The organism is Geobacillus sp. FJAT-46040 (assembly GCF_002335725.1).
Classification (GTDB): domain Bacteria; phylum Bacillota; class Bacilli; order Bacillales; family Anoxybacillaceae; genus Geobacillus; species Geobacillus thermoleovorans.
In genome coordinates, this window is the sequence record NZ_NISS01000001.1 from 2,692,541 (window position 1) to 2,750,211 (window position 57,671).

Sequence of the window (57,671 nt, forward strand, 5' to 3'; positions counted from 1 at the left end):
GTGAATCAAGCAAGTGCTGATCACCTTGTGAATGTCGGCCTCATACAAGCGGTCGAGATGACGAGCCAAGGCATCGTCGTTCAACCAGGAAGGATGGAGACCGGGACGGATGAGTTTCTCTAGATCGATCTCCTGAGCCCATCGTTCCACGTGAACGAGGGCTTGCCGGCCGTCAAACATATTGTAGATGATGGCCTGAACGGCATCGCTGACTCGAGTCTGGCACTGTGGATCAACGGGAACGAGATGGTCAATCAATTGGGGCAGGCCCAGTTTCTTGAATAGGGCACTTATTATATTCAAATAATGATTGCGATAGACCTTTTTGACTTGAACGTTCATAAGAGAAAAACTCCTTTACGTTCCTTGTGTGTCAAGGATTCATTCGACATCGGAACGAAAAAATCCTCCCGATTTTCGTCGAGAGGGTGCGAAATGTGAGTTACATCGACTGCTTTCCCAATATTTTTTAAGTCTTTTAAGTCTCCAATAACAGGTATGAATGCAAATAATGCTAATCCAACTTCTTTAGCAGTAGCATTAGGATTAAATAAAGTATTGACAAGATTATATGCGTCTTTAAATTGACCAACAACAGGAACAAAATCGGTGACCACATCCATTAGTGACTTAGCTAATTCCTGTTTCTTCTTTTCCTCTGCCTCTTTTTGAAGTCTTTGTGCTTCTTTAGATATATCAACTGTTACGCCCTTATTAGCTTTTGATGAGATATAAGACTTTAGACTTCTATAAGTTTGCGCCCCAGCTATACCATCAACAGATATACCAACTAATTTTTGAAAACTTCTTACAGCTCCCTCTGTCTCGGAACCATATACACCATCTACTTTAACATTATATCCTGCCGAATTTAACATTCTTTGTAATTCCTTTACATCTTCTCCTTTGCTTCCTTCTCTAAGCGTCTGACCTGTCCAATGATCATTGCTGCTTGATGAGTTTGATCGGGACAATGTCGTTTGTGTTCTGACATACTTTTGCAGAGCTTGGTACGTTTGTTTCCCCGCAATTCCATCGGCCGTGATTCCAACCTTCTTCTGAAATTCCTTCACAGCCTTCTCTGTATTTGCTCCGTAAACTCCATCAATTCCCCCGGGATTAAATCCGGCTTTATAAAGCCAAGATTGCAATGTCTTCACATAATCATTTCGATCACCTCTTTTCAGCGTTTGCCCACTCCATAGATAATTTGTATAATTTGATGGATAATAGATGATTCTGCTAGCCCCATCTACAACGTACATCATTAGCCCCCCATTTCAAAGCTTTATCCATTCATTCCGATATTAACTGTTTTTGATCGAAAATATTGTCGAAATTTTGTATTAAAACAAAAAAATATTCGCAGTACTATATACATGCTCATTGAAAAGTTAACCTTCGCATAAGCGGTGCCCACTCTGGTTATACTGCTCCTAATGAAAAACATGGAAAAGGAGCGGAATTCTGCATGAAACGCCTCAAAATCACCGACAACCATGGATGGACGCCCCGGAAACTCCGCAAGCAGGAACGGAAGATCAAAAACGCTCATCTCCGCCAACGTGTGATGGCCGTCCGCCTGGTCATGGAAGGCTATTTGGGCAAAGAGGCGGCTTCCATGGTCAACGTGTGCCGACAAACCGTTTCCCATTATGTGTCGCTGTTCAACGAAGGCGGCCTTGAACTCCTGCTTCATCGGGATTTCGCCCCCGGGCGGGAGCCGTTTCTCACCGAAGAACAGCAGGAAAAGATCAAACAGCTTGTGTTGACCACTACTCCCGCGGAACTGGGCTGGGACGTCGCTTCGGCGTGGAACACCAAACTCCTGCAATCCTATGTCGCAAAGCAATTCGGTGTTTCCATTTCCCGCGAAGCGCTGCGAAAACTCCTGCACCGCAAAGGGCTGTCGTGGACACGACCGACGTACACACTGGCGAAAGGAAATCTGGATGAGCAAAAACAATTTGAAAAACAAATGGATCTGATAAAAAAAAACTTGATCACCAAGGAGACAGAAGATGCTGTTCTTCTGTACATCGATGAAACCCATATCCGCTCTTACCATGTCTTGCGGTCCACATGGTCGGAAGTCGGCCGCCAAAAACAAGTGCCGACGTTTGGCCATCATGCCCACGTATCGCTGTTTGGCGCGGTCAACGTCCATGATGGTGAAACGGTGCTTCATCAAACGACCGCTGCCAATGCCGCGACGTTCTTGGATTTCTTGAGAATGCTCAAAGAGCGCTATTTAGACCGTCTCATGGTTTTGGTGTTGGATAACGCCCGCATTCACCATGCCAAAATGGTCAAGGAGTTTTTGCGGGAAGAAGGACAGTGTTTTCACTTTATTTACCTTCCTCCGTATTCTCCGCAACTGAACCCGATCGAACGCTTGTGGAAATGGCTGAAAGACACCGTGATCGCCAATGTGTTTCACAAAAATCGAAACGATATCGTCCAGGCCATTGCTCGGTTTGTCCACTACATCCACGAACGTCCGGAGGAAGTGCTGCAACGCTTAGGGTGTGCAGGATGAGAAGTTAACTCTTTATGTTGCATGGTATATAGTTTACTTATTGAAGCAGGAGTGGGAATCAAAGAAATCCAGCAGCGCCTCGGCCATGCAGATATCGAAACAACCATGAACATTTATGCGCATCTAACAAAAGATTTGGAAGAAAGAGCTTCGCAGAAATTTAGCGAGCTTATGAGCAACTTCATCAAAAATTTGTGATTTTCGTGGTCAAAATGTGGTCAAAACAAAAAGAACACCGGGGAGAACCCCAGTGTTCCAAAGGATTGGAGGCGATGATTACATCATGCCGCCCATATCCGGCATGTTGTTGTTGCCTTTGTTTTCTTCCGGTTTGTCGGCAACGACCGCTTCTGTCGTCAAGACCATTGCGGCGACAGATGCAGCGTTTTGCAGCGCCGAACGAGTGACTTTCGTCGGGTCAACGATACCAGCTTCGATCATGTCGACCCATTCACCTGTTGCCGCATTGAAGCCGATGCCCGGTTTTTCGTTTTTCAGGCGCTCAACGATGATCGAGCCTTCCAGACCAGCGTTTTGCGCGATTTGACGAACCGGTTCTTCGATCGCGCGCAATACGATTTTCACACCGGTTGCTTCATCGCCTTCCGCTTCGATGGCAGCGACTTTGTTGTAGATGTTCATGAGAGCCGTGCCACCGCCGGCGACAATGCCTTCTTCAACAGCCGCACGAGTCGAGTTGAGCGCGTCTTCGATGCGCAGTTTGCGTTCTTTCAATTCTGTTTCTGTTGCCGCACCGACTTTGATGACCGCTACGCCGCCAGCCAATTTCGCCAAGCGTTCTTGCAGTTTTTCGCGATCGAATTCGGACGTCGTTTCTTCAAGCTGCGCACGGATTTGGTTGATGCGCGCTTTGATGCGCTCCGAATCGCCAGCGCCTTCGACGATCGTCGTCGTTTCTTTCGTGACAACAACTTTCGCCGCACGACCAAGCGACGCGATCGTCGTCGATTTTAATTCACGGCCAAGCTCTTCCGAGATCACTTCGCCGCCTGTCAAAATCGCAATGTCTTCGAGCATCGCTTTGCGGCGATCGCCGAAGCCAGGCGCTTTGACAGCAACCGCATTGAACGTGCCGCGCAGTTTGTTGACAACAAGCGTCGCCAATGCTTCGCCTTCAACATCTTCCGCAATGATCAGGAGCGGACGACCTTGTTGGACGACTTGTTCTAAGACCGGCAACAGTTCTTGAATGCTCGATACTTTTTTGTCCGTGATGAGGATGTACGGATTTTCAAGGACAGCTTCCATTTTTTCCGTATCCGTAATCATGTACGGTGAAACGTAACCGCGGTCGAATTGCATCCCTTCGACAACGTCGAGTTCCGTCGTGAAGCCTTTCGACTCTTCAAGCGTGATAACGCCATCATTGCCAACGCGTTCCATCGCTTCAGCGATCAATTGGCCGACTTCTTCGTCAGCAGCCGAGATCGCAGCAACTTGGGCGATCGACTCTTTTCCTTTAATCGGTTTGGAGATGGCTTTCAATTCTTCAACCGCAACAGCAACCGCTTTTTCGATACCGCGACGGATGCCCATCGGGTTGGCACCAGCTGCTACGTTTTTCAAGCCTTCGCGGATCATCGCTTGAGCCAATACCGTAGCGGTTGTTGTACCGTCCCCAGCGATGTCGTTCGTTTTGCTGGCGACTTCAGCGACCAATTTCGCGCCCATGTTTTCAAACGGATCTTCGAGCTCGATTTCTTTCGCGATCGTTACCCCGTCATTCGTGATGAGCGGCGAACCGAATTTTTTCTCCAATACGACGTTGCGGCCTTTCGGACCTAATGTGACTTTCACTGCGTCTGCAAGTTTGTCCACCCCGCGCAACATCGCACGGCGCGCTTCTTCACTGAACTTGATTTGTTTTGCCATACCCCGTTACCTCCTTATGAAATTGTTGGACTGCGTGCCACAAGTTAAGTATCCGATTAAGTACCCAGTATGTTTTCGGAATGTTTATGTGATGAACGCATATATTAGCGGATGACAGCCAAAATATCGCTTTCGCGCAAAATTAAGTATTCTTTGCCGTCGTATTTCACTTCTGTGCCCGCATATTTCGAGAAGATAATGCGGTCGCCAACTTCGACTTCCGGCGCGATGCGTTGGCCGTTATCGAGCACGCGGCCTGCACCGACAGCAACAACGCGGCCCTCTTGTGGTTTTTCTTTCGCCGTATCCGGCAGAACGATACCGCTAGCCGTTTTTTCTTCTGTTTCCACGACTTCAATGACAATACGATCGCCTAATGGCTTCAACACGGGGAACAACCTCCTTAACGATAGTTTTTACCGTTCTTATTAGCACTCATCACTATTGAGTGCTAACACACTTATAATATTAATGAACTTCTTTCCGTTTTGCAAGTAGGAAATGCAAAAAAATAACTGTTTTTCTCTCCTAAAGAAGAAAGAGCAAAAGGAGCCGGTTGTTTTGCCTCTACTCCCCATCCGCGCGGAGCCCATTTTCATTATTTCACATTCCTCGGACTGATAAACGGCTCCGGTTAATTTTTTTTACGGCGGTCAGGTGGGATGCGAGGATGCAGTTTTCTTACTATTTTCGCCATACATGTGCTACAATACGGATATAATTTGAAATAAAAGGGGTAGAGGGTTTGAAACGCAACCACTGGTACGTCATCATCACGTATATCGTCATGCAGCTGTCCGCCTTTGTCGGCGTGCCGCTTCTTCGCGCCCTCGGCGTCGGCCAAGGAACGGAAAGCCGCCTCGAAGCCGCCAAACTGGCTTCCGGGTATTGGGCGGTCATCAGCTTTCTGCTTGCGTTCGTCGTGATTTTATGGCTGCTCCGCGGTGACCGCAACGAACGAATGATGCGGCGGCTGCCGCTTGCTTCCTCGTGGATGTGGGCGGTCTTGGGCGTCTTTTTGGCGCTCGCGGCCCAAAGCATCGCCGCCAACATCGAATGGCGGCTGCTCGGCATCAAACCAGGGTCGGAAAATACAAGGCAAATCATCGATATCATCCGCCTGACGCCGCTGTTGGTCGTCGTCACCTCCGTCATCGGCCCGATTTTGGAAGAGCTCATCTTCCGCAAAATCATTTTCGGCTCGCTTTATGAAAAATACAACTTTTGGCTTGCTGCGCTTGTCAGTTCGCTTTTGTTTGCCATTGTCCATATGGAGCCGGAACATTTGCTTCTGTACACATCCATGGGGATGGTATTCGCGTTTTTATACGCAAAAACCGGCCGCATTTTCGTACCGATTTTCGCCCATGTCGCCATGAATACGTTCGTCGTCGTCATGCAGACGCTATTGGCCGACGAGATTGAGAAAATGATGCGCCAGTCCGAGCTGCCGCTCGCCGTTTGGAGGGTTTGGCTATGATGCGAAACCCTCGGCTGTTTTCGCTTCTGTATTTCGTCTTAGGCTCAATGTTTACGTATTTGGCCATCGAAAGTGCTCATGAAACGGTTTGGAACGTCTCCACCATCGCTTTAGCGGCGCTCGCTGCCTTTGATTTCGGCACCGCCCTTCGCCTTCTTTTCGCCTCAAAACGCTGACCCCCTTCCCGTGATTCGCGCGGGAAGGGACCAGAACATCAATCCCATGACGGCGATCATATCGTGAAAATGGAAACAAAAAAACAAGAGGCCGGCCTCAAAACCCTGTTTTGCGGCTTTTGAGACAGCCCCTTCGTTTGGCCCGGCCTTGCTCGCTTTCCTCTCAATGTTTTTCGTCCCGCCTCACTCATTGCCTTCCTGCTCGACTGCTCGCTGCGCTTTCCGATAGCCGATGCGCGCCACCCAAATGCTTCCTTCATACAAAATGGTGAGCGGAATCATGACGATCACTTGCGACAACACATCCGGCGGCGTAATGACCGCCGCTAAAATAAGCAGCGCTAAATACGCATACTTGCGGATGCGAACAAGAAGCTGCGGCGTAATAAGCCCTAAGCGGGTAAAAAACAGCACAACAATCGGAAGCTGAAATACGATGCCAAACGGCAGCACGAGCTGAAGCAAAAACTGAAAATATTCATTAATGCCGATCATTTGTTGAACCCCTAGTTGGTCAGCCAGCTGGCTCATAAATCGAACGACAAACGGAAACAAGACGAAATAAGCGAAGCTGACGCCTGCTAAAAAAAGAACGATCGACGCCGGGATATAGCTTAACGTCACTTTCCGCTCTTTTTCATACAGACCGGGGCTTACAAACGCCCAAATTTGATACAACAGCACCGGAGCCGACAGCACAGCTGCGATGACAAAGGCAAACTGAAAATACACTTTAATCGGATCGGTGAGGCGGAAGGCGTTCATGGTCAAATGCTTCGCCTCGGCCGTTCGCTGCAAATACAAAATGACATCATCGACAAAAAAGAAACTAACGACAAGCGCCGCAGCAAAAAAGATGAGCACGATGATGAGCCGTTTTCGCAGTTCACCCAGATGCTCATACACCGACATTTCTTTGTCATTCATTGTTTCTCCATCCTGCCTTGTCATCGGTCGGTTTTCGTTTCTTCGTCATCAGCGAGCCCTTTTGTGGCGTCTTTAAACTCGCGAAGCGACTGGCCGAACGACCGCCCTAATTCCGGCAGCTTTTTCGCGCCAAACAGCAACAAAATTGCAGCAACGAGCAACAAATATTTCATGTGTTGTTCTCTCCTTTTACGATGGCGATGGATAGTTTTTCAAAAAATAGACGAGCGACTGCAGCTCAATGGCTAAATCGATATGATGGACGCGAATATGGTTCGGCACGTTCAACCGCGCCGGAGTAAAGTTTAAAATGCCTTTAATTCCTTGGGCGACAAGGCGGTCGGTCAGCGCTTGAGCCGCGGCGGCCGGCACGGTTAAAATGGCGACCGGAATGTCGCCGCGAAGCCGCTCCTCCAACTCATCGAGATGATAGACCGGCACCCCGCCGACTGTCGTTCCTACTTTCCGCTCATCGACATCAAACGCCATCACGATTTTCGTATTGTTGTTTTTCGAAAAATTATAGTTTAAAAAGGCGGTGCCTAAATTGCCGACGCCAAACAAGGCGACTTCGGTCACCTCATCCTCTTCAAGCGTCCGGCGGAAAAACGACAACAAATAATTGACATTATACCCGTATCCCTTTTTACCAAGCGCACCAAAATAGGAGAAATCGCGGCGGATCGTCGCCGGATCGACTTTCACCGCCTCGCTCAACTCGGCAGAGGAGACGCGTTGCTTGCCGGAAGCGTGCAAGTTTTTCAAAAACCGATAGTAAAGCGGCAGCCGTTTGGCGGTTGCCTGCGGAATTTTCGGTTGTTCGTTGCTCATGATCTCATCCCCCAGCTAATCGGTTTTCCGTCGGTAATGGCCAGACTTCCCGCCCGTTTTTTCGACCAAATACGTCGGACCGATGACCATTCCTTTATCAAGCGCCTTGCACATATCGTACACCGTCAACGCACAGACCGAAGCGGCCGTCAGCGCTTCCATTTCCACTCCTGTGCTCCCTTTCGTTTTCACCGTTGCCGTGATGACGAGCTTATGCGCTTCTCCATCGTTTTCCCAAGCAAAAGCAATGTCCACACCCTTTAACATAAGCGGGTGACACATTGGAATAAGGTCAGCTGTCTTCTTCGCCGCCATCACCCCCGCCACTTGAGCGACGGCGAGCACATCCCCTTTCTCGATCGCATTGCTCGTCATTTTTTCGTAAATTTCCCGGCTGACAGTCACGCTCGTTTGCGCCACAGCCACTCGCACAGTATCTTCTTTGTGCGTAATATCAACCATTTTCGCGCGCCCTTGTTCATTGAAATGAGTGAACGATGACAATACAATCTCCTCCATTTATACACTATACACGATTTTTCATCATTCGTCTTTGACCGTTTTCGCGACTTACGTTAAACTATTCGCGAGGTGACGGACATGATCATTTTGCAAGTGCACGGGCTCACGAAATATTTCGGCGCTGACCTTATTTTATCGAATATAAAACTAGAAATACAGTCCCACGACCGAATTGCCCTTGTCGGCCGCAACGGAGCAGGAAAATCGACATTGTTGAAAATCATCGCCGGTGAACTCTCTTTCGACAGCGGCAAAGTCATCAAACCAAACCATATCAAAATCGGCTATTTGGCGCAAAACAGCGGGCTCGACTCGCCGCGTTCCATTTGGGACGAAATGCTTGAGGTATTCACCCCGCTTCTAGGACTCGAAAAACAGCTTGCCGAACTCAGCATGCAACTCGGCGACCCAGACGTACTCGCCGATCCAGCTCGCTATGAAAAAACGCTGAAAACGTATGACGAGCTGCAAGAACAATACAAAGAACAAGGCGGCTACCAATACGAAGCCGATATCCGCTCCGTTTTGCACGGGCTGCAGTTTTCCTCATATGATTATAAAACAACGCCGATCTCGTCGTTAAGCGGCGGACAGCGGACGCGTCTTGCCCTTGGGAAATTGCTGTTGTCCAAGCCGGATTTATTGATTTTGGACGAGCCGACGAACCATTTGGATCTTGAGACGCTCGCTTGGCTGGAGCAGTACTTGCAAGCCTATCCCGGTGCCGTCCTGGTTGTTTCCCACGACCGCTACTTTTTAGACAAAATCGTCACTGACGTATACGAACTGTCGAATGCCACGCTCAAACACTATGCCGGCAACTACAGCCGCTATTTGGAGTTGCGGGCCGAGCAATACGAACAAGAGTTAAGACGGTACGAGAAACAGCAAGAAGAAATCGCCCGACTCCAAGACTTCATCCAGCGCAACATCGCCCGTGCCTCGACGGCCAAACGGGCGCAAAGCCGGCGAAAGCAACTGGAAAAAATAGAACGGCTCGAACGGCCTGTCGGCGATGAAAAATCAGCCTCCTTTTCGTTCTCGATCGATCGACCGAGCGGCTATGAAGTGCTCACCGCTGAAGACATAGCCGTTGGCTATGGCGACGGTGCACCCATCATCCGCCAAATCAGCTTCCGCATCACGCGCGGCGAAAGCGTCGCCCTAGTCGGGCCGAACGGCATCGGCAAGTCGACATTGCTGAAGGCGATCGCCCGAAAACTCCCTATCCAAACAGGAGAGCTCCGCTACGGCGCAAACGTCCAAATCGGCTATTACGATCAAGACCAAGCTGATTTGTCATCGAACAAACGGGTGCTTGACGAGCTGTGGGACGCCTACCCCGAAAAGACAGAAAAAGAAATTCGCACCGTGCTCGGCAACTTCCTGTTTTCCGGCGATGACGTTTTAAAACCGGTCTCCGCTTTAAGCGGCGGGGAGAAAGCACGCCTTTCGCTCGCCAAGCTGATGTTGCAAAAAGCAAATGTCCTTCTTTTGGACGAACCGACAAACCATCTAGACCTCGACAGCAAAGAAGTGCTCGAGCAAGCGCTCATCGACTACCCGGGAACGATTTTGTTCGTTTCCCACGACCGCTATTTCATCAACCGAATCGCAACAAAGGTGTTTGAACTTTCCAGCGGAGGCCTAACGGAATACTTAGGCGACTATGATTACTACATCGCCAAAAAAGAAGAAATGCGCGAACTGGCACTCCTGAACGTCCGCCCGACAGAAACGGCAAGTGATTCTGCCAAAACGACATACGAGCAAGAAAAAGAGGAAAAAAAACGACGGCGCCAGCGCCAACGCCGCTTGGATGAAATCGAAGCCGAGATTGCAACGCTTGAAGCACAAATCGCTGAGATCGAGCAGCAACTTTGTGATCCATCCGTTTACGGCGACTATGAGACGATGCAACGATTGACGCAAGAAAACGACGAGCGGAAGCAGCGAGTCGAAATGTTATTGGCCGAATGGGAACAGCTTTATACTTCACTATAACCGACAACCCGCCTCTAGTTTCGGCGGGTTGTTCTTTAGTTAGTCACATTATCCACAAAAGAATCCACAATTTCCACCATGGAATATAAGTTATTCACCAACTTTTCCACATTATCCACAAAAAACATCTTCCTTGTTACACAAAAATCGCTGTGTATTGTCTTTCTTATGTTGATAGTGTTTTACCGCTTTTTCCACATTGTCCACAGATTTGTGGATAAAAATATACACAAACTTTTTTCACATGAAAATAAAAAGGACGATCCGTTTGCCTGCCGCAAACGGATCGCCCTTCGGTGTCTTTCGCGTTTCAGCCAACTGCCTAGACAAGCGGCAAGCTTGGATTGGCGTTGAGCGCCAAATCAGCCCGCTTTCCTTGTTGATATAACACTGTTCCCGCAACGGCAATCATCGCAGCATTATCGGTGCATAGCGATAACGGCGGGATGACAAGCTCCACATCGGGGAGCTCTTTCATTTTATCCTGCAGTGCAGCCCGCAGCCCGCGGTTGGCCGCCACCCCCCCGGCGAGCAGCACTTGCCGTACGCGGTATTCTTTGGCGGCCTGCACCGTTTTCGTCACCAGCACATCGACGACGCTGGCCTGAAAGCTCGCGGCCATCTGTCTCGGATCGATCTCCTCGCCGCGCTGCTTCGCGTTGTGGAGCGCATTGAGAACCGCCGATTTTAAGCCGCTGAAGCTGAAATCATACGAACCTTCCTCAAGCCACGCTCGCGGCAAATCAATCACTGGCTCTCCCTCATGAGCCAGCCGGTCGATGTGCGGTCCTCCTGGGTACGGAAGGCCTAAAGCCCGCGCCACCTTGTCATACGCCTCACCGGCAGCGTCATCGCGCGTTTCACCGATCACCGCAAAATTCCCATGCTCCTTCATGAACACTAGTTCCGTATGACCACCGGAAACGACGAGCGCCAACAGCGGGAACTTCATTTCGGCCACTAATTGATTGGCGTAAATATGACCGGCGATATGATGCACTCCAATAAGCGGCAATCCATGGGCGAACGCTAACGCTTTCGCCGCGTTGACCCCGACAAGAAGCGCTCCGACAAGCCCCGGTCCGGCCGTCACCGCCACCGCATCAAGGCCCGCAAACGATACGCCGGCCTGCTGCATCGCTTCCTCAATAACGAGCGTAATTTGCTCCACATGATGGCGGGAAGCAATTTCCGGCACGACGCCGCCAAACCGCCGATGGCTTTCCATTTGCGACGCCACTACATTCGATAAAACCTCTCTTCCGTTTTTCACGACTGCTGCCGCCGTTTCATCGCAGCTCGTTTCAATGCCTAATACATACACGTCCTCATTCATCTCAGCTTCACCCACATGACTAACGCGTCTTCAAAGTTATCCGGATAATACCGTTTGCGAATGCCTCCGTTGCGAAACCCAAGCTTTCGGTACAGCGACTGGGCAACATGATTGGACACGCGCACCTCAAGCGTCATCGTCGCCGCCCCGTGCTGCCTGGCCATGTCCATCAAGCGTCGCATGAGCGCTTCACCAAGCTTTTGCCCACGAAACTGCGGCAACACGGCTACATTCGTCACATGCGCCTCATCGATGACAAGCCACATCCCACCATACCCGATGATCCGCCCGTTGTACACCATGACGATATATTTGGCGTAGCGGTTGTACATGAGCTCGTTGTAAAACGATTCACGGCTCCAAGGCGAAGTAAACGATGCCCGCTCGACTTGCACGACTTCATCAATGTCATGAATGGTCATTGGCCGAAATTGAACATTGATCCCCATCGTTCTGTTCCCCTTTTTGTTTCGCGAGCCATTTCGCCTCCGCCTCGGCAAGGCGGAGGTAGTTCGGCACAAACACATGGGCGTTCTCGCGCTCTTTTTGTTTGCCGAGCATCACCAACTCGCTCGGACGCGGCAACGCCAAAGACGGCGGGGCCACGTGAACCCGTTCGCCTAAATGACTTCGAAACAAATCACGATATAGCAGTGCATCCGCACCAATGAACAATACATCCTCTTCCCGCTCGCTCAACCGACGCGCCCACTCATCCGCCGCCACAATCCGGTCCTCCTCAAGACAGCGGAGCGCACCGCCTTCGTAGCGATAAAGCCCGGTGTAAATTTGTCCGCGCCGTGCGTCAAACAGCGGAACGATCACCCCAGGAAAATAACGGCCATTGGCGGCGAGCACTTCAAGGCTCGACACTCCGGCGATCGGAATACCGAGCGACCAGGCAAGCGTTTTCGCAATCGTCACGCCGATCCGCACCCCGGTATACGACCCCGGCCCTTTCGCTACAACGATTAAATCGAGATCTTTTGGAGCAACGTCACATCGTCGAAGCAACAACTCAATGGCTGGTATCGCCCGGGATGAATGGTCTTTTTTCACATTAGTGATGAATTCCCCTTTCACGACATCACCATCTACCAACGCAATGCCAAGCGGCATATTCGATGTATCAATTCCCAATACTTTCATGACGGAAAAATCTCCTTGCACAACTGTTCATAACGCTCCCCCGACGGCTCAAAGCGAAGCAACCGCTCATCGCCGCCACGATGAAACAAGAAAACGGTCAGCCGTTCCTCAGGCAACTGGCCGGCGATCAAATGCGCCCATTCAACAACCGTAACACCATCGCCAGCAAAATATTCGTCAAATCCAAGATCTTCCCATTCATCTTCAAGTCGGTATACATCCATATGATAAAGCGGAAGCCGACCATCATATTGCTTAATAATCGTAAACGTTGGGCTATTGACCGTTTGCGTAATGCCCAGCCCTTCAGCAAGACCTTTCGTAAACGTCGTCTTTCCCGCCCCGAGATCACCTTCTAATGCGATGACCATTCCCCGCTCAAGATGTTCCGCCAGCCGGCGGGCCACCGACTTCGTTTCTTCCGGAGAATGCACCAAAATTTCAATTTTTTTCATTTTGTTCTACCTTATCCCCTTTTATCATCTTCACTCTTGCTTTTGAAATTGTATCATATCCGAACATCTTGCCGCCACTTCCAAAACGAAAAATAGGCATAGGAGAAAGGGAAAAACAAAAAGGACGATCCCGCGCAGCCTTTTGGCTCGCTGACAGATCGCCCTGTTGCGCAATCGCCCCTAAAAAGAAAAAGGGAATGAGGCGTGTCGAAACTCCCTGGTGAATGAAGCTGCCTAGCAGCGACCTACTCTTGCAGGGGCGCTGGCCCCAACTACCATCGGCGCTGGAGGGCTTAACTTCCGTGTTCGGGATGGGAACGGGTGTTTCCCCTCCGCCATAGCCACTAGGCAATGATGATCATCTTGGACAGTAATTATTATATCCATCCTGTTGGATTTGTCAACAGGATGTTCATTCCCTCAAAACTAGATAACCGTTGGAAGAAGCCGCTCGCCTGCGCTTTTCGCATTGTCCAGCTCCGGCTCGCCGCCGCTCGGGGTCAAATAACCTTCGCCTTCGGGATGTGAACATCCCTGCAGGCGAAGAACATTTGCCCGTCGCGGCGACCCGCTCGCCTGCGCTTTTCTTTGTCCAGTTCCAGCGCCTAGCTCTCTTCTGCCAAATAACCTTCCCCCTCGGGGTGCAAGCACCCCTGCGGGTGAAGAACATTTGGCTTCGAGAGCTAATCGCGGCGCTTTCACTTTTCTAGGTTAAGCCCTCGATCGATTAGTATCCGTCAGCTCCACGTGTCGCCACGCTTCCACCTCGGACCTATCGACCTCGTCATCTTCGAGGGATCTTACCCGCTTTGCGCGGTGGGAAATCTCATCTTGAGGGGGGCTTCACGCTTAGATGCTTTCAGCGCTTATCCCGTCCGCACATAGCTACCCAGCGGTGCCCCTGGCGGGACAACTGGTACACCAGCGGTGCGTCCATCCCGGTCCTCTCGTACTAAGGACAGCTCCTCTCAAATTTCCTCCGCCCGCGACGGATAGGGACCGAACTGTCTCACGACGTTCTGAACCCAGCTCGCGTACCGCTTTAATGGGCGAACAGCCCAACCCTTGGGACCGACTACAGCCCCAGGATGCGATGAGCCGACATCGAGGTGCCAAACCTCCCCGTCGATGTGGACTCTTGGGGGAGATCAGCCTGTTATCCCCGGGGTAGCTTTTATCCGTTGAGCGATGGCCCTTCCATGCGGAACCACCGGATCACTAAGCCCGACTTTCGTCCCTGCTCGACCTGTCCGTCTCGCAGTCAAGCTCCCTTGTGCCTTTGCACTCTCCGAATGATTTCCAACCATTCTGAGGGAACCTTTGGGCGCCTCCGTTACCTTTTGGGAGGCGACCGCCCCAGTCAAACTGCCCACCTGACACTGTCTCCCACCCCGCTAAGGGGTGCGGGTTAGAATTTCAATACCGCCAGGGTGGTATCCCACCGACGCCTCCACCGAAGCTGGCGCTCCGGCTTCCCAGGCTCCCACCTATCCTGTACAAGCGATACCAAAATTCCATATCAGGCTGCAGTAAAGCTCCACGGGGTCTTTCCGTCCTGTCGCGGGTAACCTGCATCTTCACAGGTAGTATAATTTCACCGGGTCTCTCGTTGAGACAGCGCCCAAGTCGTTACACCTTTCGTGCGGGTCGGAACTTACCCGACAAGGAATTTCGCTACCTTAGGACCGTTATAGTTACGGCCGCCGTTTACTGGGGCTTCGGTTCGCACCTTCGCTTCCGCTAAGCGCTCCCCTTAACCTTCCAGCACCGGGCAGGTGTCAGCCCCTATACGTCGCCTTTCGGCTTCGCAGAGACCTGTGTTTTTGATAAACAGTCGCTTGGGCCTTTTCACTGCGGCTCTTCAGGGCTCTTCACCCCAAAGAGCACCCCTTCTCCCGAAGTTACGGGGTCATTTTGCCGAGTTCCTTAACGAGAGTTCTCCCGCGCGCCTTAGGATTCTCTCCTCGCCTACCTGTGTCGGTTTGCGGTACGGGCACCTCTTCCCTCGCTAGAGGCTTTTCTTGGCAGTGTGAAATCGGGGACTTCCGGATCAATCCGTCGCCGTCACCGCTTGGCCTTATGATCCGCGGATTTGCCTGCGGATCAGCCTCACGGCTTGGACAGGCTCTTCCAGCCGCCTGCTCGCCCTATCCTCCTGCGTCCCCCCATCGCTCAAACGGGAAGAAGGTGGTACAGGAATCTCAACCTGTTGTCCATCACCTACGCCTTTCGGCCTCGGCTTAGGTCCCGACTAACCCTGAGCGGACGAACCTTCCTCAGGAACCCTTAGGCTTTCGGCGCAGAGGATTCTCACCTCTGTTTTCGCTACTCATACCGGCATTCTCACTTCTAAGCGCTCCACCAGTCCTTCCGGTCTGGCTTCTCTGCCCTTAGAACGCTCCCCTACCGATGACCAACGGTCATCCCGCAGCTTCGGCGGCACGTTTAGCCCCGGTACATTTTCGGCGCAGAGTCACTCGACCAGTGAGCTATTACGCACTCTTTAAATGGTGGCTGCTTCTAAGCCAACATCCTGGTTGTCTCGGCAACTCCACATCCTTTTCCACTGAACGTGCACTTCGGGGCCTTAGCTGGCGGTCTGGGCTGTTCCCCTCTCGACCACGGATCTTATCACTCGCAGTCTGACTCCCGGGCATAAGTCGTTGGCATTCGGAGTTTGACTGGGTTCGGTAACCCGTTTGGGGCCCCTAGCCCAATCAGTGCTCTACCTCCAACACTCTCAAACCCGAGGCTAGCCCTAAAGCTATTTCGGGGAGAACCAGCTATCTCCAAGTTCGATTGGCATTTCACCCCTACCCACACCTCATCCCCGCACTTTTCAACGTGCGTGGGTTCGGGCCTCCAGCCGGTGTTACCCGGCCTTCACCCTGGACATGGGTAGATCACCTGGTTTCGGGTCGACGACGACGTACTCACACGCCCTGTTCAGACTCGCTTTCGCTGCGGCTCCGCCTCTTCGGCTTAACCTCGCACGCCATCGTCACTCGCCGGTTCATTCTACAAAAGGCACGCCATCACGCATGAACGCGCTCTGACTACTTGTAGGCACACGGTTTCAGGTTCTCTTTCACTCCCCTCCCGGGGTGCTTTTCACCTTTCCCTCACGGTACTGGTGCACTATCGGTCACTAGGGAGTATTTAGCCTTGGGAGATGGTCCTCCCTGCTTCCGACGGGATTCCTCGTGTCCCGCCGTACTCAGGATCCGCTCGGGAGGGAACGAAGTTTCGACTACAGGGCTCTCACCTTCTCTGGCCGGCCGTTCCAGACCGGTTCGTCTACCCCGTCCCTTTCTCACTCCCATCGTGAGCGGTCCTACAACCCCAAGAGGACATGCCTCTTGGTTTGGGCTGTTCCCGTTTCGCTCGCCGCTACTTAGGGAATCGCGGTTGCTTTCTTCTCCTCCGGGTACTAAGATGTTTCAGTTCCCCGGGTGTGCCCTCCATGCCCTATGGATTCAGGCATGGATACTGCCCCATTACGGACAGTGGGTTCCCCCATTCGGACATCTCCGGATCAACGCTTGCTTACAGCTCCCCGAAGCGTTTCGGCGTTTGCCCCGTCCTTCATCGGCTCCTAGTGCCAAGGCATCCACCGTGCGCCCTTTCTAGCTTAACCTATCGCGCTCTCGGCTTCTTCCTTTGCTTTATCGGTTATCTAGTTTTCAAGGAACAAAATTGATTCTTGAGAGAACATGACTCGTTCCCTCAAAACTGAACGAAACAGAAGCGCGATGGATTGGTAGGTTGGCCATTGCGGCCTCCGCTTTTCGAATTGTCTAGCTCCGGCTCGCCGCCGCTCGGGGTCAAATAACCTTCGCCTTCCGGGTGCAAGCACCCTTGCAGGCGAAGAACATTTGCCCATCGCGATCGCCACGATGGCGATATTTCGCCGTTGCCCGCAGGACGCGGGCTGCCTTTAGGCGAAATTACGGCGCTTCCGCTTTTCTTCGTCCTTAGAAAGGAGGTGATCCAGCCGCACCTTCCGGTACGGCTACCTTGTTACGACTTCACCCCAATCACTTGCCCCACCTTCGGCGGCTGGCTCCCGTAAGGGTTACCTCACCGACTTCGGGTGTTGCAAGCTCTCGTGGTGTGACGGGCGGTGTGTACAAGGCCCGGGAACGTATTCACCGCGGCATGCTGATCCGCGATTACTAGCGATTCCGGCTTCATGCAGGCGAGTTGCAGCCTGCAATCCGAACTGAGAGCGGCTTTTTGGGATTCGCTCCCCCTCGCGGGTTCGCAGCCCTTTGTACCGCCCATTGTAGCACGTGTGTAGCCCAGGTCATAAGGGGCATGATGATTTGACGTCATCCCCACCTTCCTCCGACTTGTCGCCGGCAGTCCCTCTAGAGTGCCCACCTTCGTGCTGGCAACTAGAGGCGAGGGTTGCGCTCGTTGCGGGACTTAACCCAACATCTCACGACACGAGCTGACGACAACCATGCACCACCTGTCACCCTGTCCCCCCGAAGGGGGAACGCCCAATCTCTTGGGTTGTCAGGGGATGTCAAGACCTGGTAAGGTTCTTCGCGTTGCTTCGAATTAAACCACATGCTCCACCGCTTGTGCGGGCCCCCGTCAATTCCTTTGAGTTTCAGCCTTGCGGCCGTACTCCCCAGGCGGAGTGCTTATCGCGTTAGCTGCAGCACTAAAGGGTGTGACCCCTCTAACACTTAGCACTCATCGTTTACGGCGTGGACTACCAGGGTATCTAATCCTGTTTGCTCCCCACGCTTTCGCGCCTCAGCGTCAGTTGCAGGCCAGAGAGCCGCCTTCGCCACTGGTGTTCCTCCACATCTCTACGCATTTCACCGCTACACGTGGAATTCCGCTCTCCTCTCCTGCACTCAAGTCCCCCAGTTTCCAATGACCCTCCACGGTTGAGCCGTGGGCTTTCACATCAGACTTAAGAGACCGCCTGCGCGCGCTTTACGCCCAATAATTCCGGACAACGCTCGCCCCCTACGTATTACCGCGGCTGCTGGCACGTAGTTAGCCGGGGCTTCCTCGTGAGGTACCGTCACCGCGCCGCCCTCTTCGAACGGCGCTCCTTCGTCCCTCACAACAGAGCTTTACGACCCGAAGGCCTTCTTCGCTCACGCGGCGTCGCTCCGTCAGGCTTTCGCCCATTGCGGAAGATTCCCTACTGCTGCCTCCCGTAGGAGTCTGGGCCGTGTCTCAGTCCCAGTGTGGCCGGTCACCCTCTCAGGCCGGCTACGCATCGTCGCCTTGGTGAGCCGTTACCTCACCAACTAGCTAATGCGCCGCGGGCCCATCCGCAAGTGACAGCCAAAGGCCGCCTTTCAACCAAAGACCATGCGGTCTTCGGTGTTATCCGGTATTAGCTCCGGTTTCCCGGAGTTATCCCGGTCTTGCGGGCAGGTTGCCCACGTGTTACTCACCCGTCCGCCGCTGACCAAACCAGAGCAAGCTCCGATTTGGTCCGCTCGACTTGCATGTATTAGGCACGCCGCCAGCGTTCGTCCTGAGCCAGGATCAAACTCTCCAAAAGAAAGTTGATTGGCTTTTCGGATTGTCCAGCTTCGGCCCGCCGCCGCTCGGGGTCAAATAACCTTCGCCTTCGGGATTGTAAATCCCTGCAGGCGAAGAACATTTGCCCATCGCGGCGACCCGCGGGCCTCAGCTTTTCGTTGCGCTTCGTTTCGTTCAGTTTTCAAGGAACGAAATAATCCTATGGACTCTTCATGGAGCGGGTGATGGGAATCGAACCCACGACATCAGCTTGGAAGGCTGAGGTTTTACCACTAAACTACACCCGCATAATATTTAGTTTAACAAAATCGGGAAGACAGGATTTGAACCTGCGACCCCATGGTCCCAAACCATGTGCTCTACCAAGCTGAGCTACTTCCCGATGATGGCGCGCTCGAGAGGATTCGAACCCCTAACCTTCTGATCCGTAGTCAGATGCTCTATCCAATTGAGCTACGAGCGCAATAGATTATTGCACCAAAGAGACGGATTATATTTTAGCAACTCGCTGTGTTGCTGTCAATAGTTTATCTAAAAAATGCGGTCGAGAGGACTTGAACCTCCACGGGGTCGCCCCCACTAGGCCCTCAACCTAGCGCGTCTGCCATTCCGCCACGACCGCATATTGACTAATCAGTGCGGGTGGAGGGACTTGAACCCCCACGCCGTGAGGCGCCAGATCCTAAGTCTGGTGCGTCTGCCAATTCCGCCACACCCGCTAATATGGTGAGCCATGGAGGACTCGAACCTCCGACCCTCTGATTAAAAGTCAGATGCTCTACCTACTGAGCTAATGGCTCATAGTTAGGATAACACTCTACAGCTTCGTTTCACTCTACCTGCCTCTTCCTCTCCCAGCTGTTTCACAGATGCCTAGTGCGTCGAGGCAACTCGAAGCAAACTCGAAGATGCAGCGCTCGTTACTGAGCTAATGGCTCATGGTTGGGTATACACTCACAGTGAACGATGTCCCTTCCTCTGCTAGCATATTCGAAGATGTCGGATGCGTCGGGACAACTCGAAGCAAATCCGAAGATGCTTCGCTCGTTGCTCTACCTACTGAGCTAATGGCTCATAGTTAGGATAACACTCTACAGCTTCGTTTCACTCTACCTGCCTCTTCCTCTCCCAGCTGTTTCACAGATGCCTAGTGCGTCGAGGCAACTCGAAGCAAACTCGAAGATGCAGCGCTCGTTACTGAGCTAATGGCTCATGTATTTAACACATAAAAATGGCTGGGCCAGCTGGATTCGAACCAGCGCATCACGGAGTCAAAGTCCGTTGCCTTACCGCTTGGCTATGGCCCAGCGATTTAGTGCAATGGCGGTCCCGACGGGACTCGAACCCGCGATCTCCTGCGTGACAGGCAGGCATGTTAACCACTACACTACGGGACCACAAATCGCGGGGATCACCCCGCGCTATTCAGTGACCCGTACGGGATTCGAACCCGTGTTACCGCCGTGAAAGGGCGGTGTCTTAACCACTTGACCAACGGGCCACGCATATACGTATTGGAGTGGCGGAGAAGGCGGGATTTGAACCCGCGCGCCGTAAAGCCACGACCTAACGGTTTAGCAAACCGTCCCCTTCAGCCACTTGGGTACTTCTCCAAAGAAATGGCTCCGCAAGTAGGATTCGAACCTACGACCTACCGGTTAACAGCCGGTTGCTCTACCGCTGAGCTATTGCGGAATGATGAAAAAATTATATGTCATGCATATCTTTACGATGTGCTCGTTGCCTCTTCCTCTGCCAGCTAATTCAAGAAAGCGAGATGCGTCGAGGCAACTCGCAGCCAATTCGAAGATGTGAGGCTCGTCGCTGAGCTATTGCGGAATGATGTTTGACAATCGACATTGTTTATTATATTGAGCAACTTGTCGTTTGTCAATACGTTTTCCCGCAACTTGCTCTGCTGTTTTCCGCCGTTTAGCGACGGCTTTTATAATTTAGCACACGATCATCCTGATTGTCAACCTTTTTTCGCAAAATGTTTTGTTTGATTATTGGCGTTGACTGGACATTATAGTTTAACAATTCTTGACGAAAAGGCAGCTTGTCTATTTTCTCGACTGACGAACACCAAGGCGTGACGGAAGAACGAACAACCACCCGCTTTCAGACCCATGCATGGGTCTGAAAGCGGCATTGTTCAGTCGCCCGACAGTCGATCAAATGCCGAGGCTATGGAAAAGCTGCAAATGTTAAAGTTTCAAATTGCATCTACTCTGAAAATACCTGAGCTTCAAAATGTGTAAAACTGTAATATTCGACATAGAGATATTTTCATCCTTCCGATGGCAACCAAATTTTTCTGTCATGGAAGCCTAGGATCGTTTGAGCTTGCTTCGGCAGCGGCCGCAAACATAACGGTCTATGTTGATCCGTCTTTTGCGGCGGTAGGTGAGGCCGCATGACGTGCAAATGTATGTGTAGATCGTTTTCGGCGCTTTTGTATTTCGAGCAAGCGGACGACAATAGCGAGGCGCCCCCACTTTTTGCAGCAGTTCGCGGAAGTCGCGGTCGCGGTGGCGGTAGCCTTTTCCCTCAAGGTGCAAGTGGTAATGGCAAAGCTCGTGTTTGATGATGGCGATCAATTCTTCCTCGCCGAACTGCTCGTAATGTTTTTTATTGAGCTCAATGTTGTGCGTTTGCAACATGTAGCGCCCGCCGGTGGTGCGCAAACGAGGGTTGAAGAAAGCGGTATGGCGAAACGGCTTGCCGAACACGCGAATGGAAATTTGTTCGACAAGGGCTTGCAGCTGCTTTTGGTCCATGACGGGTCTCTCCTTCATCTTTTGGCACAGGACAATTCACCATTACATACATATATATTACCTTTCCACTGTCAGGGAGGTGACTGATTTTGCCTACATGGCTGAAAAATCAGATGAGACGAGCCTACTATGAGAAAAACCGTGAGCAAATTAAACTGTTGAACCAATGCTGGTTTTTTTATCGGAGAAAACACTGCTCCTAAGGCAGTGCTTTCTCCATTTCACTCTTTCGGCGGCACCATCGACAGCGATATTCTTCCCTTCGCCACATCGACATGCTCGACCCATACTTTGACGACGTCGCCGACCGAAACGACATCGAGTGGATGGCGCACGTATTGTTTGCTTAGTTTGGAAATGTGCACGAGCCCGTCCTGTTTGACCCCAATGTCGACAAAGGCGCCGAAGTCAACGACGTTGCGCACGGTTCCTTCCAGCTCCATGCCTGGCTTCAAATCTTCCATCTTCAACACATCTTTGCGTAATAGCGGCTTGGGCAGCTCGTCGCGCGGGTCGCGCTCTGGGCGGCATAACGCGTCAATGATGTCGCGCAACGTCAGTTCTCCGATGCCGAGCTCGGCAGCCACCATTTCGACCTCGATGGCTTGCAGCGCCTGGCGCAGTTCATCACTGCCAATGGCGGCGGTCGTAAATCCTAACTTACGCAACAGTTGCTTCACTTCCGCGTACCGCTCGGGGTGAATCGGCGTGCGGTCAAGCGGTTCGTCGCCATCAACGATGCGCAAAAAACCGATGCACTGCTCGTACGTTTTCGCTCCGAGCCGAGGAATCGTTTTCAGCTCTTCGCGGTTGCGGAATTTCCCTTGCTCTTCGCGACGCTTGACGATGTTTTCTGCAACGGTTTTCGTGAGCCCGGACACGTACTGAAGCAGGGAGACGGAGGCAGTGTTGACGTTGACACCGACTTGATTGACGACCGTCTCGACGACGAAACGAAGCGACTCGGCAAGCTTTTTTTGCGACACATCGTGCTGGTATTGGCCGACGCCGACCGATTTTGGATCGATTTTGACAAGCTCGGCGAGCGGGTCTTGGACGCGGCGGGCGATCGAGACGGCGCTCCGCTCTTCGACTTGCAGGTCGGGAAACTCAGCGCGTGCAAGGTCGGAAGCAGAGTAGACGCTCGCTCCTGCTTCATTGACAATCAAATAAAAGATATCGCGTTGCACATGCTTCAGCGTGTCGGCGACAAACTGTTCGGTTTCCCGAGATGCTGTTCCGTTGCCAATCGCGATCATATCAACGTGATAGTCATCAAGCAGGCGAAGAAGTTTCGCGCGCGCCTCTTCTTTTCGCTCTTGCGGCGGATGCGGATAGATCACATCAATGCGAAGCAGTTTCCCCGTTTCGTCGACAACGGCGAGCTTGCACCCAGTCCGATAGGCTGGGTCGATGCCGAGCACCGTTTTTCCTTTGAGCGGCGGCTGGAGAAGCAGTTTGCGCAAGTTTTCAGCGAAAATATGGATGGCCCGCTCCTCCGCTTTCTCCGTCAACTCGTTGCGGATGTCGCGTTCAATGGCAGGCTCCATCAGCCGCTTGTATCCGTCCTCGATCGCTTCTGCCACGATGGGAGCGGCCGGGGACGATTCATCAGCGACTGTTTTTCGCCGCAAATAGCGAATGATGTCCTCAACAGGCGCCTTGATCGAGACGCGCAGCACCTCTTCCTTTTCACCGCGGTTTAACGCCAACACGCGGTGCGGAACGATTTTAGCGAGGGGTTCCTCGTAGTCGTAGTACATTTCGTACACACTCTTTTCGTCCTTTTCCGGCGCTTTGGCAACCGAAGCAATCGTTCCTTTCCGCCGCGTCTCGTCGCGCACCCATTGACGAAGAGCAGCGTCATCTGCCACTTTTTCGGCGATGATATCTTTCGCACCTTGAAGCGCCTCTTCAACGGTTGCGACTCCTTTATCTTCGTTGACGAACATTTCGGCCTGTTGTTCCGGAGTTGGGGCCGGTGGACACGAAAGGAGCCATTCGGCAAGGGGTTCAAGCCCTCTCTCTTTTGCGATTGTTGCTTTCGTGCGCCGCTTTTGCCGATATGGGCGGTATAAATCTTCGACTTGTTGCAACTTCGTGGCCTCAAGAATGTCGCGCTTTAACTCTCCCGTCAACTTCCCTTGCTCATCAATGAGGCGAATCACTTCCTCTTTCCGTTGCTCTAAATGCTGCAAATACTCCCATCTCTCAAGCACTTCACGAATTTGCACTTCATCGAGCGCCCCAGTCATTTCTTTCCGGTAGCGGGCGATAAACGGGATCGTGTTTCCTTCTCGATGGAGCGCAATGACGTTTTCGACTTGCTTTGCTGCCAGCTGCTGCTCGGCGGCAATGACTTCAATGAGCCGCTGTTCGTTAGCCAAGCGATTCCCTCCTTAATGATATGGGACTTGAACGCTCTCCCACCTACGCTAACGCTTCGAGGTGGAAGTGGGGGATGAATCGGTTTAGGATAATAAAAAAAGCGCTACCTGTACGCAGCTGCTTTGTGAAACAGTATACATAGATGAAAATGGAAGGACAGACCGTTCCGGAAAGGCCGATCTGCCCGTCTCACCAACGTGAACACTCGATAATCAAGACCGATGCCGCACGTCAACGCCGCTTTCCCCATCCGCTCGGCCGCCCGTTGGCAACCGAAAACGCCGTTTCTCCTGTTCGCTGTTATGCCAAAAGCAAAGGTTTTTCGCTCTATCAAAAGTCGATCAGCCCTAAGCTAATTTGCAGCGCCTCATCGACTTTATCCATCATTTCATCGTCCAAATGAGTGATTTTATCGGTCAGCCGTTGCTTGTCGATCGTGCGAATTTGCTCAAGCAAAATGACCGAATCGCGTTCAAACCCGCAGCGTTTCGCGTCAATCTCGACATGCGTCGGCAGCTTCGCTTTTTGGATTTGCGCCGTAATCGCCGCGACAATCACCGTCGGGCTAAAACGATTGCCGATATCGTTTTGGATCACCAACACGGGGCGCACGCCGCCCTGCTCCGAGCCAACAACCGGGGAAAGGTCCGCAAAATACACGTCGCCACGTTTGACAATCAAAGCATTACCCCCCGCTAACTAAGCGTTCAACGGTGTGGTCGGCCTCGTATTCAGCATGAAACGCTTCAGAAGCGATAGATAAATTGATTTTCGCCATTTCCATGTAGCCTCGTCTCATCGCCTCGCGAATTTGCCGTTTCTTCCGCTCGCGAATGTACATTTTCGTCGCTTGATAAATGAGTTCATTGCGGTTGCCGTTTTCCTGCTTTACGAGCACGTCCAGTTCTGTCAGCAGCGACTGCGGCAAACGAACGACGATTTCCGCTGTTGCGCCAGATTCCGACACAAATATACACCTCCACGAACTGCAGCCATTGATTGCTTCCACTTCATGATACCATTAAACAACGGCGCTGCAAAGTCATTTCTCCATTTTCTATCCTTTGTCTTCCGAAGCAGATTATGCATCGCTTCATCCGCGACCAACGGCGTTTCTCACTTCCATTATACGCTTATTTCGGAAAAAAATACGGGGCACCCGGTAGCCGATCGTGCACGGCACTTCATAATTGATTGTGCCCAAATGGCGGGCGACATCATCGATGGAAATGACTTCGTCCCCTTGGCGGCCAATTAATGTCACCTTCGTCCCGACAGGCAGCGGCTCCGGCAGGCGGATCATGCATTGATCCATGCAGATACGGCCGACGATCGGCGCCCGCTGCCCGCCAACAAGCACATGAAAGTGCTGCAGGCGGCGTAGCCAGCCGTCCGCATAACCGATTGGAATCGTGCCGATCCACTCTTCCGTCTGCGCGGTGTACGTCGCACCGTAGCTCACCTTTTCGCCTGGTTGCAGTTTTTTGACGTGTACAAGGCGGCTATGGAGCGAAAACGCCTCTTTCAATTCGTATGGGAGGAGCGGCTTGATGTCCGGCGATGGGGCGAGCCCGTACATCGAAATGCCAAAGCGAACCATGTTGAACGCTCGATCGGAAAAACGAAGGGCCGCCGCGCTGTTGGCGCAATGAACGAGCGGCGGCCGCGACGGCAGCCAGTCAAGCATATGCAAAAAGCGGGCGTATTGATAAGAAAAGTAATCCGTATTCACTTCATCAGCGGTCGCAAAATGCGTATACACCCCTTCAAGCACAAAGGGCGGATGGCGATCGATCAAGGCCGCTATTCGCTTTGTCTCCTCTTCGTCTTTAACCCCAAGCCGTCCCATTCCCGTGTCCATCTTTAAATGGAAATGAATCGGGGTCGAACCGTTATACAGCGATGACGCCTTCTCGAGCCAATCAGAGCGAAACACGGTTAAGGCGATGCGGTGTTCGGCGGCCAACGCCACATCCTCGGGACGAGACGCCCCAAGCACTAAAATCGGGGCATCGATGCCTTTTTTTCGTAAGGCAAGCGCCTCGTCCAAAAAGGCGACGGCCAAACGGGAAGCGCCCGCTTCGAGCGCCGTTGCCGCCACTTGGGCATCGCCGTGCCCGTAGGCGTTCGCCTTGACAACGGCCATAATTTGCGTACCCTCCGGCAAAAAGCGGCGCAAATTCGCGACGTTGTCGTAAATGGCGTCCAAATCAATTTCCACCCACGTATCGCGGTGAAACTCGTCCATCCTCTCTCGCTGCCTTTCTAGTCATAGCCAGTTTGAAAGCGCTTGAATCGATTGGATTCCTTTTTTAGTTTACCATGTTCCTAGGGAAGAAGGAATAGGATGAGCGGCGGAAAAATGAGAAAAACGGCGGAAAACATTGGAGATCGCAACGATTCGTCCACTGTCCTGCCTTCACTGCTTCTGCACAAAAACAAAAAGCAGCTTCTCCGCTTCAACGCGGAAAGCCGCCTGTTTGCAAAACCGCACTGTCATTTTGCCGATTTTTCTTGCACTGAGCTGGCGACCATCACCATTTCTTCCGGCGTCAAATCGTCCGAGGCGAGCGTAAACTCCGCCCCATTGTACCACCATGTCAACGTTCGGTCGGTGAGGGCGCCAATGGTGAATCCTAAATCAACCGGGTCGCCGTTGACAAGAACTGGCATGCTTGTCGCCGGAAGCACATCCGCTTTTTCTTGCACGAGCGTAAACGATTTTTTGCCGCCGAATGTCATAATGACGCGCGTGCCGTTTTCACCTTTCACTTCTTTTTCCTCGAGCGCTTGAACCCCTTTCGGAAGCTGACTCGGGTACATGACGGCCATCACTTGCTCTTTTCCTTCGGCCATCGTTGGCACCTCAAGACGGGCGCCAGTCATGTTTTTCTTTGTATCAAACGCGTCATCATCAAACTTTTTGTTAAACTCGACGTTGGAAAACTCGACCGTCAACAGCGCTTTCCGGTCCGTATCCATCACTTTGACCGAGACGGGCGCCAAATCTTTTTTGCGCAGCGTAATCTCTTGGGTTGGAATGACTTCGCTGTTCGGGTAGTTCGTTTTCGTCTCAAACACATAGTAATCGTCCGTCGCCTTAAACTTCGCCTTCGAATCGCTCAAAATGTCTTTGACGAGCGATTCGTACAAATACGCTTGGCTGCTGTTTTTCGGCCAATCGCTCACAAACTTGAAGGTTTTGTTGAGCGCCGGCGTGAAGACGAACACCCCTTCGTCATTGCGCAAAATCATTTGGCTTTGTCCTTTGTCGGCGTTTTTCAAGCTGACGCGGTAGTAGGACGGCTGCTTGTGCCACACTTCAACATGATACACTTGCGGCTTCTCACCGGTGCGGAACGTCATTTTCGCCTCAGCCTGATAACCCGTCATCTCATCGACCTTTTCATCAAGCGCCTTCAGCACCTCTTCCTGCGATTTCGACCCGCAGCCAGCCAAAGCAAACAGAAAAATGATGCCGACCAACGCCATCAGCACGTTTCTGCCCATCACTTCAACCCCTTTGCCTCATATATCGATTTCTACCCATGCACTACAATATATGAGACAACTTTCGGGAATATGCAGACTAGCCATGGCAAGCATCAGCCGGCATCATCGGTCCAAGGCGCTCAATGACGACTTGGGCGACGGCGTAATCGCGGCTATGGGAAATGGACAGATGAACCGTCTCGCCATCGCGGCGGGCAGCAATGCTCGGCTTTCCGTGCTCATCGGAAACGATCTCGATGTCTTGAAACGATAGATGCCGCCCGATCCCCGTTCCGAGCGCTTTGGCGTACGCTTCTTTAGCCGCAAATCGCCCGGCGAGAAACTCTGCCTGTCTTGCGGGCGGCAACTCGCCAAACTGCGCTTTTTCACGCGGCGTCAAAATTCGCTCTGGAAATTTGCGGCTCCGCTCAAGAAGGGAGCGGATCCGTTCCAACTCTACAATATCAATGCCAATGCCGACGATCACTGCTTCCTCACCTATCCTATCCGCCCTGATGGTCGGACAAATTTTTTATGAGAGACCCGCATAAGATGGCTTATAAAAAACGCCCCATTTCCGCGAAGAAGGGAGACCAACCCATGTTTCAACATGCAAGCGATGTCCGCTCATTTGTCCGCCTTTATCCCGTCGTTGCCGCCTTATTATTGGTCCATATCGCCGCATGGCTGTTGTTTTCTCTTCCCTTGACAGCGCTTGAACCCATTTGGCAATACGCCGTCGGGACGAACGGCGCGATCCGCCATGGAGAGTGCTGGCGGCTTGTCAGCCCAATCGTGCTGCATCGCGATTTCCACCATATGGCCGCCAACAGTTTGTCCTTATGGCTGTTTGGCCCCTGGCTGGAGCGCGTACTTGGGAAAAGAAAGTTTTTGTTTCTGTATATCGGAGGCGGAATCGGCGCCAATGTCGCCACTTTATTCCTTCTGCCGCCGCTGTACACCCATGTCGGGGCGTCGGGCGCCATTTTCGCCTTGTTTGGCATGTACAGCTACCTCGCCCTATTCCGCCGCGACTTAGTCGCCCCCCGCCACGCCCAGCTGCTGCTTTCGGTCATGGCGGTTCATTTGCTGATTGGCATCATGACACCACATGGGAATTTATTGGCCCATCTATTTGGCTTCGCCGTCGGCGGCCTGCTTGCCCCCTTTTTGTCCATCCGCCCCAAGCGGCCGTCGTTTTACATGCCTCGGCTATGAAAAAACGGCGCTTAATGCGCCGTAATTCGCCGTTTCTTCGTCCGGCTGCGGGCTGAGCCGTCCGGGCGGCCGCCCCGTTTTTTCTCCCGCTTGACCGCTAAAGGCGGCTCTTCCGTCAATTGCACCGGCGTCGTATCCGGCTCGCGCGTCAACATTTTCAAGCAGGCAGCGACAATCGTTACCGAATCGTGCTCTTCAAGCAATTCTTCCGCTGCCCGTTTGTAAAATGACAGGTTTTCGGTCTCCACGACGTTGAGAAGCTTTTCGATAGCGATACGCTGTTGGCCTTCGAGCGCCTCATCAAGTGTCGGCGGCTTCATCCGCTCCATTTTCCGCTTCGTCGTCCGCTCAATATGGTGAAGCTGGCCGATCTCCCTTGGAGTGACAAACGTCATCGCCACCCCTGTCTTGCCGGCGCGCCCGGTGCGCCCAATCCGGTGGACATAGCTTTCCGGGTCTTGCGGAATATCAAAGTTGTACACGTGCGTTACGCCGGAAATATCCAAGCCGCGCGCCGCAACATCCGTCGCCACTAAAATTTCAATCGCACCTTCCTTAAACTTGCGCAGCACCGACAGCCGTTTCGCTTGGCTTAAATCGCCATGAATGCCTTCCGCTGCATAGCCTCGCAAGTTGAGCGCCTCTGCCAGCTCATCGACACGACGCTTCGTGCGGCCGAACACGATCGCGAGCTCCGGCGCCTGAATATCAAGAAGCCGCGTCAAAATGTCAAATTTCTTTTTCTCGTGCACTTCTAAGTAGTACTGTTGAATGTTCGGCACGGTCATTTCCTTTGCCTTCACTTTGACAAGTTCCGGCTCGTTCATGAAGCGCTCGGCAATGCGGCGAATCGGATCCGGCATCGTCGCCGAGAACAGCAACGTCTGCCGCTCGGCCGGCACATGGCTTAAAATCGCCTCAATATCTTCGATAAAGCCCATATTGAGCATTTCATCCGCCTCATCGAGAACGACCGTATGCACATGCTCAAGGCGGAGCGTCCCGCGGTTGATATGGTCGATAATACGGCCCGGCGTGCCGACGATCACGTGCGGATGTTTTTTCAAAGCGCGGATTTGCCGTTCAATATCTTGCCCTCCATAAATCGGAAGGACGCGCACCCGCTTCACCGCGCCGATTTTATACAGCTCTTCCGACACTTGAATGGCGAGCTCCCGCGTCGGCGCGACAACGAGCGCTTGAACGGCGCCGTTTTTTACGTCCACTTTTTCCACAATCGGAATACCAAACGCCGCCGTTTTCCCAGTTCCGGTTTGCGCTTGGCCAATGACATCTTTGTTTTGCAGGCTGAGCGGGATCGTTTTTGCCTGAATCGGGGTCGTTTCTTCAAATCCCATCCGCTCGACAGCTTTCATCACTTCTTGGCTTAATCCTAGTTCTTGGAATGTCGTCAATGTTATCCAAACTCCTTAAATTCAAAATCGTCCCTGATTCGTGAGAAAGGTTTGACAGTTATCATACCATGTTATGCGGTGATTTGCAATGATGGGCATGGGCAGCGCGCAAAAATGTTTCCACCTCAGCAAACAGAACGTGCCGATCGATACTATGACAAACATGATGGAACGAATTGGGCAAAAGCAACAGCTTTTTTTCCGCCGATCCAATCTGCTCATATAAATAATAGGCGCTTTTTAGCGGCACGATCCCATCTTTTTTTCCTTGCACAATGAGCGCGGGTGCCGCGACGCGCGGAAGTCGGGGACGCACATCGCGAACGAGTTTGCGAAACTCCCTGACAGCTGAAAACGGCGTCGCCATCATTTTGTTTCGATAGCGGAGAAACAGCGGGTGCTCCCGCGCTCCTTTCCATCCATTGGCAAACATCTCGCGGATGTCGCGCCATAATTGGCGCGGGTTGACATAGTAAAACGCAGCGCTTAGCAGCACGAGTTTGGCGACCGGGTATTTTTCCGCCAAGTAGACGGCGATCACTCCACCCATTGAAAACCCAATGACATACACCACACTGCAACGGTGATGGAGCTCTAAAAACGCTTGTTCCGCCGCTGCGATCCATTGGTCGTATGTAATTCCTTTCAACCGCAGTTCGCTTCCGTGGCCCGGCAAGGTCGGCGTTTCGATCATCCAATCGGTCCGCTCTCGCAAATAATCGGCCAGCGGCGCCACTTCTTCTGGACTTCCCGTAAACCCGTGAATACATAAACAGCCGATCATCATTTCCACCCCCGCCCGAATGAAAAGCGGCGCCTGTGACGCCGCTTTTAGTTTTTCGCGGTTGGCCTGATTTTACACCCAATAGCGGAGCAGTTCTTCCAATTTCATGCCGCGCGATGCTTTCAATAAAACAATGTCATCCGAAGTCGCGACGGAACGCACGGCCTCGGCCAACGCTGCTTTATCGTCGAACTCCCTCACCCGTCCATCATCAAAAAATGGGGCGGCCGCCGCGGCGATATGGTGCGAAAGCGGCCCGTAAGTGAACACATAGTCCACCATTCCCGGCCGCAGCACCTCCCCGATCTCTCGATGAAACGCCACTTCTTCGTCACCAAGCTCCAACATATCGCCCAATACGGCGATTTTTTGCCGGTAGCCGCCTAATTCCCCAAGCAGCGTCAAGGCGGCGCGCATCGATGTCGGGCTAGCATTGTAGGCGTCATTAATGACGGTAAAACCATATTTCGTCTTGACGACTTCCGTACGCATGCGCGTCACTTGCAGGCGGGAGAGAGACGCATCAATGCCTTTCCAATCGATGCCGAAAAAGCGGGCGACCGCAATGGCGGCGAGCGCGTTGTACACATGATGCTTGCCTAATACCGGCATAAACAGCGTCCGGCCGGGGAGCGCATTGATGACAAACGATGTTCCTCCCGCTTCAATGCGCACATCGGTCGGATAGTAATCGTTCTGTTCGCCCGCCCCGAACGTCACGACATGGCGGGGAAGCGGCAACTTCGGCACGCGCTCCGTCAAGAGCGGCTCATCGCCGTGGTAGACGAATAAACCATCATGGTGCAAACCCGCCAAAATTTCCAACTTCGCCTTGGCGATGCCTTCCCGCGACCCGAGCTCCTGCAAGTGTGCTTCTCCGATATTCGTGATGACCGCTGCGTCCGGACGGGCGATCATGGTCAGCCGCTCGATTTCGCCAAACCCGCTCATCCCCATTTCGACAACGGCCATCTCCGTCCCTTCGTCAAGCGAAAGAAGCGTCAGCGGCACGCCGATGTGATTGTTCAAGTTCCCTTCGGTCTTTTGCACTCGATAGTGGGTTGAAAGCAGCGCGGCAATCATATCTTTCGTCGTCGTTTTGCCGTTGCTGCCAGTGACGCCGATCACCTTCATTCCAAGCTGCTCGCGGTAGCGGGCGGCGAGCCGCTGCAATGCCAAAAGCGTATCATCCACAACGACCACTGGCACACCTTCCGGCGGCGTTCCTTCCCTTTCCGCCCACAGTACGGCGGCGGCTCCTTTTTGCACCGCTTCTTGCACGAAATCGTGGCCGTTAAAGGTCGCACCGCGCAACGGAACGTACAAGTTGCCGGCTTGGATCGTCCTTGTGTCGGTTGACACACCGCTTACGACCATATTCTCCCATTCCGGCTTTAAACACTGTCCGTCAGCCATTTCGGCGATTTGCCGCACTGTCCGTTTGATCATCGGCTCTCACCTCTTTTCTTTTTTGAACGTGTACGTGATCGTCTGCTTTTCTTGATGTCGTTCCAATGCGAGCGCGATAAGCCGTTCAATCAGCTCCGGGTACGGCACACCGCTGTGCTGCCAAAGAAGCGGGAACATGCTGTATGGCGTAAAGCCTGGCATCGTGTTCACTTCGTTGATATAAACAGCGCCATCTTCGGCGAGGAAAAAATCGACGCGCGCAAGTCCAGACAAATCCAGCGCCTGAAACGCCGTAATGGCCATTTGTTTGATCGTCTCATACTGTTCTTTCGTTACGTCCGCTGGGATGATCAATTCGGTTTGCCCGTCTTCGTATTTCGCTTCATAGTCGTAAAATTCCTTTTTGGGAACAATTTCGCCAACGACCGAACAAATCGGCTCATCATTTCCGATCACGCCGATTTCAATTTCGCGGCCGACAATCGCCTCTTCAATAATAATTTTTCGGTCATACTGAAATGCCTCGATAAATGCGGCTTTTAAATCGCCGCGCTGCTTGCATTTGGAAATGCCGACGCTCGAACCGGCGTTGGCTGGCTTGACAAAGCACGGGTAGCCAAGCTCTCGTTCGATCCGGTCATACACCGTCTCGCCTCTTTTTTGCCAATCGTACTTCGTCACGGCGATATATTTTGCTTGGCGCAACCCGGCCTGCGCAAACAAGTTTTTCATCATCACCTTATCCATACCGACCGCGGAAGCAAGCACCCCGTTGCCGACATACGGAATGTTCAATATCTCAAGCAACCCTTGCACCGTTCCGTCTTCGCCGTTCGGCCCATGCAAAAGCGGGAAAATGACATCGATCGTTTCCTCGTTTCCTCCCGCAGCCGAATCGGCAGCCGGAACTTGGTTCAAGGAAACCGGAATCAAGGCGGTCGCCGCCGAAGTGAATTGCAGCTGCTTGATTTCCTCGATCGGTCCGGTCAACTGTTCGCCCTTGATCCATTGACCTTCCGGTGTAATATAAATCGGAACGACATCGAATTTATGAGGATCAATGGCGTTCATCACCGCCATCGCCGTCGACAACGATACTTGGTGCTCCGGTGATTTGCCGCCGTATAACACGCCAACTTTCGTTTTCATCATCGTTCCTCCTCTTTCCTTGGCCATCGTTCCTATTGTAACACGTTTCGCGCCCAACGGTCTGATATTTTATATGTACGATGCAGGTTGTTTCGCCACCCCCCATAAGCGATTAGGAACAAAAAAGTGAGGGTGTCTAAAAAGGTGATTCTTCTTTCAACAAAGCACAACATATCGTTTTCCAGCATTTGTTTTACACGTATATACAGGAATAAGAAAAGGTGCCCCGACCGTTTTGGGACACCTTCTGTCGCTACGGATGCAACACGCGCCAAGCCATGCGTTGCGGCATGGCCGCTACCACTTCGGCGAGCGCTTCTTGCCCCGTTTTTTCCACGCCGGCAAAATAATCGGACACACGGCGGAAAAACCGGTTTTTCTCCACGTCATCCATCAACAAGCGAAGCATGTGCTGCTCGCCGCTTTCTGGCCCGACCAAATGATAAATGAGACCATTTTGCTGTAAATATTGCAAATTGATGCGCTCCTGCCCAGGCAAGCAATCGATCGTAAAAATCGGAATGCGCTTATGAAGCAACTCGCTGACCGTCACCCCGCCTGGTTTCGTAATGACGGCATCCGCCTCTTCATACAGCCGATTCATCTCTTCCAGGTCAGCGATGTATGGAAGCGGCCGGATATGAGGCAGCTGCCAGCTGGCGATTTCCTCGTACAGCTGGCGATTGGCGCCGCACAGCACCGAATAGCGGAACAACGTTGACGTGCGGGCCGCCCGCAAAAACGCCAGCATATTGCCAAGCCCTTGGTTTCCACCGGCGACAAGCACATGAGCAGGCTGCCGCTTGCGTCTCGCTTCCGACCGATTCATAAACACATCGTGCACTGGGATGCCAGTGACGATGATGCGTCCTTTGTCAACCCCGTACTTCGTGATCAGCTCCCATTTCGCCTCTTGATGGGGAACAAAATGATAGTCAATAAACCGTTTCCCCCAGATGCTGTTCATAAAAAAGTCGGTGTAGACATTGACAACTGGAACCGTCAGCACCCGTTTTCGCTTCAGCCGCTGCAAAATGCGTGACGGAAACGAATGGGTGCAGACGATTAAATCCGGCCGTTCTTCTTCCACCATCTTTTTCATTTTACTTTCAAAATAAGGCAGCCATGGCTCAAACGAAATGAACTCAAACCGAGGCGGCTCTTGGTACATCAGCGTTTTGTACACACGGTGGTACGAAGCAGGATGCGAGCGAATCCAGCGCAAGTAGGCCTCTGACACCATTTTTTCCATCAGTTCATTGCAATAGCTCAAAAAATCGATCTTTTTGCTTTCGACCGCCGGAAACTGGCGGCGCAAAAAATCCATCAACGTATCGGCTACTTTATGGTGTCCCGTATTCATTTGAAACAGCGGCAAAAACAATACTTTCATCATCGATCGCACCCTTTAGCTTTCGAAAGATTTTTTGCGCCTCCGCTGCCCAACCCATGCCGCAAGCAAAAAAAGCAAAAACAACGCCAAACCGGCAAGCGGAAAAGAAATCAGGGGGATATGGATGCGCTGGCCGAGCCAAAGCCCCGCCGCGGTCAACGGAACGGCCCAACCTGCTGTTCCAAGCGCCGACAGCAACAAAAACGGCCCGAACGGAAACCGGCTCACTCCCGCCATATACGGGCAAATTTGCCGCACCCCGGGAGCATAGCAGCCGAACAAAATCCCCCATTTGCCATAGCGGCCAAACCAGCGGCGAGCCCGCTCCCAACGTTCAGCCGTAATTCCGACGCACTTGCCGTACTTTTGCACAAACGGCGCCCCCCACCACCGGCCGGCGCCATAGGCCGCCACCATGCCCGTCATCGCTCCGCCCCAGCATGAAGCGAGCGACGGTCCAAGCAGCAACTGCTCCTTGGCAACCATCACGCCGACCAAAAAGAGCAAGCTTTCCTCCGGCGCCGGAATGCCGACAATGCCGCAAAACAAAAATAAAAACAGCATCACATATCCATATGACTGGACATACGGCAACCATACGCTTGTATCCATAGCTCCCCCGCTACATCGCCGAGATTTGTGTATTAGTTTGCACATTTCTCAGTTCCGTAATCGTCACCCAACGCATCTTTTTCGCTGCTTCATCCTTAAACAGCAGCTCGAGCGCTGACAACATTTGCTCTGGCGCGCGTTTGTCAGCACCTAACGCATCCCCATTGTCATGAAGCACAATCACCGCCCCGCCGCGTATGGACGAACGCAAGCGGCGGAACAATTCCATTGTACCAATTTTTTCGTTCCAATCGCCAAGAATATGCGACCATAACACCGTTGTATACCGCTTTTGCACGATCGGCGTCCAAGCGTTAAAATGCCCCCACGGCGGGCGGTAATACACCGGGCGTTGGCCCGTCGCCCGCTCAATCGCCGCAGCGGCGCGGCGCACCCCCCAATCCAACCAAAGCGGCGGCAACAGCCAATTGCTGATGTGGCGGTAATTATGAATCCCAATTTCATGGCCTTCTTCGGCCATCCGCCGCACAATATCCGGATAGCGCTCGACTTTGCGGCCGACAACGAAAAACGTCGCCTTCACGCCATATTTCTTTAATAAATCAAGCAACTTTTTGGTTTCCTCCCGAAGCTAGGTGGAATCTGCTATAATACATAACGATACACGAGCGATTAAAAAAAGACAGGTGATCCACATTGCGAAAAAAAATCATCTTAACCGGCGGCGGCACAGCCGGCCACGTGATGGTCAACGTCGCCCTCATCCCGAAATTGAAAAAGCTGGGATGGGATATCGTTTACATCGGATCTCATCAAGGGATTGAACGGGAGATTATCGGCCGCATCGACGGCGTCCCGTACTATTCGGTTTCGACCGGAAAACTGCGCCGCTATTTTGACTGGAAAAACTTTAAAGATCCATTCAACGTGCTGAAAGGCGTTTGGCAGGCGTACCGCCTGATCCAAAAAGAAAAACCGGACGTCGTCTTCTCAAAAGGCGGATTCGTCTCCGTTCCCGTCATTCTCGGCGCTTGGCTGAACGGTGTGCCGTCGGTGATCCATGAATCTGACTTAACCCCGGGGCTTGCGAACAAAATCGCTATGCCGTTTGCGACAAAAATCTGCCTCACCTTCCCGGAAACGAAGCAATACGTCAATGCCGATAAAGCCGTCTACGTCGGCGCCGTCGTCCGCGAAGAGTTGAAGGATGGCAACGCCGAACAAGGGAGGAAGATGTGCCAGTTCGACGGAAAAAAACCGGTCTTGCTGGCGATGGGCGGCAGCTTAGGCTCGAAAAAAATTAACGACGCCTTGCGCGCCAACCTATCGACGCTTCTTGCCGAATTTGACATCATCCACATTTGCGGCAAAGGAAACATCGACCCAAGCCTCGCAGGCCAAAAAGGATACAAACAGTTCGAATACGTCAATGAAGAGCTGCCCCACTTACTCGCCTTGGCCGACATCGTCGTCTCCCGCGCCGGGGCGAACGCCATTTTCGAACTGCTCTCCTTGCGCAAGCCGATGCTGCTCATCCCGCTCTCGAAAGCGGCAAGCCGCGGCGACCAAATTGCAAACGCTCGTTCGTTTGAAAAAGCAGGCTATGCGGAAGTGCTGATGGAAGAGGATTTAACGAACGAATCGCTGCAAGCCGCCATTCACCGCCTATATGAAAACAAAGACCGCTACCAAAAAAACATGGAGAAAGCCGGCGCGAGCGATCCGCTGCAAACGCTGCTCGCAATCATTCAAGACACCGCCCGTTTGTAAAAACAGGCGATGCCCGATGCGGCCAACCACGGCCGTTTTTCGGCATCGCCTCGTTTTGTTTTCATCACCACACAACGAGCCTTCTCTCCTTTACACCGGCTCAAGCCGATAACGGTTGATACGGAACACATGGTCGCACAAGAGATCGATATCTTCATGATGTTGTACTGGAATTGTGATGCTGGCTCAGTCTTAGCACTCAGCTAGCACTACGGGTTATTTTTATTCAAAATTTTTTCTCTTTCCATTTCCTTCCCCCCAACCAGAAAACTGCCCGGCGGAACAACCCCGCCAGGCGGCACGACTAGAAGTATAAGAAATAAATGACAACGGCCAGCACGATCCGATACACCGCAAACGGCACGAGGCGGATGCGGTTGATGAGCTCAAGGAAAAAGCGGATCGCGAGCAAGGCGAAGACAAAGGCGCTAAAAAAACCGGCGATGAAAAACGGGATATCGGCGGCGGTGACATATTGCCAGTTTTTCAACAGCGACAGCCCGCTCGCCCCAGCCATGATCGGAACAGCCATAATGAACGTGAAATCGGCGGCGGCGCGATGGCTCATGCCGACAAGCACCCCGCCAGAGATCGTCGAGCCGGAGCGGGAAAAGCCGGGCCACAAGGATAAACATTGTATCAAACCAACAAAAAACGCCTGCTTGTACGTAATTTGGTCGACCGTCTGCGTCCGCGCGGCTTTTTTGGCGAATTTGTCGGCGGCGATCATCAACAACGCGCCGAGCACAAGGCCGATCAGCACCGTTTTTGTCGAAAACAAATGTTCATCGATGTAATCTTCAAACAAGACGCCGAGCACCCCAGCCGGCAGCAGGCCAATGATGACGTGAATGAGGTTAAGGCGCGGATGTCCGCCCGGATGGCGGCCGCGAACGCCAAGCAAGTCGAGAAATCGGTCTTTAAACACGACCACAGCGGCTAAAATCGAGCCGAGCTGAATGACGACTTTAAATGTATTCGCCGCGTACTTGCCTAAAAACTCTGTGGATTTCAGCCAAAGATCGTCGACAATAATCATATGGCCGGTCGAGGAAACAGGGGCGAACTCGGTCAGCCCTTCGACCATCCCTAAAATGATCGCCTTCCATAATTCCATCCAGTGCATGTCCTTCCATCCTTTCTGCGCGGGGTCGTCCTTTCTATACATATGGGCCAAGCGGGTGGAATAACACTCCGCTTTTGGCCGCGCCTGCTCTATTGTACTACAAATCTTTGTCTTGTACTACCCGCGCTTTTTCTAGGCAGCGACCTTGTTTTCGAGACAGAATCATCGACTTCCTGTTGCTAGTCAATGGGACGGGCCGGACGCTTCCCCTAACTCCCCGCGCCGCTCTAAGTAATGATACAAAGCGCCGAGCAAGTTCGCATCGTTTTTGAATTGGCACGTCTCCACCACTGGCTGGACTTTGGCAATTGGAACGAGCGACAATAACACCGAAAGCCGCTTGTTGATTTCGTCGACGAAATCGGGGCGGCTGCTAATGGCCCCGCCCAAAATGATTTTTTCCGGGTCGTATGCGTACTGCAAGTTAAAAATCCCTTGGGCCAATGAAAAATAAAACCGGTCAATGGCCTTTTGCGCGGCTTCATCGCCTCTCTCGGCCAACTCAAATACTTTTTCTCCGTCCAGCTCCCTCTCCGGCATCCCCTTTTCCTCAGCCGCCATCCGGATCAGCGCACTTGTCGCCGCCAGTTCGCTCCATGTTTTGCATTCGATCCTTCCGTTCCCATAGCGGACATCCATCAACATATAGCCAAATTCCCCGCCGTGCAAATGCGCCCCTTTATGGATGCGTCCGTCTTTCACGATCGCCCCGCCAATGCCGGTGCCGACAATGACAAAGGCGATGTCGCGGCAGTGCCGCCCCGCTCCTTTCCATAATTCACCGAGCGCTGCGCAGTTCGCGTCATTTTCCAGTTCCACCGGCAGGCCCGTCGCTCCGCCGAATACTTCTTTAAAGTTTGGGCCGTGAATGCACGGCAATGCGCTGCTTCCGCCGATGATGCCAAGATCGCTGTCAACGCTTCCTGCGGAACTGATCGCGATGCCGGAAAGTTCATAGTTCGCCTGCGCCTGGCGGACGGCGTTAAGCAAGTCATCGCGAAATTGATGAAAGTCATGCCGCTCCGAACGGTAACGCCCCTTTTCGAAAAAGTCGCCATGCTCGTTCATGACGGCATGTTTGACATATGTGCCGCCAATATCAAAAACGATATAGTAACGCACCGATGACGCCTCCTTCGTTTATGATCTTTCCTCTCTTCTAGCTCCATTAGGCTTAGCTGTTTCTCCGCTTTTATGTATTCGCCGTCGGTCCATCCGCTCCTCCCCGCCGCAATGAAAGAGGCCGCTCCACTTGGCGGGAGCGGCTCGTTTCTGTTATCGTTCATATCCCATCGACAACGCTTTTTGCGCGTTGCGGACGTCGTTGTGAAGGAGCTGGACAAGATCGTACGCTGGATAATAACTGCGTTCATACATATAGTTGAACGCTTTTTCGTGCGTGTCAATGGCTTTGAGCAGATGTTTGACAAACGTTTTGCGCAGCACCGGCGTCGCCGTCTCGGTAATGGCAGCAGCATAATTGCGCACTGCCGTTTTTGAAAAGCCAAGCAAATCGCCAGCGTGCAAGGCCCGGTCGCCATCATCATGGACGCGGCTTTCTTCCATCATCGGTGCCGCCGGGATGAAGGCAAGCAGCTCGCGCAAGTTCGTTTCCAGCCCTCGAATCGTCTCAAGGTACAATCCTTTTAATTCAGGACAGTCGATTTTGCCGACCGCCTTTTTCATTTTTATGAGCCCGTTTGCTTGAAAAGCGATCAGTTCATGCAACTCCAACGTTTCATGCCAAGCCAAATGGCGATGACCGTACGTATCATTCATTTTGTTTCCTCCTTGTTTTATTTTTCCATTTATTGTATATGCCCACTAAGGAGAAACGGTCACCGTTGTACAAGACATCCGCATCAGCAAAAAAGCGCTTCGCGAAATGCGAAGCACCTTCCATATCATCATTACAGCCAATCTCCCCCATCAAATCCATCGCCGCCATCAAACCAATCATCCACGTCCGACCCGTCAGCGACATCATCGATCACATCGTCAAGCAACTCTTCCGCCACCATTCCCGCCAGCATCCCGGCCGCAAACCCACCAATGGCACCAGCCCACCCGTGTCCGCCATGATGCGAATGATGGACGGGTGGATAATGGCCTACTGGATGGCTATAGATTGGCGAATGCGGCGTTGCCAATGGATGCCCGCTCAGCTGGCCGAACGCCCCGGCCGCCCGCACCGCCTCTTCAATGGCTTCTCGAAGCAGACGGGCTGCCGTCGCCGAATCGCGAAGCTGTTCATGAGTGATCAACAGCTCCCGTTTCATTTCGCGTTCCCCGCCAAAGCCGTGGCGGACGTCGATCTCCATATACAAACGCACCCCTTCTCCCTCGACAAGGGCAAAAAACTCGACTTCTTGGACGATCCCTTGAAATTCGCTCGTCGGGAAGAACGCAAATTCCTGGCCATGCGGCGTAATGCTTCCGGATGTCGCTTTCTCCCGGAATCCCAGGGCGGCCAAAGCGGAAAACACTTGCTCCAAGGCCGTCGGCGGCAAAATGTGAATGGCGTCTTGGTCATATGCATCCTGACCCCGGCGCCAAATGAATCCATCGACAAAGCGATCCCGATCAACAACGCTTCTTTTTGGCTGATCGTGCCTGAACGATCAAGATCCCCAAGTTCAGGCCGTTTCAATACTTGAACAGCGCCGCTGAAACGGTTAGCCTCCCCTGTTCCATCACATTCCATAGAGGAATCGCTTCCGTCTCCCTTTGGTTTATAGACGTTGTGAACTACCCCCACTTAATTTTCTAGCGAAAATTTGAAGTGGGGGCTTCCAAAGAAGTTTGACTGCTTCAAGCAATCCTTATTCTTTGAGGCGTGTCCACTTCGCCGCTAGAGCATAAGACACTCAGGTCTACAGCTTTACTTTTCTTTAAGATGTTTAATGCGCCATTGACATCCTGTTTACGAGTGGTGCCTTTGATTTTTTGCTTATCTTTTATGCTTTGAAGTCTGGCATTTTCTTTGTTAAACCATTGATTTATACTTTTTAATCTCCGCCCATCAATGATGAATGATCTGCCGTCTATATTTTACTGAATCTATCCTGTTTTCAGCAAAATATAGTTAAGGCGATTCATCTCCCACTTACTCCGCTTCGCTTCGTTGAAGTGGGAGTCTTCTCGCCTAATTAAGATAAATCGCCCAACCGCCAAGCGCCATGAGAATGACTGAAGCAAGCCCTCTCTCAACTTGCAATGGCAAAACAAGCGCCAACAGACGGCCGATGTTCATGGACACAAACACCATCATTCCAGACATGCATGCAATAAGCGCCAACGAAAAGCAGGAAAAACGGACACCACCCATTCCATACGTAATGCCTACGCTCAAGCTGTCCATGCTCACGCTGAAAGCGAGCAAAATCATGGACACCCATAACCACATATGCCCCCCCTGCCGTACGATATGCAATTCCGTACGGAGAGGGGACTTTCTTGCCATTCGACACGCATCGATTTCCGGGGAAATGTTTCCCCTTTTCTCGACATTATTCCCGCAAATGATACGGCAATGTCGCAATGACCACATCTTTTTTCATGATCAAGAAAAAGCGCAAGATGATGGCGGTTTGGTTATGCAAAAATGTATGCCACCATTTTTTCACGATAAATTGCGGCAAGAGCACTGTCACCGGCGCGCGGTCTGCTTCTTTTTCCGCTTTCGTGATGTCGAGTTGATTCAAAAAGAAAAAACCGCTGAGGACGCGCTCAACGGCTACGTTTGGTTCAAAACCATACTCGTCCCTCCCCAAAGCGCTTGCGAGGTTAGCTGTCGGGTTCGGGCTTGGAGAGATGCCCGTCCTTTCGGATTCACCCCTAGCAACGAGCGTTGCAACAAGTGGGTCCCCCGCTCCATGACGGATTCAGCGCATCGTATCAAGTTGTTCTTGCTTCCATATCTTACCCCTTTGCTTGTCCCTCCGCCAACCTTGAAAAAGGAGGAAAACAGCGAGTTTCTGGGCTTTTGGGCTTATTTTTTCTTTATTATTTTCCCTTCGCTCACGCTCCCGACATTTTTCTGTTTTTCACTCATCCAATCATCATTTTCCCTTTCGGATAGCGGAACGGATCGGGCTGACGGCGCAGCGTGACCGCATAAGCGATCGTCAACGGGCCTACGCGGCCGGCAAACATCGTGAAAATAATGATCGCTTTTCCAAGCGGAGACAATTCAGGGGTTAATCCCATCGATAGTCCAACAGTCCCAAACGCCGATGTCGCTTCGAATAAAATCATGAAAAAGTCTTTTCCCTTTTCGGTAATCGTCAACACCATCGTCACAAGCATGACGACAAACAATCCGCTCATCGTCACGGTCAGCGACTTGTATACCGTATCGTAGACGATTCGTTTTCGGAACAAAATGACGTCTTCCTTCCCGCGGATTTGCGACCAAACCGCGCCGAGCAAGGTCGTAAATGTCGTTGTTTTGATTCCTCCGCCCGTCGAACCTGGGGAAGCGCCGACAAACATGAGAAAAACGATCAAAAACAGCGTCGGTTGCGTCAAATCCGGGATGTTAAGCGTATTCGAGCCCGCCGTTCTCGGAGTGACCGCTTGGTAAAACGCGGACAAAAACTTGCCTGAGAGCGACAGCGGCCCCATCGTCTTCGGATTGTTCCACTCCAGCAGCAATATCAGCGCCATGCTGGCAAACACCAGCCATGCCGTCGTGATGACCACCACCTTCGTATGAAGAGACAGCCGCCGTGTTTGCCGGTACTCATACACTTCATTCATGACAATAAATCCGATGCCGCCCAGTATAATTAAAATCGGCACGACAAGGCTCACGACCGGATCTTCCACATAGCCGGTCAAACTGCGAAACTCGCCCATCAAGTCAAAGCCGGCGTTGTTAAAGTTGGAAATCGCATGAAAGAACCCAAAGTACACGGCTTTCCAAAACGGCATATCGAACGAGAAACGAATCGCCAACAGCAATCCGCCGATGCCCTCAATGACGACGGTAAAAACGAGAATGCGTTTCACGAGCCGAACAATCCCTTCGATGCTCAGCTGATTGAGCGCCTCTTGCAGCAACAACCGCTCTTTCAAGGAAATCCGCTTGCCGAGCAAAAAGGCAAACAACGTAGCAAATGTCATAAATCCAAGCCCGCCCACTTGGATCAGCGCTAAAATGACCAGCTGGCCGAACAACGTGAACGTCGTCCCCGTATCAACCACAACAAGTCCGGTCACGCACGTAGCAGATGTCGCCGTAAACAAGGCGTCTAAAAACGGAAGTCCTTTTCCGTCAACGGTCGCCGTCGGCAGCATCAACAAGAAAGCTCCAACCAAAATAATCAAGGCAAAGCCGGACACTAATACTTTCGGCGGATCGAAAAATTTACGGTTCGCATTCAAAGCCCCATCCCTTCCCCTCGCTCACATAATCGCCTCTTTATAGTTGTGGATGATCCATAGAAAAAATATACCAAAAACAAGCTTGTTCGGGTACTCTAAACCATTTTCATCATAACATTCTTTCTGCATAATAAAATGGATAAAGGGCATGGCCACCGACTTCAAGAATGTGGATGCATTGAAACCTTTTCCGTCTCCGTTCGTCTATATGAATGGCAAATGGCAGTCCGACTGGGACCACACAGGCATTGAAGCGCGGAAGGGGGCTTGCGCCAGTCCTATAAAAACATTCCATTGACTTTTGGCAAAAGACGTATTATGCTACTTGACATGGAGACGTTCCGATGTAAAATCATGTAAGAATAAAACGTTTGTTGCTGTGGGCAACGGCTGTTGATATAAACATAGAAGCATCGTTAAGAATACGAGGCAAAGGAGGAGAAGAGGACGTGAAGGCAATTTGGGAAAAATGGTTGAAAAAATGTCGTTCTCTCCCTAACCAATACATTGGCTTTTTTATTTTTGCCGTGCTCTTATTTTGGTTGAAGACGTACGCCGCCTATTTAGCGGAATTTAACCTTGGCATCAGCAACTCCATGCAGGAGTTTTTATTGTTCATCAACCCGATCAGCTCGGCGGTGTTTTTCTTTGGCTTAGCCCTATTGGGCAGAGAAACACGGGTATATAGGCGGCTCGTTACTATTAATTTCATTTTGTCGTTCATTTTATACGCCAATATCGTCTATTATCGCTTTTTCAGCGATTTTATTACATTGCCGACGTTGGCGCAAACGAAAAACTTTGGCGATCTCGGCGGCAGCATTTTGGAATTGCTCAGATGGTATGACCCGCTTTATTTCTTGGACACGATCATTTTGGCAGTGATCGTGTTCTCGAAACGGTTCCCGCTTCCACCGGTGCGGGCCGGTCGCGTCAAAAAAGGCGTTATTTTTGCTTCGGCCATTTTAATGTTCAGCGTCAACTTGGCGCTCGCGGAAGCCGACCGCCCGCAGCTGTTGACTAGAACGTTTGACCGCAACTATATCGTCAAATATTTAGGGATATACAACTACTTGATCTATGACACGATCCAAAGCATGAAATCGTCGACACAACGGGCGTTCGCGAACAAAAGCGACATCACGACCGTATTGAACCATGTGCAGGCGACGTATGCTGAGCCGAACCCGAAATATTTCGGTGTGGCGAAAGGAAAAAATGTGATTTACATTCACTTGGAGTCGCTGCAAAACTTTGTTATTCACTACAAATTGCACGGGGAGGAGGTCACCCCATTCTTAAACTCGCTCACCCGCGATCCGAACACATTCTATTTCGATAACTTCTTCCATCAAACGGGTCAAGGGAAAACATCGGACGCAGAGTTTATGCTCGAAAACTCGCTCTATGGCCTGCCGCAAGGGGCCGTCTTCACGACGAAAGGGCAAAATACGTACCATGCGGCTCCTGCCATTTTGCGCCAATACGGTTACACTAGCGCGGTTTTCCACGGCAACTACAAATCGTTCTGGAACCGCGATGAAATTTACAAATCGTTCGGGTTCGATCATTTCTTTGACGCCAGCTACTATGATATGAACGACGAGGACGTCTTGAACTACGGGTTGAAAGACAAACCGTTCTTCCGGGAGTCGATCCCGCTGTTGGAAACGTTGAAAGAGCCGTTCTATGTGAAATTTATTACACTGTCGAACCACTTCCCGTACCCGATCAGCGAGGAAGATGCCACAATCCCGCCGGCAACGACGGGAGACGGAACGGTCGACCGTTACTTCCAAACGGCCCGCTACTTGGATGAGGCCATCAAAGAGTTCTTTGATTACTTGAAAAAATCCGGTCTGTACGACCGCTCGGTCATTATTTTGTACGGCGACCATTATGGCATTTCGGAAAATCACAACAAGGCCATGTCGCAAATTTTAGGCAAGGAAATCACGCCGTATGAACACGCCCAGTTACAACGAGTGCCGCTGTTCATCCATGTCCCAGGCATAAAAGGCGGCGTCATTCATGAATTCGGCGGCCAAATCGACTTGTTGCCGACTTTGCTGCATTTGCTTGGCATCGACACGAAAAATTACGTCCACTTCGGAACGGACTTGTTGTCGCCGGACCATCAAGAAATCATCCCGTTCCGCAACGGTGACTTCGTAACGCCAACCGTGACAGCGGTCAACGGCAAGTACTATGATACGAAAACGGGCGAGCCGCTTGAAGAAACGCCGGAGATTCAACGTCTCGAACAAATCGTCCGTACGAAGCTTGACCTATCGGATAAAGTCGTCTATGGCGATTTGCTCCGGTTCTATACACCGAAAGGCTTCAAGCCGGTCGATCCGTCAAAATATGATTACAATAACCGTGAAGAGGGAAGCGATCAATGATCGCCTCCCTCTTTTTTTCTAGCGCTGCAGCAGTTGCTCAATGGCCCGTTTCCCATTCACGTAACCTGCTCCATATACGTTCGGGTCTCGCCCTTTCCACAAATCGGCGCCGTCTTTTAACGCCCGCTTGATTTCATCCGGCGTTGCATTTGGTTTGGCCTGAAGCATCAACGCGACAATGCCGGCGCAAATCGGCGTCGCCATCGACATGCCGGACATCGATATATAATGGTCACCGACCCGGCTTTGCTTATTCATCTTGTCAAGAAATGAACGCGGGGCGCGAAGCGAAATAATGTTGACCCCTGGGACGACGAGATCCGGTTTTGTCACCCCGTACTCCGTCGGCCCTCGGCTTGAAAACGACGCCACATCATCGTCGGCGCGCGTTGTCGCCGTATCATGATCGTCAAGAGCACCGACGGTAATGATGCGGTCGCTAATGCCGGGGCTTGAAATCGTCCCATAATTCGGCCCTTCATTCCCTGCCGCCGCACAGACGACGATGCCGTTTTCCCATGCCCGTTCAGCGACTTGCACGAGCGGATCATCGTTTTCGGCCGGGAACGGCTGCGGCTCCCCGCCAAGCGACAAAGAAATAATATGAATCCGCTTGGCCGGGTTTTTCTTGTTGTAATCGATGCACCATTCGATACCGCGCATAATGGTTTCTAACGTCCCGCTTCCCGAGCGGTCGAGCACCTTAACGCCGATAAGGTTTGCCTCGTACGCCGGTCCAGCATACAGCCCATCGGACATGCGCCCGTTCCCAGCGGCATCGCCGGCGCAGTGCGTACCGTGTCCGTTGTCATCATATGGCGTCGTACGCCCATTGACGAAATCTACAAAGGCAGCAATCCTCCCCTCCAAGTCCGGGTGCGGGTAAATCCCCTTGTCGACAATAGCGATCGTCACTCCCTTTCCACTCAACTCCGTCCCGTTGACCGCCACGCGTTTCGCATTGGCCGACGGCACTGCGTTGTTTAATAACGCTTTCACCGTACGGTTAAAATACACTTTCTTCACTTTTGGATGTTCAAGCAGTTGCTCAAGCGCCGCCGGCGTCACCCGTGCGCTGTAGAAGGGAACATGGCGAAAATGGTGGCGTACTTTCATACGGAAATGATCGCGTTCCGCCTTGGCCACTGCCTCCATCCCTTCAGCATTTTCGACTTCAATCAAGACGGAAAGCGTCCGCCATTTCCGCAGCCAGCGCTCGATCCAGCGGTGAAAAATGCACGGCATGCGTGTCATCGGCTTGTACATATTGACAAGCGCATGGCGGAGAGGACGGTCCAGCCGCCCCGCGTGCCGGCGGGCTAACTGCACTATTGAATAGCCAAACATGTCTTTTCCCCCTTCCTTTGTTTCTCGCTATACTCATATGACGGCTGGACAAAGGAGGAGGCGGCCTTTCCACTAGGACGAACGAACGAAAAAACGCTCGCCTAGCTGAAAACTAGGCAAGCGTTCCCGTCATTCCTCGACTTGCTCAAGCACAATCCGCTTCGCTCTTCCTAAATAATGCTCCACTTGGCGCAGCACGTTTTCCGGTTCGACAAAGGCACCAACTTGCGTGCCATCAACGATGACGCGCGTTAAACGTCCGGTGTTTGGTGCACCCCCGTCCGGATCCCTAGGAGGAGGATTGTTCGGAGCACTCGCTTTCTTCCGCAATCCGAGCGCCCGTTCTAATCCGTTGACATGACCGCGGGCAATCGTCCGCAAAAATTCGGTGTCCGCCAATTTTTTTACGTCTTCCTCATTATCGATAAACCCGTTCTCCGTCAACACCGCAGGCATCGTTGTCTCCCTTAGCACATGAAAATTCGCTTTCTTTTTTCCGCGGTCACGGAATCGCGTCGCCCGAATCACTTCTTCATGCAGCACATCGCGAATGCGGGCCGTTCGGGAATTTTCCGACAGCTCGTGGTAAATGTAATCTTCGTATCCCGTGCCACCGCCCGCATTCACGTGGATCGAAACGTATAGATCGGCTCCCCAGCGGTTGGCCCGGTCCGTCCGCTCATCAAGCGGCACCGTTTCATCTTTTGTCCGGCTCAACTGCACGGAAACTCCTTCATACTCATTTTGCAGCAGACGATTGATTTCGAGAGCGATAAACAACGTAATGTCTTTTTCCAACAACCCGTTGCCGACCGCGCCGGTGTCTGTTCCCCCATGGCCGGGGTCGATGAAAATTTTCGGCATGCTTGCGTTCTTCCCTTCTTTCGTCCTCACGTTTTACTTATGGCAATACGAAAAACAGCACCTTATACTTCCCCTTATTTAATAAGATAAGCATCGGACTCGAAAAGGTGACAGGACAAACATCTGAATCACATCACTTGAACTATTGAATATCAGCGATCTGTTCATTTATGGTATAAGAGGGTGAGGAAATTAGTTCCAAAAGGGCTGTTCGTCTGCTTCCGCGGATGGGGCATACGGACTTGCCGCTGTTTGTGAAGCGCGGCTAACCTTCTTTTACGAAAAAAAACCGGCTAGCGGATCCTAGCCGGTTGTTCGTTTGCTTAACGGACGGATTCGTCGATCGAGCAGTTCCCGTCTGTGCATGTCCCGCCTTCGTCAGCGAGCGGCCGCAACGGTGAATCTTGCCGTTCCTCCTCCCACACTTTTTCTAGTGCCCGCCGGAACACATCGACCGGCTGAGCCCCGGAAAGGGCATACTTCCCATTCAGCACGAAAAACGGCACGCCGCGGACACCGAGCTGGGCCGCTTCTGCCTCGTCTTCCCGCACTTGCTCTGTGTAGCGGCCGCCATGAAGCACCGCTTCCGCCTCGCTTCGATCAAGCCCGGCCGCTTCCGCGATGTCAAGGAGCACAGTGCGGTCGCTGATTCGCTTTGATTCGGTGAAATACGCGAAAAACAGCCGTTCGACGACATCATCAAGCTTCCCTTTTTCCTTCGCGTATTGCGCCAAGCGATGAGCATCAAACGTATTCGTCGGCTTCATCGTCTCAAAGCGGAATGTCAATCCGACCGCTTCCGCCTGCCTGCCGATATCGGCATTGGCCCGCTTCGCTTCCTCGATTGAAATGCCGTATTTGTTAGCAATGATTTCGTGAATCGTCAATGGCGTCTCTTTTTTCGCATTCGGATCCAATTCAAAGCTGCGAAATACAACCTCAACATCTTCTCGGTGCGGAAACTGTTCAAGCGCCTGTTCCAAGCGACGTTTGCCGATATAGCAAAACGGGCAGACAAAATCGGACCATACTTCAATTTTCACGGCCATATCCTCCTCTACTTTTGACGCGCTTCCCCTCCATTGTAGCCCATTGCCGGTCGAATGGCTAACGAAAGGCATGGGGACGGACCCGCCCGCATACATTGTACTACCATGCTGTTGGGACAAGGAGGACAAAAACCGATGCATTCTCACGAACTAGGCGCCTTTCTATTGCGGATTGTCACCGGATTCATCTTTTTCGCCCATGGGTGGGTGAAATGGCAACGGGGGCTTGAGGCGGCAACGGATTCGTTTGTTGCTATGGGCCTTCCCGGCTGGCTCGCCTACATCGTGACGATCATAGAGCTTGCTGGGGGCTGGGCGATGATGCTTGGCCTTGGCACACGCCCGATCGCCGCGGCATTTGCCGTCATCATGGTCGGGGCCATCGCCGCGGCGAAAGCCGACGCCGGTTTGCTCGGCAACGGCCGGGAAACGGGCTATGAATTCAATCTCGCCTTGCTCGCTATGTCCGTATATTTGTGGCTGAACGGCAGCCGGCTTTGGTCGTTGGACACGGTCATCGGGCGGCCGCGGGGCTAAGTCGGCACAAAAACGGGGCTGACCCAAAACGCGAATGCGTTTTGGGATCAGCCCCCACTTTTTTGCCTCAAATATAGAAGAATCGCCCTTTTTTCTGGTAGAATAGAGTCACCAAAACCACTACCACCGAAAGAAGGGCGATTCTTTTATGAAACATGATCATATTTCCTTTAAAGAGTATACCATGGACAACCTCTCTTTGCCAAGCAACATCGCCGATCTCATTCCACGGGATAACATGGCCCACGTGGTTCATGAGATGGTTGAACGCATCCCGATGGAGACGTTTCTTGCTTACTACAAAGGAGGGGGCGCCTCCGCCTATCATCCGAAAATGATGACCAAAATCCTCCTTTACGCTTACACCCAAAAAATGTATCATGGCCGTGAGATTGCACGGCAGCTCGAAGTCCACCTTCCCCTCATGTGGCTAAGTGGATTTCAAAAGCCGGACTTCCGCTCCATCAATCGGTTTCGTTCGGAGCGGATGAAAGACCTGATTGACGACCTGTTCCGGGAAATGATCACGCTGCTCGTGGCCGACGGCTATGTCAAGATGGAAGATTATTTTGTGGATGGAACGAAAATTGAAGCGAATGCCAACCGGTACACCTTCGTTTGGCGCAAATCGGCTGAGAAGTACCAGGAGAAACTCCAAGCCAATGTCGATCGGCTGATTGCCCAGATCGAGGCGATCGTGGAAGAAGAAAAGGCGGAAGACATCGACCCTTCGCCGGCCTTTACGTCAGAAGAAATCCGAAAGAAAACCGAGGAGTGGGAAAAACGGTTGGAGGCCGAGCCGGACAACCAACCGTTGAAGAAGGCCATCAAGAAGATGAAGGAGGACTACTTGCCCCGCAGTGAAAAGTATGAACACCAACTCCATGTATGCGGGGATCGCAACAGCTATTCCAAGACCGATGTGGATGCCACCTTCATGCGGTTGAAGGAGGATCACATGCGAAACGGCCAGCTCAAGCCGGCCTATAACGTACAGGTGGGTTCTTCCGGCCAATTTATTTTGGGGTATTCCCTTCATCAGAGGCCGGGCGACACTCGTTGTCTTCTCCCGCATTTGGAGACCGTTCGAGAGAAGTACGGCGTGGAACCCGAACGTTTGATCGCTGACGCGGCTTATGGCTCGGAAGAGAACTACGTGAAGCTGGAAGAGAAGCACATATCGGCCTTGATCAAGTACCATACGTATGAGAAGGAGAACACGCGCAAGGTCAAGAAAAATCCGCATCATCAGCAGAATTGGACCTATGTGGAAGAAGAAGACGTTTGGATTTGCGCCAATGGGAAAAAGCTGGTTCGCACCGGAACTTCGAAACAGACCACGGAATCAGGATACACCTCGGTCACCCGACACTACCAATGCCATGAATGCGAAGGATGTCCGTTCCGTTCGGCCTGCACGACTTCCAAGTATGGACGAACCACGCAATGGAACCCCGTCTATCATGAACAAAAACAGAAAGCCCGCGAACGGTTGGAGAGTGAAGAAGGGCAAGCCCGATACCGCCAACGCCAAACCGACATTGAGAGTGCATTTGGGCAAATCAAACAAAATCGCGGGTTTCGTCGCTTTGTCCTGCGAGGCCTCCAAAAAGTTTCCATCGAATGGGGGCTGGTTTGTGCTGCCCACAATCTTCTCAAAAAAGCCGCTAGGGACAAGCAATTGTCCTTGGTGGCGTAAATGAGGGGGAGAACAGAGTCGGAATTTTGTTCCGTTTGGTAAAATATACAAAAACCAGAGAGGGCTGACTCCAAAAGTCCGCTTTTTGGCGGACTTTTGGGTCAGCCCCATAGCCATCAAGTTAAGAAAACAGGAATAAATATATGCCTGATTTGACCATCCTTTTGAAGACCTCATAATGTCTTAGAAAGGGTGGTTTTTTTGAAGACGTCCTTGTCTCTCCGAGAAGAATGGCATTGTTTTTTAGACGGATTAAGAAGCGTGTTATCGTGCGAAGAACTTGAACATATGGCCCGAGATCATCAATTTATTCAACGAAAGGGGAAATTACGCGCCCATGATTTTGTGGCACTTTGCACATTTCTCCAGGAAGGAGGCGGTCAAAAATCATTGGTGCAGCTTTGCAGTGCTCTAGCTCTCAAGCAAAACACCTTTCTGAGTGCGGAAGGGCTCAATCAACGGTTTAATGAAAAAGCGGTGAGTTTCCTCAAAGCGGTGTTTGAAAAACTGCTCATTCATCAGACTCAGGAAGCCCGTCACTTATGTCAAAGACATTCGCTGTTTCGCCGGATTCGCATTCTCGATTCCACGTCGTTTCAACTGCCTCCTGAAATCCGGGGGATTTACGAGGGATGTACGGGGCCTGGGGTGAAAATTCAGCTAGAATATGAATGGCTAGAAGGGAAGTTTCTCCATGCGGATGTCGAAGATGCCCGTCATCACGACGCCGCCTACGGAGCGTCCCTTCTATCGACCATCCAAGAGGGAGACCTTTGTTTGAAAGACTTAGGCTATTTTTCGCTTGAGGGATTGCAAGCCATTCATGACGCCGGAGCCTTTTATATTTCCCGGCTCAAACACAATGTAGGGATTTACCAAAAAGAAGGAGACCGATTTCGAAAATGGGAACCAGAGGATTTCCTTGCGGTGTTACAACCCGGAGAAACCATGGAACTGGAACATGCGTATGTCAGTGGAAAGAAAGTTCATCAACCGCGGCTCATTGTGTATCGGCTGACCGAAGAACAGGAGCGACAGAAGGAAGGGCAATGGAAACAGAAGGCGAAACGAAAAGGGGCCGCGTACGTGACGCGACGCCCCCACTCAATATATGTATATATCACCAATATTCCAGCGATTTATACCTCTTTGCACGAAATTCATACGCTGTATTCTCTTCGCTGGCAAATTGAAGTGGTATTTAAGACATGGAAATCCCTGTTTCACATTCATCGATTCAAACCGATGAAAGGGGCTCGCTTTCAGTGCCACCTGTATGGAACGTTGATTGCCTTATTGATCAGCTCCACTGTCATGTTTAAAATGCGGGAATGGCCCTATCGAAAACAGAAAAAGGAATTGAGCGAATATAAGGCGATGAGTATGATCAAGGAGTTCGGTATGGATTTCTTTCAAGCCTTATGGTGTTCTGAGGAGTTAGTTGTCCAACTCCTTTTAAAACTGTGTGACATCATCGCTCAACACGGAAAAAAATCAAGGCGTTATACAAAAAAGAGCGCTTTAGACATTATCGAGAGTTTGGTCATCATGCCGGTGTCATAAGAAATTCCCGCCTCATATACCATGAAAAAAACCTTCTATAGGGAAGGTGTATTTGGCATGCCTATCTTTATATATTCTCACGGTCACAGCCTCCAAAGATGAAAAGTGAAGCCTTGGAGCTACTCGCTCCAAGGCTTCACTTGATGGCTATGGGGTCAGCCCCCTTTTCTTGCTTAATAAGGCTGGACAAACCTTGTCCTTGCTTGTCGGTACACTGCTTCATCCTTTTTCCACTGTCAGCTTGACGACGCGCTCGCCGATGGCCCGAATCAACTCCGGCGGCATCGGGAAACTGACTGCAGCCGGGTCAGATGCCACCGCTGGAATCGTCGCCGCGAATTGTTCTTCCGTCATCGGATAGTCGGCAAAATCAGCCGGCAGCCCGATGTCATCGCGCAATTGGCGAATTCGCTCAATGGACTTTACCAACAGCGCTTCATTGCCTTGACCGTGATCATAAATGCCAAGCGCTTGAGCCAACAGCTTCGCTTTCGGCAAATACAATTCCGGAATCGCTTCCATCACGACTGGCAAAAAGACGGCGTTCGCCAAGCCATGTGGAATGCGAAACATCGCTCCGTACGCATGGGCGAAATTGTGCACCGGAATGGCGTTTAACGCAAAGCTGAACGCGGTGATGCCAAGCAAGCTCGCATGCAGCATCTCCAAGCGGGCGCGGATGTCCCCGCCGTCACGAACCGCCTCCGGCAAGTAGTCACGAATCAAACGGATCGCCTGCAAGGCGCATGCATCGGTGAGCGCGGTCGCCATCGGCGAGGCGGGCGCTTCAATGGCATGGGTGAGCGCGTCCATGCCGGTAAACGCCGTCACCTTCGGGGGAAGCCCTACCGTTAAATCCGGATCCAAAACGGCCACATCAGCGTTGATAAACGGATTGATGATGTTCGTTTTCAAGCGCAGCTCTTCAATTATAAATGACTGCGATCGGCGATACTTCCGACCCCGTGCCGGCCGTCGTCGGGATGGCGATGTGCGGGATCGGCATGAATTGCGCTTGCGGGAACGACTCGTACCGCAGCCCGCCTGGAATCGCCTCTTTAATATCACGCAACCCTTTAAACAGGGCGTATTTCACCCCTTTGGCCGTATCGAGCACGCTGCCGCCGCCGACCGCCAACAAGGCGTCGGCCCCGACTTCGCGCGCATAGCGCACCGCTTCATTGACGCATTCACTTTCCGCATCCTGGCGGATATCCAAAAAGATGCCGACAAGCTCTGGTCCGACTCCATGCGTCGTCAAGTCAAAGAGGCTCGCTACTTTTTCGACAACCCCAGCTTGCTCGAGCCCACGGTCAGAAAGCAATAGCACCCGTTTAGCGCCCAGCCCGCGAAACAAATCCGGCACGAGCGCTCGGGTGTTCGACCCGGTGTAAATTGCCGTGCGCAGCCAAAAGTTCGCTAACGTCGTCATGTTCCTTCATCCCCCTTTACTTTTTCATCATGGTGTGCAGGCGAGAAAACAGCACTTGATACCATTTCCGTTTCCCAAGCTCCGGCACCATTGATGTGTGCACATGCTTCAGCTGCGTGTAAGCATCAAGTGAATATTTGCCCATCTCGCGCCCGATGCCGCTTTGTTTGTAGCCGCCAAACGGCGCGTCATTGCGAAGCATATGCCAGTCATTGATCCAGACGACGCCAGCCTGCAGGCGCCCGGCGATGGCGTACGCCTTGTTGACGTCTCGCGTCCAGACGCCGGCCGCAAGCCCGTAGATCGTGTCGTTGGCCATCGCCACCGCTTCTTCCACGTCATGATAGCGGATGATCGACAACACTGGACCGAAAATCTCTTCTTGAGCGATTTTCATGTCATTCGTGACATTCGAAAAAATCGTCGGCGCGACAAAATCCCTCATTCTAGCAACCTTCCCTTTCTTTCGTCAACAAAAAGCGAATGACATTTTCCGACAATAACGCTAAAAAAAAACAGAGGGGGGTCACAACAGCATCGAGACCTCCTCTGCCACGGCCGTATATCCGCATCGAGCTGATTTGTTATTCAATCTCTCGCACTCCTCTTGAAAGCCAGCACCTCGTTAGGACAGCACCTACTCCGGTCATGCCCGCACTTTTCCGTATTCTTTCCGCAGTTCGCTCGCAATGATGTTGCGCTGGATTTCCGAGGTACCTTCGTAAATTTTCGTAATGCGGGCATCGCGGAAGTAACGTTCGATCGGGTAGTCTTTCATGTAGCCGAGGCCGCCGTGGATTTGCACGGCCATGTCAGCGATTTTGTTGTACACTTCCGAACCGAACAGCTTGGCGATGGCCGCTTCTTTGACGACGCGCATCTTTTGGTCGACCATCCAGGCGACGCGGTAGACGGTCGAACGCAGCACTTCGATCAACATGCTCATTTCCGCCAGCATATGCTGGATCGCTATATAAAATTGATTCCCATTTTCAAAAAATCATTGTGTTTTTCATTGGATGCGCTATAATAATATTGTAATATTGATATTGATTCTCATTTTCTTGATCCGGAAGGAGGTGGCCGCATGGTTCGCTTGTATGCCGAGGAGCTCACCGTCCGCTATGACGACCGGACGATTTTTGAACGATTGTCCGTCCGCATTCCCGATCGGCAAATCACTGCCATTATCGGGCCGAACGGGTGCGGCAAGTCGACGCTGCTCAAGACGTTGACGCGCATCATTTCCCCACAATCGGGCGCGGTCATTTTAGACGGCCAAGCCATTTCCCAGCAACCGACGAAAGAGCTGGCGAAAAAAATGGCCATTTTGCCGCAGACGCCGGAAGCGACAAGCGGATTAACGGTCGCTGAGCTCGTCTCGTACGGCCGCTTTCCGTATCAAAAAGGATTCGGACGGCTGACAAAGCGGGATTATGAAGCGATTGACTGGGCGCTTGACGTCACCAAAACGGCCGACTTAAAGCACCGGCCGGTCGATGCGCTCTCGGGCGGGCAGCGGCAGCGCGTCTGGATCGCCATGGCGCTCGCCCAAGAGACCGACATCATCTTTTTGGATGAACCGACGACGTATTTGGACATCGCCCATCAGCTTGAGGTGCTCGAGCTGCTTGAGCGGCTGAACCAAGAAGAAGGGCGGACGATCGTCATGGTGCTTCATGACATCAACCAGGCGGCCCGCTTTGCCGACTATATCATCGCTATGAAAGCAGGAGCCATCATCAAGTCCGGGCGGAGCGAAGACGTTATCTGTCGCGAAGTGCTCCGCGACGTGTTCGGCATCGACGCCGACATCGGCCGCGACCCGCGGACGAACAAACCAATTTGCTTCACTTATCAATTGCTCAAGGAGGCTTATTCATCATGAGGAAAACATGGCTTGCATTATTGCTGATGTTCGCGCTTGTGCTAAGCGCATGCGGCAACGCGGCGGACGATCAAAAGAACAACAGCGCTTCACCAAAAGAAAAAAAGACAGAAACGATTACATACCAATCGGAAAACGGACCGGTGGAAGTGCCGGCTAATCCGAAGCGCGTCGTCGTCTTATCGACGTTTGCCGGACATGTGCTGGCCTTGGACGTCCCCGTTGTTGGCGTGGATTCGTGGTCGAAAATGAGCCCGCTTTTTCAAGAAAAACTGAAAGATGCCGAAGTCGTGACCGATGAAGACATTGAAAAAATTATGGCGTTAAAACCGGACTTAATCATCGGATTATCCAATACGAAAAACGTCCACAAATTAAGCAAAATCGCGCCGACCGTCACCTTTACATACGGCAAAGTCGATTATTTGACACAGTTTTTGGAAATCGGGAAACTGTTGAATAAAGAAAAAGAAGCGAAAGCGTGGATCGACGATTTCAAACAACGGGCGCAACAAGCCGGGGAAGAAATCCGGGCCAAAATTGGCGAAAACGCGACCGTCACTGTAGTCGAAAACTTTGATAAGCAGCTGTATGTGTTCGGCAACAACTGGGCGCGCGGCACTGAGATTTTGTATCAAGAAATGAAGCTGAAAATGCCAAAAGCTGTAGAAGAAAAGGCGCTCAAACCGGGCTACTATGCCGTTTCCCTTGAGGCGCTCCCGCAGTTTGTCGGCGATTATCTCATCTTAAGCAAAAACGACGACGGCGACACATCGTTTATGGAAACGAACACGTTCAAAAACATCCCTGCTGTCAAAAACGGCCATATGTTTGTCGCCGATGCGAAGGCATTTTATTTCAACGACCCGATTACGTTAGACTACCAGCTCGATTTCTTTAAAAAGCATTTTTTAGGCCAATAACGACGAGACGGGGCGTTCATGGGCAGTGAATGTCCCGTCCTTCTTTGTGTCAAAGGGGGAGTCACCAATGGACGCAGACCGCCGGCGTTGGCCGTTTCGTTATATGTTTTTTCTGTCGCTTGGCCTGCTTGTCGCCGTTTGGTTTGGCTCGATGCGAGTCGGCGTTGCCGATACGACATGGAGCGACGTATGGCGGGCGTTGTTTTCCGATCAACAAAGCAAACAGCTTGATCTCATTCGCGAGCTCCG

At 52.0% G+C, this 57,671-nt stretch carries 50 protein-coding genes, 11 tRNA genes, 3 rRNA genes, 8 pseudogenes and 1 riboswitch (1 of these 73 cut by a window edge); of the genes and pseudogenes, 15 read left to right on the plus strand and 57 right to left on the minus strand.

The genetic code is table 11. From position 1 onward, the window contains the following. A partial coding sequence (locus tag CD000_RS19270) for a DUF4277 domain-containing protein (RefSeq protein ID WP_233130462.1) occupies positions 1-342 on the minus strand: 342 nt, incomplete at its 3' end. Then, positions 339-1,265 carry a peptidoglycan-binding protein gene (locus tag CD000_RS19275; protein ID WP_096225913.1) on the minus strand — a complete coding sequence of 309 codons (927 nt, stop codon included), beginning with the start codon at positions 1,263-1,265 and terminating at the stop codon, positions 339-341. The genes CD000_RS19275 and CD000_RS19270, both read right to left, overlap by 4 nt. A 206-nt stretch (positions 1,266-1,471) precedes the next feature. On the opposite strand from CD000_RS19275, the gene CD000_RS14285 reads away from it, so the two are divergent. Both CD000_RS14285 and CD000_RS14290 read left to right on the plus strand, forming a co-directional pair. Further along, complete coding sequence (locus CD000_RS14285) at positions 1,472-2,539, plus strand: IS630 family transposase (protein ID WP_096225914.1); 1,068 nt, start codon at positions 1,472-1,474, stop codon at positions 2,537-2,539. Positions 2,540-2,569: 30 nt separating this feature from the next. Continuing rightward, a pseudogene (locus CD000_RS14290) lies at positions 2,570-2,737 on the plus strand (tyrosine-type recombinase/integrase); the annotation flags it as partial. Between the two features lie 78 nt (positions 2,738-2,815). Here the strand turns inward: CD000_RS14290 and groL are convergent. After that, positions 2,816-4,432 carry a chaperonin GroEL gene (groL, locus tag CD000_RS14295; RefSeq protein WP_011229758.1) on the minus strand — a complete coding sequence of 539 codons (1,617 nt, stop codon included), beginning with the start codon at positions 4,430-4,432 and terminating at the stop codon, positions 2,816-2,818. Positions 4,433-4,536: 104 nt separating this feature from the next. Then, complete coding sequence (gene groES, locus CD000_RS14300; protein WP_013144057.1) at positions 4,537-4,821, minus strand: co-chaperone GroES; 285 nt, start codon at positions 4,819-4,821, stop codon at positions 4,537-4,539. Positions 4,822-5,177: 356 nt separating this feature from the next. Here groES and CD000_RS14305 point away from each other — a divergent pair, with 356 nt between their 5' ends. Beyond that, positions 5,178-5,912 carry a CPBP family intramembrane glutamic endopeptidase gene (locus tag CD000_RS14305; RefSeq protein ID WP_011229755.1) on the plus strand — a complete coding sequence of 245 codons (735 nt, stop codon included), beginning with the start codon at positions 5,178-5,180 and terminating at the stop codon, positions 5,910-5,912. After that, positions 5,909-6,088, plus strand: a complete 180-nt coding sequence (locus CD000_RS14310) for a YdiK family protein (RefSeq protein WP_013522803.1) — start codon at positions 5,909-5,911, stop codon at positions 6,086-6,088. Before CD000_RS14305 ends, CD000_RS14310 begins: the two co-directional genes overlap by 4 nt. Before the next feature lie 183 nt (positions 6,089-6,271). Here the strand turns inward: CD000_RS14310 and tatC are convergent, their stop codons facing one another. From tatC to moaC, 4 genes are read right to left on the minus strand one after another with little or no spacing between them, the layout of a single operon-like run. Next, entirely contained in the window at positions 6,272-7,015 is a 744-nt protein-coding gene (gene tatC, locus CD000_RS14320) for a twin-arginine translocase subunit TatC (protein ID WP_011229753.1), read from the minus strand. Positions 7,016-7,035: 20 nt separating this feature from the next. Continuing rightward, complete coding sequence (gene tatA, locus CD000_RS14325) at positions 7,036-7,188, minus strand: twin-arginine translocase TatA/TatE family subunit (protein ID WP_096225915.1); 153 nt, start codon at positions 7,186-7,188, stop codon at positions 7,036-7,038. Between the two features lie 16 nt (positions 7,189-7,204). Next, the gene (locus CD000_RS14330) at positions 7,205-7,846 is read right to left on the minus strand and encodes a redox-sensing transcriptional repressor Rex (protein WP_096225916.1); all 642 of its coding nucleotides are present in this window, start codon (positions 7,844-7,846) and stop codon (positions 7,205-7,207) included. A gap of 15 nt (positions 7,847-7,861) precedes the next feature. After that, positions 7,862-8,350 carry a cyclic pyranopterin monophosphate synthase MoaC gene (gene moaC / locus CD000_RS14335; RefSeq protein WP_011229750.1) on the minus strand — a complete coding sequence of 163 codons (489 nt, stop codon included), beginning with the start codon at positions 8,348-8,350 and terminating at the stop codon, positions 7,862-7,864. Positions 8,351-8,446: 96 nt separating this feature from the next. On the opposite strand from moaC, the gene CD000_RS14340 reads away from it, so the two are divergent. After that, positions 8,447-10,372 carry an ABC-F family ATP-binding cassette domain-containing protein gene (locus CD000_RS14340; protein WP_096225917.1) on the plus strand — a complete coding sequence of 642 codons (1,926 nt, stop codon included), beginning with the start codon at positions 8,447-8,449 and terminating at the stop codon, positions 10,370-10,372. A 322-nt stretch (positions 10,373-10,694) separates the two neighbouring features. On the opposite strand, the gene tsaD is transcribed toward CD000_RS14340, so the two are convergent. The 19 genes from tsaD to CD000_RS14440 all read right to left on the minus strand — a co-directional run bounded on the left by tsaD (position 10,695) and on the right by CD000_RS14440 (position 21,609). After that, positions 10,695-11,708, minus strand: coding sequence for a tRNA (adenosine(37)-N6)-threonylcarbamoyltransferase complex transferase subunit TsaD (gene tsaD / locus CD000_RS14350; protein WP_013144049.1), 1,014 nt, complete (start codon positions 11,706-11,708; stop codon positions 10,695-10,697). Next, positions 11,705-12,157 carry a ribosomal protein S18-alanine N-acetyltransferase gene (gene rimI, locus CD000_RS14355; RefSeq protein ID WP_011229747.1) on the minus strand — a complete coding sequence of 151 codons (453 nt, stop codon included), beginning with the start codon at positions 12,155-12,157 and terminating at the stop codon, positions 11,705-11,707. Before rimI ends, tsaD begins: the two co-directional genes overlap by 4 nt. After that, entirely contained in the window at positions 12,117-12,857 is a 741-nt protein-coding gene (gene tsaB / locus CD000_RS14360) for a tRNA (adenosine(37)-N6)-threonylcarbamoyltransferase complex dimerization subunit type 1 TsaB (RefSeq protein ID WP_096225918.1), read from the minus strand. The genes rimI and tsaB overlap by 41 nt, the downstream gene beginning before the upstream one ends. Beyond that, positions 12,854-13,312, minus strand: a complete 459-nt coding sequence (tsaE, locus tag CD000_RS14365) for a tRNA (adenosine(37)-N6)-threonylcarbamoyltransferase complex ATPase subunit type 1 TsaE (RefSeq protein WP_011229745.1) — start codon at positions 13,310-13,312, stop codon at positions 12,854-12,856. Before tsaE ends, tsaB begins: the two co-directional genes overlap by 4 nt. Positions 13,313-13,544: 232 nt before the next feature. Next, positions 13,545-13,661 (minus strand): 5S ribosomal RNA (gene rrf, locus CD000_RS14370). Between the two features lie 358 nt (positions 13,662-14,019). After that, a 23S ribosomal RNA gene (locus CD000_RS14375) occupies positions 14,020-16,949 on the minus strand. A gap of 341 nt (positions 16,950-17,290) precedes the next feature. Then, positions 17,291-18,848, minus strand: a 16S ribosomal RNA gene (locus CD000_RS14380). The 16S, 23S and 5S rRNA genes sit together here with 11 tRNA genes alongside, the layout of an rRNA operon. Before the next feature lie 194 nt (positions 18,849-19,042). Then, positions 19,043-19,116: transfer RNA gene (locus tag CD000_RS14385), tRNA-Gly, on the minus strand. A 21-nt stretch (positions 19,117-19,137) separates the two neighbouring features. Continuing rightward, positions 19,138-19,211: transfer RNA gene (locus CD000_RS14390), tRNA-Pro, on the minus strand. 4 nt (positions 19,212-19,215) lie between these two features. Further along, a tRNA-Arg gene (locus CD000_RS14395) sits at positions 19,216-19,292 on the minus strand. Positions 19,293-19,368: 76 nt separating this feature from the next. Continuing rightward, a tRNA-Leu gene (locus tag CD000_RS14400) sits at positions 19,369-19,451 on the minus strand. 15 nt (positions 19,452-19,466) lie between these two features. Beyond that, a tRNA-Leu gene (locus CD000_RS14405) sits at positions 19,467-19,548 on the minus strand. A 5-nt stretch (positions 19,549-19,553) separates the two neighbouring features. After that, positions 19,554-19,629: transfer RNA gene (locus tag CD000_RS14410), tRNA-Lys, on the minus strand. Positions 19,630-20,061: 432 nt separating this feature from the next. Next, positions 20,062-20,136, minus strand: a tRNA-Gln gene (locus CD000_RS14415). Between the two features lie 14 nt (positions 20,137-20,150). Beyond that, a tRNA-Asp gene (locus CD000_RS14420) sits at positions 20,151-20,226 on the minus strand. 32 nt (positions 20,227-20,258) lie between these two features. Next, a tRNA-Glu gene (locus CD000_RS14425) sits at positions 20,259-20,330 on the minus strand. 19 nt (positions 20,331-20,349) lie between these two features. Next, positions 20,350-20,442 (minus strand) — tRNA-Ser (locus CD000_RS14430). 7 nt (positions 20,443-20,449) lie between these two features. Then, positions 20,450-20,524, minus strand: a tRNA-Asn gene (locus tag CD000_RS14435). Between the two features lie 635 nt (positions 20,525-21,159). Then, on the minus strand, positions 21,160-21,609 hold the full coding sequence (locus tag CD000_RS14440) for a SprT family protein (protein ID WP_013144047.1): 450 nt from the start codon (positions 21,607-21,609) through the stop codon (positions 21,160-21,162). Between the two features lie 89 nt (positions 21,610-21,698). Here CD000_RS14440 and cmpA point away from each other — a divergent pair, with 89 nt between their 5' ends. Next, positions 21,699-21,812: a cortex morphogenetic protein CmpA gene (cmpA, locus tag CD000_RS14445; protein WP_013144046.1), complete on the plus strand. Its 114-nt coding sequence runs from the start codon at positions 21,699-21,701 to the stop codon at positions 21,810-21,812. 18 nt (positions 21,813-21,830) lie between these two features. Here the strand turns inward: cmpA and CD000_RS14450 are convergent, their stop codons facing one another. The 6 genes from CD000_RS14450 to acpS all read right to left on the minus strand — a co-directional run bounded on the left by CD000_RS14450 (position 21,831) and on the right by acpS (position 27,976). After that, on the minus strand, positions 21,831-23,996 hold the full coding sequence (locus tag CD000_RS14450; protein WP_014194685.1) for a Tex family protein: 2,166 nt from the start codon (positions 23,994-23,996) through the stop codon (positions 21,831-21,833). A 331-nt stretch (positions 23,997-24,327) separates the two neighbouring features. Next, positions 24,328-24,678: a type II toxin-antitoxin system endoribonuclease NdoA gene (gene ndoA / locus CD000_RS14455; RefSeq protein ID WP_096225919.1), complete on the minus strand. Its 351-nt coding sequence runs from the start codon at positions 24,676-24,678 to the stop codon at positions 24,328-24,330. A 4-nt stretch (positions 24,679-24,682) separates the two neighbouring features. Beyond that, positions 24,683-24,964, minus strand: a complete 282-nt coding sequence (locus tag CD000_RS14460) for a CopG family ribbon-helix-helix protein (RefSeq protein WP_011229742.1) — start codon at positions 24,962-24,964, stop codon at positions 24,683-24,685. Between the two features lie 126 nt (positions 24,965-25,090). Continuing rightward, positions 25,091-26,245, minus strand: coding sequence for an alanine racemase (gene alr / locus CD000_RS14465; RefSeq protein ID WP_011229741.1), 1,155 nt, complete (start codon positions 26,243-26,245; stop codon positions 25,091-25,093). A 248-nt stretch (positions 26,246-26,493) separates the two neighbouring features. Further along, entirely contained in the window at positions 26,494-27,507 is a 1,014-nt protein-coding gene (locus CD000_RS14470) for a LolA family protein (RefSeq protein WP_096225920.1), read from the minus strand. Positions 27,508-27,586: 79 nt separating this feature from the next. Then, positions 27,587-27,976 (minus strand): holo-ACP synthase, encoded by a 390-nt coding sequence (gene acpS / locus CD000_RS14475; RefSeq protein ID WP_096225921.1) that lies wholly within the window; start codon positions 27,974-27,976, stop codon positions 27,587-27,589. Between the two features lie 113 nt (positions 27,977-28,089). Here acpS and CD000_RS14480 point away from each other — a divergent pair, with 113 nt between their 5' ends. After that, entirely contained in the window at positions 28,090-28,707 is a 618-nt protein-coding gene (locus CD000_RS14480) for a rhomboid family intramembrane serine protease (protein WP_096225922.1), read from the plus strand. An 11-nt stretch (positions 28,708-28,718) separates the two neighbouring features. Here CD000_RS14480 and cshA read toward each other — a convergent pair whose 3' ends face one another. The 7 genes and pseudogenes from cshA to CD000_RS14515 all read right to left on the minus strand — a co-directional run. Beyond that, the gene (gene cshA, locus CD000_RS14485) at positions 28,719-30,122 is read right to left on the minus strand and encodes a degradosome RNA helicase CshA (RefSeq protein WP_096225923.1); all 1,404 of its coding nucleotides are present in this window, start codon (positions 30,120-30,122) and stop codon (positions 28,719-28,721) included. A gap of 61 nt (positions 30,123-30,183) precedes the next feature. Next, a complete protein-coding gene (locus CD000_RS14490) occupies positions 30,184-30,906 on the minus strand; it encodes an alpha/beta hydrolase (RefSeq protein ID WP_096225924.1) in 723 nt (240 codons plus the stop codon). Between the two features lie 72 nt (positions 30,907-30,978). Continuing rightward, complete coding sequence (locus tag CD000_RS14495; protein ID WP_096225925.1) at positions 30,979-32,355, minus strand: UDP-N-acetylmuramoyl-tripeptide--D-alanyl-D-alanine ligase; 1,377 nt, start codon at positions 32,353-32,355, stop codon at positions 30,979-30,981. Between the two features lie 6 nt (positions 32,356-32,361). Beyond that, on the minus strand, positions 32,362-33,465 hold the full coding sequence (locus CD000_RS14500) for a D-alanine--D-alanine ligase (protein ID WP_096225926.1): 1,104 nt from the start codon (positions 33,463-33,465) through the stop codon (positions 32,362-32,364). A 253-nt stretch (positions 33,466-33,718) separates the two neighbouring features. Beyond that, positions 33,719-34,861 (minus strand): MGDG synthase family glycosyltransferase, encoded by a 1,143-nt coding sequence (locus CD000_RS14505; RefSeq protein ID WP_096225927.1) that lies wholly within the window; start codon positions 34,859-34,861, stop codon positions 33,719-33,721. 12 nt (positions 34,862-34,873) lie between these two features. Further along, positions 34,874-35,470, minus strand: coding sequence for a DedA family protein (locus tag CD000_RS14510; RefSeq protein WP_021322026.1), 597 nt, complete (start codon positions 35,468-35,470; stop codon positions 34,874-34,876). A gap of 10 nt (positions 35,471-35,480) precedes the next feature. Then, positions 35,481-36,050: pseudogene (locus CD000_RS14515) on the minus strand (polysaccharide deacetylase family protein); the annotation flags it as partial. Between the two features lie 77 nt (positions 36,051-36,127). On the opposite strand from CD000_RS14515, the gene CD000_RS14520 reads away from it, so the two are divergent. After that, entirely contained in the window at positions 36,128-37,201 is a 1,074-nt protein-coding gene (locus CD000_RS14520; protein ID WP_014194674.1) for an undecaprenyldiphospho-muramoylpentapeptide beta-N-acetylglucosaminyltransferase, read from the plus strand. 304 nt (positions 37,202-37,505) lie between these two features. Here the strand turns inward: CD000_RS14520 and CD000_RS14525 are convergent, their stop codons facing one another. From CD000_RS14525 to CD000_RS14565, 10 genes and pseudogenes are all read right to left on the minus strand, one after another. Then, on the minus strand, positions 37,506-38,327 hold the full coding sequence (locus CD000_RS14525; protein WP_096225928.1) for an undecaprenyl-diphosphate phosphatase: 822 nt from the start codon (positions 38,325-38,327) through the stop codon (positions 37,506-37,508). Positions 38,328-38,510: 183 nt separating this feature from the next. Continuing rightward, complete coding sequence (locus tag CD000_RS14530) at positions 38,511-39,449, minus strand: ROK family protein (RefSeq protein WP_096225929.1); 939 nt, start codon at positions 39,447-39,449, stop codon at positions 38,511-38,513. Positions 39,450-39,602: 153 nt separating this feature from the next. After that, positions 39,603-40,106, minus strand: coding sequence for a spore coat protein (locus CD000_RS14535; RefSeq protein ID WP_096225930.1), 504 nt, complete (start codon positions 40,104-40,106; stop codon positions 39,603-39,605). Continuing rightward, complete coding sequence (locus tag CD000_RS18540) at positions 40,099-40,275, minus strand: hypothetical protein (RefSeq protein WP_156100176.1); 177 nt, start codon at positions 40,273-40,275, stop codon at positions 40,099-40,101. Before CD000_RS18540 ends, CD000_RS14535 begins: the two co-directional genes overlap by 8 nt. Next, a pseudogene (locus CD000_RS14540) lies at positions 40,238-40,873 on the minus strand (sporulation protein); the annotation flags it as partial. The gene CD000_RS18540 and the pseudogene CD000_RS14540, both read right to left, overlap by 38 nt. After that, positions 40,846-41,076, minus strand: a pseudogene (locus CD000_RS19695) (sporulation membrane protein YtaF); the annotation flags it as partial. The pseudogenes CD000_RS14540 and CD000_RS19695, both read right to left, overlap by 28 nt. A gap of 62 nt (positions 41,077-41,138) precedes the next feature. Beyond that, positions 41,139-41,372 (minus strand): annotated as a pseudogene (locus CD000_RS18255) (transposase); the annotation flags it as partial. A gap of 100 nt (positions 41,373-41,472) precedes the next feature. Further along, the gene (locus CD000_RS14555) at positions 41,473-41,733 is read right to left on the minus strand and encodes a manganese efflux pump (RefSeq protein WP_233130464.1); all 261 of its coding nucleotides are present in this window, start codon (positions 41,731-41,733) and stop codon (positions 41,473-41,475) included. 103 nt (positions 41,734-41,836) lie between these two features. After that, a pseudogene (locus CD000_RS14560) lies at positions 41,837-42,019 on the minus strand (hypothetical protein); the annotation flags it as partial. Positions 42,020-42,087: 68 nt separating this feature from the next. Further along, positions 42,088-42,227: riboswitch (cyclic di-AMP (ydaO/yuaA leader) on the minus strand. Positions 42,228-42,377: 150 nt separating this feature from the next. Beyond that, positions 42,378-43,715, minus strand: a complete 1,338-nt coding sequence (locus CD000_RS14565) for a TrkH family potassium uptake protein (RefSeq protein ID WP_013522785.1) — start codon at positions 43,713-43,715, stop codon at positions 42,378-42,380. A 449-nt stretch (positions 43,716-44,164) separates the two neighbouring features. On the opposite strand from CD000_RS14565, the gene ltaS reads away from it, so the two are divergent. Beyond that, the gene (ltaS, locus tag CD000_RS14570; protein WP_096225931.1) at positions 44,165-46,120 is read left to right on the plus strand and encodes a lipoteichoic acid synthase; all 1,956 of its coding nucleotides are present in this window, start codon (positions 44,165-44,167) and stop codon (positions 46,118-46,120) included. Positions 46,121-46,138: 18 nt separating this feature from the next. Here ltaS and CD000_RS14575 read toward each other — a convergent pair whose 3' ends face one another. The 3 genes from CD000_RS14575 to CD000_RS14585 form a co-directional block, all read right to left on the minus strand. Continuing rightward, the gene (locus tag CD000_RS14575) at positions 46,139-47,467 is read right to left on the minus strand and encodes a S8 family serine peptidase (RefSeq protein ID WP_096225932.1); all 1,329 of its coding nucleotides are present in this window, start codon (positions 47,465-47,467) and stop codon (positions 46,139-46,141) included. A 129-nt stretch (positions 47,468-47,596) separates the two neighbouring features. Beyond that, positions 47,597-48,331 (minus strand): N-acetylmuramoyl-L-alanine amidase family protein, encoded by a 735-nt coding sequence (locus CD000_RS14580; protein ID WP_096225933.1) that lies wholly within the window; start codon positions 48,329-48,331, stop codon positions 47,597-47,599. 323 nt (positions 48,332-48,654) lie between these two features. Continuing rightward, positions 48,655-49,374, minus strand: coding sequence for a DsbA family oxidoreductase (locus tag CD000_RS14585; RefSeq protein WP_096226304.1), 720 nt, complete (start codon positions 49,372-49,374; stop codon positions 48,655-48,657). A gap of 141 nt (positions 49,375-49,515) precedes the next feature. Between CD000_RS14585 and CD000_RS14590 the strand changes: the two genes are divergently transcribed. The 3 genes from CD000_RS14590 to CD000_RS14600 all read left to right on the plus strand — a co-directional run bounded on the left by CD000_RS14590 (position 49,516) and on the right by CD000_RS14600 (position 53,179). Then, positions 49,516-49,917, plus strand: a complete 402-nt coding sequence (locus tag CD000_RS14590; protein WP_096225934.1) for a DoxX family protein — start codon at positions 49,516-49,518, stop codon at positions 49,915-49,917. A 148-nt stretch (positions 49,918-50,065) separates the two neighbouring features. After that, on the plus strand, positions 50,066-51,616 hold the full coding sequence (locus CD000_RS14595) for an IS1182 family transposase (RefSeq protein ID WP_198962485.1): 1,551 nt from the start codon (positions 50,066-50,068) through the stop codon (positions 51,614-51,616). A gap of 201 nt (positions 51,617-51,817) precedes the next feature. After that, positions 51,818-53,179 (plus strand): IS4 family transposase, encoded by a 1,362-nt coding sequence (locus CD000_RS14600; protein ID WP_096225935.1) that lies wholly within the window; start codon positions 51,818-51,820, stop codon positions 53,177-53,179. 219 nt (positions 53,180-53,398) lie between these two features. On the opposite strand, the gene CD000_RS19285 is transcribed toward CD000_RS14600, so the two are convergent. The 4 genes and pseudogenes from CD000_RS19285 to CD000_RS14615 form a co-directional block, all read right to left on the minus strand. Then, a complete protein-coding gene (locus CD000_RS19285) occupies positions 53,399-54,094 on the minus strand; it encodes a dehydroquinate synthase/iron-containing alcohol dehydrogenase family protein (protein WP_233130465.1) in 696 nt (231 codons plus the stop codon). A 10-nt stretch (positions 54,095-54,104) separates the two neighbouring features. Then, positions 54,105-54,611, minus strand: a complete 507-nt coding sequence (locus tag CD000_RS19290; RefSeq protein WP_233130466.1) for an iron-containing alcohol dehydrogenase — start codon at positions 54,609-54,611, stop codon at positions 54,105-54,107. 16 nt (positions 54,612-54,627) lie between these two features. Further along, a pseudogene (locus CD000_RS14610) lies at positions 54,628-55,047 on the minus strand (aldehyde dehydrogenase family protein); the annotation flags it as partial. Positions 55,048-55,257: 210 nt separating this feature from the next. Beyond that, positions 55,258-55,581: pseudogene (locus CD000_RS14615) on the minus strand (acyl-CoA dehydrogenase family protein); the annotation flags it as partial. A gap of 117 nt (positions 55,582-55,698) precedes the next feature. Between CD000_RS14615 and CD000_RS14620 the strand changes: the two are divergent. The 3 genes from CD000_RS14620 to CD000_RS14630 form a co-directional block, all read left to right on the plus strand. After that, positions 55,699-56,499 (plus strand): ABC transporter ATP-binding protein, encoded by an 801-nt coding sequence (locus CD000_RS14620; RefSeq protein ID WP_049625082.1) that lies wholly within the window; start codon positions 55,699-55,701, stop codon positions 56,497-56,499. Next, positions 56,496-57,422, plus strand: a complete 927-nt coding sequence (locus CD000_RS14625; RefSeq protein WP_096225936.1) for an iron-hydroxamate ABC transporter substrate-binding protein — start codon at positions 56,496-56,498, stop codon at positions 57,420-57,422. The genes CD000_RS14620 and CD000_RS14625 overlap by 4 nt, the downstream gene beginning before the upstream one ends. 67 nt (positions 57,423-57,489) lie before the next feature. Then, positions 57,490-57,671, plus strand: partial view of a FecCD family ABC transporter permease gene (locus CD000_RS14630; protein WP_096225937.1) — the 5' portion only. It continues 826 nt past the right edge of the window; 182 of the gene's 1,008 nt are visible here — the first part of the coding sequence; it begins with the start codon at positions 57,490-57,492; the stop codon falls past the right edge of the window.

What these genes read in the sequence shown, in the direction of transcription:
- CD000_RS19290 (WP_233130466.1), bottom strand. Translation starts at nt 54,611, where the DNA reads ATGACGACGTTAGCGAACTTTTGGCTGCGCACGGCAATTTACACCGGG.
- CD000_RS14525 (WP_096225928.1), bottom strand. Translation starts at nt 38,327, where the DNA reads ATGCACTGGATGGAATTATGGAAGGCGATCATTTTAGGGATGGTCGAA.
- CD000_RS14500 (WP_096225926.1), bottom strand. Translation starts at nt 33,465, where the DNA reads ATGAAAACGAAAGTTGGCGTGTTATACGGCGGCAAATCACCGGAGCAC.
- CD000_RS14470 (WP_096225920.1), bottom strand. Translation starts at nt 27,507, where the DNA reads ATGGGCAGAAACGTGCTGATGGCGTTGGTCGGCATCATTTTTCTGTTT.
- groL (WP_011229758.1), bottom strand. Translation starts at nt 4,432, where the DNA reads ATGGCAAAACAAATCAAGTTCAGTGAAGAAGCGCGCCGTGCGATGTTG.
- CD000_RS14590 (WP_096225934.1), top strand. Translation starts at nt 49,516, where the DNA reads ATGCATTCTCACGAACTAGGCGCCTTTCTATTGCGGATTGTCACCGGA.
- CD000_RS14620 (WP_049625082.1), top strand. Translation starts at nt 55,699, where the DNA reads ATGGTTCGCTTGTATGCCGAGGAGCTCACCGTCCGCTATGACGACCGG.
- alr (WP_011229741.1), bottom strand. Translation starts at nt 26,245, where the DNA reads ATGGACGAGTTTCACCGCGATACGTGGGTGGAAATTGATTTGGACGCC.
- CD000_RS14495 (WP_096225925.1), bottom strand. Translation starts at nt 32,355, where the DNA reads ATGATCAAACGGACAGTGCGGCAAATCGCCGAAATGGCTGACGGACAG.
- tatC (WP_011229753.1), bottom strand. Translation starts at nt 7,015, where the DNA reads ATGAATGACAAAGAAATGTCGGTGTATGAGCATCTGGGTGAACTGCGA.
- CD000_RS14440 (WP_013144047.1), bottom strand. Translation starts at nt 21,609, where the DNA reads ATGGACCAAAAGCAGCTGCAAGCCCTTGTCGAACAAATTTCCATTCGC.
- CD000_RS14310 (WP_013522803.1), top strand. Translation starts at nt 5,909, where the DNA reads ATGATGCGAAACCCTCGGCTGTTTTCGCTTCTGTATTTCGTCTTAGGC.
- rimI (WP_011229747.1), bottom strand. Translation starts at nt 12,157, where the DNA reads ATGGGGATCAATGTTCAATTTCGGCCAATGACCATTCATGACATTGAT.
- CD000_RS14490 (WP_096225924.1), bottom strand. Translation starts at nt 30,906, where the DNA reads ATGATCGGCTGTTTATGTATTCACGGGTTTACGGGAAGTCCAGAAGAA.
- CD000_RS14625 (WP_096225936.1), top strand. Translation starts at nt 56,496, where the DNA reads ATGAGGAAAACATGGCTTGCATTATTGCTGATGTTCGCGCTTGTGCTA.
- CD000_RS14575 (WP_096225932.1), bottom strand. Translation starts at nt 47,467, where the DNA reads ATGTTTGGCTATTCAATAGTGCAGTTAGCCCGCCGGCACGCGGGGCGG.
- CD000_RS19275 (WP_096225913.1), bottom strand. Translation starts at nt 1,265, where the DNA reads ATGTACGTTGTAGATGGGGCTAGCAGAATCATCTATTATCCATCAAAT.
- CD000_RS14510 (WP_021322026.1), bottom strand. Translation starts at nt 35,470, where the DNA reads ATGGATACAAGCGTATGGTTGCCGTATGTCCAGTCATATGGATATGTG.
- tsaE (WP_011229745.1), bottom strand. Translation starts at nt 13,312, where the DNA reads ATGAAAAAAATTGAAATTTTGGTGCATTCTCCGGAAGAAACGAAGTCG.
- CD000_RS14595 (WP_198962485.1), top strand. Translation starts at nt 50,066, where the DNA reads ATGAAACATGATCATATTTCCTTTAAAGAGTATACCATGGACAACCTC.
- CD000_RS18540 (WP_156100176.1), bottom strand. Translation starts at nt 40,275, where the DNA reads ATGGCGGCGATGGATTTGATGGGGGAGATTGGCTGTAATGATGATATG.
- CD000_RS14480 (WP_096225922.1), top strand. Translation starts at nt 28,090, where the DNA reads ATGTTTCAACATGCAAGCGATGTCCGCTCATTTGTCCGCCTTTATCCC.
- CD000_RS14505 (WP_096225927.1), bottom strand. Translation starts at nt 34,861, where the DNA reads ATGATGAAAGTATTGTTTTTGCCGCTGTTTCAAATGAATACGGGACAC.
- CD000_RS14285 (WP_096225914.1), top strand. Translation starts at nt 1,472, where the DNA reads ATGAAACGCCTCAAAATCACCGACAACCATGGATGGACGCCCCGGAAA.
- tsaB (WP_096225918.1), bottom strand. Translation starts at nt 12,857, where the DNA reads ATGAAAGTATTGGGAATTGATACATCGAATATGCCGCTTGGCATTGCG.
- CD000_RS14340 (WP_096225917.1), top strand. Translation starts at nt 8,447, where the DNA reads ATGATCATTTTGCAAGTGCACGGGCTCACGAAATATTTCGGCGCTGAC.
- CD000_RS14580 (WP_096225933.1), bottom strand. Translation starts at nt 48,331, where the DNA reads ATGCCGAAAATTTTCATCGACCCCGGCCATGGGGGAACAGACACCGGC.
- CD000_RS14555 (WP_233130464.1), bottom strand. Translation starts at nt 41,733, where the DNA reads ATGTGGTTATGGGTGTCCATGATTTTGCTCGCTTTCAGCGTGAGCATG.
- tatA (WP_096225915.1), bottom strand. Translation starts at nt 7,188, where the DNA reads ATGAAATATTTGTTGCTCGTTGCTGCAATTTTGTTGCTGTTTGGCGCG.
- tsaD (WP_013144049.1), bottom strand. Translation starts at nt 11,708, where the DNA reads ATGAATGAGGACGTGTATGTATTAGGCATTGAAACGAGCTGCGATGAA.
- CD000_RS14535 (WP_096225930.1), bottom strand. Translation starts at nt 40,106, where the DNA reads ATGAATGATACGTACGGTCATCGCCATTTGGCTTGGCATGAAACGTTG.
- CD000_RS14330 (WP_096225916.1), bottom strand. Translation starts at nt 7,846, where the DNA reads ATGAGCAACGAACAACCGAAAATTCCGCAGGCAACCGCCAAACGGCTG.